The organism is Geodermatophilus sp. URMC 61, from assembly GCF_052931555.1.
In genome coordinates this window covers 5,026,309-5,080,643 of sequence record NZ_JBRFHZ010000002.1, presented here as the reverse complement: position 1 = coordinate 5,080,643, position 54,335 = coordinate 5,026,309, and the positions used below count along the sequence as shown (strand labels likewise).

62 protein-coding genes, 1 tRNA gene and 1 pseudogene (2 of these 64 only partly in view) are annotated in these 54,335 nt (G+C 74.7%); 31 read left to right on the top strand and 33 right to left on the bottom strand.

Annotated elements, in window-relative coordinates:
* Both glp and galU read right to left on the bottom strand, forming a co-directional pair.
* On the bottom strand, window positions 1–8 hold the start of the coding sequence (glp, locus tag ACU610_RS23830) for a molybdotransferase-like divisome protein Glp (RefSeq protein ID WP_446770165.1). It extends 1,396 nt beyond the left edge of the window; 8 of the gene's 1,404 nt are visible here — the first part of the coding sequence; its start codon is at window positions 6–8; the stop codon falls past the left edge of the window.
* 41 nt (window positions 9–49) lie between these two features.
* Window positions 50–964 carry a UTP--glucose-1-phosphate uridylyltransferase GalU gene (galU, locus tag ACU610_RS23825; RefSeq protein WP_446770164.1) on the bottom strand — a complete coding sequence of 305 codons (915 nt, stop codon included), beginning with the start codon at window positions 962–964 and terminating at the stop codon, window positions 50–52.
* 173 nt (window positions 965–1,137) lie between these two features.
* On the opposite strand from galU, the gene ACU610_RS23820 reads away from it, so the two are divergent.
* The 4 genes from ACU610_RS23820 (at window position 1,138) to ACU610_RS23805 (ending at window position 6,035) form a co-directional block, all read left to right on the top strand.
* Window positions 1,138–1,728, top strand: a complete 591-nt coding sequence (locus ACU610_RS23820; protein WP_446770163.1) for a 5-formyltetrahydrofolate cyclo-ligase — start codon at window positions 1,138–1,140, stop codon at window positions 1,726–1,728.
* Between the two features lie 135 nt (window positions 1,729–1,863).
* On the top strand, window positions 1,864–3,279 hold the full coding sequence (locus ACU610_RS23815) for an SLC13 family permease (protein ID WP_446770162.1): 1,416 nt from the start codon (window positions 1,864–1,866) through the stop codon (window positions 3,277–3,279).
* Window positions 3,280–3,315: 36 nt separating this feature from the next.
* The gene (locus ACU610_RS23810; protein WP_446770161.1) at window positions 3,316–4,506 is read left to right on the top strand and encodes a CaiB/BaiF CoA transferase family protein; all 1,191 of its coding nucleotides are present in this window, start codon (window positions 3,316–3,318) and stop codon (window positions 4,504–4,506) included.
* On the top strand, window positions 4,503–6,035 hold the full coding sequence (locus tag ACU610_RS23805; RefSeq protein ID WP_446770160.1) for a carboxyl transferase domain-containing protein: 1,533 nt from the start codon (window positions 4,503–4,505) through the stop codon (window positions 6,033–6,035). The genes ACU610_RS23810 and ACU610_RS23805 overlap by 4 nt, the downstream gene beginning before the upstream one ends.
* A gap of 124 nt (window positions 6,036–6,159) precedes the next feature.
* Here ACU610_RS23805 and ACU610_RS23800 read toward each other — a convergent pair whose 3' ends face one another.
* The 3 genes from ACU610_RS23800 to ACU610_RS23790 form a co-directional block, all read right to left on the bottom strand.
* Entirely contained in the window at window positions 6,160–7,167 is a 1,008-nt protein-coding gene (locus ACU610_RS23800) for an LLM class flavin-dependent oxidoreductase (RefSeq protein WP_446770159.1), read from the bottom strand.
* 73 nt (window positions 7,168–7,240) lie between these two features.
* Window positions 7,241–7,732, bottom strand: coding sequence for a MarR family winged helix-turn-helix transcriptional regulator (locus tag ACU610_RS23795; RefSeq protein WP_446770158.1), 492 nt, complete (start codon window positions 7,730–7,732; stop codon window positions 7,241–7,243).
* Between the two features lie 42 nt (window positions 7,733–7,774).
* A complete protein-coding gene (locus tag ACU610_RS23790) occupies window positions 7,775–9,088 on the bottom strand; it encodes a PP2C family protein-serine/threonine phosphatase (protein WP_446770157.1) in 1,314 nt (437 codons plus the stop codon).
* 559 nt (window positions 9,089–9,647) lie between these two features.
* Between ACU610_RS23790 and ACU610_RS23785 the strand changes: the two genes are divergently transcribed.
* A complete protein-coding gene (locus ACU610_RS23785; RefSeq protein ID WP_446770156.1) occupies window positions 9,648–10,145 on the top strand; it encodes an Hsp20/alpha crystallin family protein in 498 nt (165 codons plus the stop codon).
* Window positions 10,146–10,286: 141 nt separating this feature from the next.
* On the opposite strand, the gene ACU610_RS23780 is transcribed toward ACU610_RS23785, so the two are convergent.
* The 5 genes from ACU610_RS23780 to ACU610_RS23760 form a co-directional block, all read right to left on the bottom strand.
* The gene (locus ACU610_RS23780; RefSeq protein ID WP_446770155.1) at window positions 10,287–10,742 is read right to left on the bottom strand and encodes a MerR family transcriptional regulator; all 456 of its coding nucleotides are present in this window, start codon (window positions 10,740–10,742) and stop codon (window positions 10,287–10,289) included.
* A complete protein-coding gene (locus ACU610_RS23775) occupies window positions 10,739–11,131 on the bottom strand; it encodes a hypothetical protein (protein ID WP_446770154.1) in 393 nt (130 codons plus the stop codon). Before ACU610_RS23775 ends, ACU610_RS23780 begins: the two co-directional genes overlap by 4 nt.
* A 139-nt stretch (window positions 11,132–11,270) precedes the next feature.
* Window positions 11,271–12,215 carry a cation diffusion facilitator family transporter gene (locus ACU610_RS23770; RefSeq protein WP_446770153.1) on the bottom strand — a complete coding sequence of 315 codons (945 nt, stop codon included), beginning with the start codon at window positions 12,213–12,215 and terminating at the stop codon, window positions 11,271–11,273.
* On the bottom strand, window positions 12,212–12,976 hold the full coding sequence (locus ACU610_RS23765) for a cation diffusion facilitator family transporter (protein WP_446770152.1): 765 nt from the start codon (window positions 12,974–12,976) through the stop codon (window positions 12,212–12,214). The genes ACU610_RS23770 and ACU610_RS23765 overlap by 4 nt, the downstream gene beginning before the upstream one ends.
* Window positions 12,973–13,350 carry an ArsR/SmtB family transcription factor gene (locus ACU610_RS23760; RefSeq protein ID WP_446770749.1) on the bottom strand — a complete coding sequence of 126 codons (378 nt, stop codon included), beginning with the start codon at window positions 13,348–13,350 and terminating at the stop codon, window positions 12,973–12,975. The genes ACU610_RS23765 and ACU610_RS23760 overlap by 4 nt, the downstream gene beginning before the upstream one ends.
* 338 nt (window positions 13,351–13,688) lie before the next feature.
* Between ACU610_RS23760 and ACU610_RS23755 the strand changes: the two genes are divergently transcribed.
* Together ACU610_RS23755 and cpaB are read left to right on the top strand one after the other, a co-directional pair.
* Complete coding sequence (locus tag ACU610_RS23755) at window positions 13,689–14,009, top strand: FmdB family zinc ribbon protein (RefSeq protein ID WP_446770151.1); 321 nt, start codon at window positions 13,689–13,691, stop codon at window positions 14,007–14,009.
* An 82-nt stretch (window positions 14,010–14,091) separates the two neighbouring features.
* Window positions 14,092–14,739 carry a Flp pilus assembly protein CpaB gene (cpaB, locus tag ACU610_RS23750; protein ID WP_446770150.1) on the top strand — a complete coding sequence of 216 codons (648 nt, stop codon included), beginning with the start codon at window positions 14,092–14,094 and terminating at the stop codon, window positions 14,737–14,739.
* Between the two features lie 68 nt (window positions 14,740–14,807).
* Here cpaB and ACU610_RS23745 read toward each other — a convergent pair whose 3' ends face one another.
* Complete coding sequence (locus ACU610_RS23745) at window positions 14,808–15,503, bottom strand: YbaK/EbsC family protein (RefSeq protein WP_446770149.1); 696 nt, start codon at window positions 15,501–15,503, stop codon at window positions 14,808–14,810.
* Between the two features lie 90 nt (window positions 15,504–15,593).
* Between ACU610_RS23745 and ACU610_RS23740 the strand changes: the two genes are divergently transcribed.
* From ACU610_RS23740 to ACU610_RS23730, 3 genes are all read left to right on the top strand, one after another.
* A complete protein-coding gene (locus ACU610_RS23740; RefSeq protein ID WP_446770148.1) occupies window positions 15,594–15,956 on the top strand; it encodes a VOC family protein in 363 nt (120 codons plus the stop codon).
* Window positions 15,953–16,372 carry a PaaI family thioesterase gene (locus ACU610_RS23735; RefSeq protein WP_446770147.1) on the top strand — a complete coding sequence of 140 codons (420 nt, stop codon included), beginning with the start codon at window positions 15,953–15,955 and terminating at the stop codon, window positions 16,370–16,372. Before ACU610_RS23740 ends, ACU610_RS23735 begins: the two co-directional genes overlap by 4 nt.
* A gap of 173 nt (window positions 16,373–16,545) precedes the next feature.
* The gene (locus tag ACU610_RS23730; protein ID WP_446770146.1) at window positions 16,546–17,382 is read left to right on the top strand and encodes a phosphotransferase family protein; all 837 of its coding nucleotides are present in this window, start codon (window positions 16,546–16,548) and stop codon (window positions 17,380–17,382) included.
* Here the strand turns inward: ACU610_RS23730 and ACU610_RS23725 are convergent.
* The 3 genes from ACU610_RS23725 to ACU610_RS23715 form a co-directional block, all read right to left on the bottom strand.
* Window positions 17,352–18,314, bottom strand: coding sequence for an MSMEG_6728 family protein (locus ACU610_RS23725; protein ID WP_446770145.1), 963 nt, complete (start codon window positions 18,312–18,314; stop codon window positions 17,352–17,354). The two genes, ACU610_RS23730 and ACU610_RS23725, sit on opposite strands and share 31 nt — an antisense overlap.
* A 329-nt stretch (window positions 18,315–18,643) precedes the next feature.
* Window positions 18,644–19,510 (bottom strand): NAD-dependent protein deacetylase, encoded by an 867-nt coding sequence (locus ACU610_RS23720; RefSeq protein WP_446770144.1) that lies wholly within the window; start codon window positions 19,508–19,510, stop codon window positions 18,644–18,646.
* Window positions 19,511–19,550: 40 nt separating this feature from the next.
* A complete protein-coding gene (locus ACU610_RS23715; RefSeq protein ID WP_446770143.1) occupies window positions 19,551–19,997 on the bottom strand; it encodes an SRPBCC family protein in 447 nt (148 codons plus the stop codon).
* A 161-nt stretch (window positions 19,998–20,158) separates the two neighbouring features.
* On the opposite strand from ACU610_RS23715, the gene ACU610_RS23710 reads away from it, so the two are divergent.
* Genes ACU610_RS23710 through ACU610_RS23695 form a run of 4 tightly spaced genes read left to right on the top strand, consistent with a single transcriptional unit; the run spans window position 20,159 to window position 22,890 of the window.
* Window positions 20,159–20,656: a nucleoside deaminase gene (locus ACU610_RS23710; RefSeq protein WP_446770142.1), complete on the top strand. Its 498-nt coding sequence runs from the start codon at window positions 20,159–20,161 to the stop codon at window positions 20,654–20,656.
* Window positions 20,653–21,525, top strand: coding sequence for a cytosine permease (locus ACU610_RS23705; RefSeq protein ID WP_446770141.1), 873 nt, complete (start codon window positions 20,653–20,655; stop codon window positions 21,523–21,525). The genes ACU610_RS23710 and ACU610_RS23705 overlap by 4 nt, the downstream gene beginning before the upstream one ends.
* A 32-nt stretch (window positions 21,526–21,557) precedes the next feature.
* Complete coding sequence (locus ACU610_RS23700) at window positions 21,558–21,947, top strand: hypothetical protein (RefSeq protein ID WP_446770140.1); 390 nt, start codon at window positions 21,558–21,560, stop codon at window positions 21,945–21,947.
* Between the two features lie 46 nt (window positions 21,948–21,993).
* On the top strand, window positions 21,994–22,890 hold the full coding sequence (locus tag ACU610_RS23695; RefSeq protein WP_446770139.1) for an alpha/beta fold hydrolase: 897 nt from the start codon (window positions 21,994–21,996) through the stop codon (window positions 22,888–22,890).
* Here ACU610_RS23695 and ACU610_RS23690 read toward each other — a convergent pair.
* Window positions 22,779–23,159 carry a hypothetical protein gene (locus tag ACU610_RS23690; protein WP_446770138.1) on the bottom strand — a complete coding sequence of 127 codons (381 nt, stop codon included), beginning with the start codon at window positions 23,157–23,159 and terminating at the stop codon, window positions 22,779–22,781. The two genes, ACU610_RS23695 and ACU610_RS23690, sit on opposite strands and share 112 nt — an antisense overlap.
* A gap of 96 nt (window positions 23,160–23,255) precedes the next feature.
* Between ACU610_RS23690 and ACU610_RS23685 the strand changes: the two genes are divergently transcribed.
* Window positions 23,256–23,328, top strand: a tRNA-Arg gene (locus ACU610_RS23685).
* Between the two features lie 22 nt (window positions 23,329–23,350).
* Here ACU610_RS23685 and ACU610_RS23680 read toward each other — a convergent pair.
* The 4 genes from ACU610_RS23680 to ACU610_RS23665 all read right to left on the bottom strand — a co-directional run bounded on the left by ACU610_RS23680 (window position 23,351) and on the right by ACU610_RS23665 (window position 27,012).
* Window positions 23,351–23,887, bottom strand: a complete 537-nt coding sequence (locus ACU610_RS23680; RefSeq protein WP_446770137.1) for a tyrosine-type recombinase/integrase — start codon at window positions 23,885–23,887, stop codon at window positions 23,351–23,353.
* Between the two features lie 605 nt (window positions 23,888–24,492).
* Window positions 24,493–25,467 carry a transposase family protein gene (locus ACU610_RS23675; protein ID WP_446770136.1) on the bottom strand — a complete coding sequence of 325 codons (975 nt, stop codon included), beginning with the start codon at window positions 25,465–25,467 and terminating at the stop codon, window positions 24,493–24,495.
* A gap of 319 nt (window positions 25,468–25,786) precedes the next feature.
* Window positions 25,787–26,077 carry a hypothetical protein gene (locus ACU610_RS23670; protein ID WP_446770135.1) on the bottom strand — a complete coding sequence of 97 codons (291 nt, stop codon included), beginning with the start codon at window positions 26,075–26,077 and terminating at the stop codon, window positions 25,787–25,789.
* A 782-nt stretch (window positions 26,078–26,859) separates the two neighbouring features.
* A complete protein-coding gene (locus ACU610_RS23665; RefSeq protein ID WP_446770134.1) occupies window positions 26,860–27,012 on the bottom strand; it encodes a hypothetical protein in 153 nt (50 codons plus the stop codon).
* Window positions 27,013–27,506: 494 nt separating this feature from the next.
* Here ACU610_RS23665 and ACU610_RS23660 point away from each other — a divergent pair, with 494 nt between their 5' ends.
* Window positions 27,507–28,034 carry a nitroreductase/quinone reductase family protein gene (locus ACU610_RS23660; protein WP_446770133.1) on the top strand — a complete coding sequence of 176 codons (528 nt, stop codon included), beginning with the start codon at window positions 27,507–27,509 and terminating at the stop codon, window positions 28,032–28,034.
* A gap of 86 nt (window positions 28,035–28,120) precedes the next feature.
* Here ACU610_RS23660 and ACU610_RS23655 read toward each other — a convergent pair whose 3' ends face one another.
* Window positions 28,121–28,441, bottom strand: a complete 321-nt coding sequence (locus tag ACU610_RS23655; protein ID WP_446770132.1) for a hypothetical protein — start codon at window positions 28,439–28,441, stop codon at window positions 28,121–28,123.
* Between the two features lie 152 nt (window positions 28,442–28,593).
* Here ACU610_RS23655 and ACU610_RS23650 point away from each other — a divergent pair, with 152 nt between their 5' ends.
* Window positions 28,594–28,725 (top strand): hypothetical protein, encoded by a 132-nt coding sequence (locus ACU610_RS23650; protein ID WP_446770131.1) that lies wholly within the window; start codon window positions 28,594–28,596, stop codon window positions 28,723–28,725.
* A complete protein-coding gene (locus ACU610_RS23645) occupies window positions 28,722–29,006 on the top strand; it encodes a hypothetical protein (RefSeq protein ID WP_446770130.1) in 285 nt (94 codons plus the stop codon). Before ACU610_RS23650 ends, ACU610_RS23645 begins: the two co-directional genes overlap by 4 nt.
* A gap of 96 nt (window positions 29,007–29,102) precedes the next feature.
* Here ACU610_RS23645 and ACU610_RS23640 read toward each other — a convergent pair whose 3' ends face one another.
* Window positions 29,103–29,783 (bottom strand): hypothetical protein, encoded by a 681-nt coding sequence (locus tag ACU610_RS23640; RefSeq protein ID WP_446770129.1) that lies wholly within the window; start codon window positions 29,781–29,783, stop codon window positions 29,103–29,105.
* Window positions 29,784–30,445: 662 nt separating this feature from the next.
* Here ACU610_RS23640 and ACU610_RS23635 point away from each other — a divergent pair.
* The gene (locus tag ACU610_RS23635; RefSeq protein WP_446770128.1) at window positions 30,446–31,735 is read left to right on the top strand and encodes a PEP/pyruvate-binding domain-containing protein; all 1,290 of its coding nucleotides are present in this window, start codon (window positions 30,446–30,448) and stop codon (window positions 31,733–31,735) included.
* A 125-nt stretch (window positions 31,736–31,860) separates the two neighbouring features.
* A complete protein-coding gene (locus tag ACU610_RS23630) occupies window positions 31,861–32,964 on the top strand; it encodes a PEP-utilizing enzyme (RefSeq protein ID WP_446770748.1) in 1,104 nt (367 codons plus the stop codon).
* A 189-nt stretch (window positions 32,965–33,153) separates the two neighbouring features.
* Here the strand turns inward: ACU610_RS23630 and ACU610_RS23625 are convergent, their stop codons facing one another.
* Window positions 33,154–34,053 carry an alpha/beta fold hydrolase gene (locus ACU610_RS23625; RefSeq protein ID WP_446770127.1) on the bottom strand — a complete coding sequence of 300 codons (900 nt, stop codon included), beginning with the start codon at window positions 34,051–34,053 and terminating at the stop codon, window positions 33,154–33,156.
* 178 nt (window positions 34,054–34,231) lie between these two features.
* On the opposite strand from ACU610_RS23625, the pseudogene ACU610_RS23620 reads away from it, so the two are divergent.
* Window positions 34,232–34,348: pseudogene (locus tag ACU610_RS23620) on the top strand (transposase); the annotation flags it as partial.
* Between the two features lie 324 nt (window positions 34,349–34,672).
* Here the strand turns inward: ACU610_RS23620 and ACU610_RS23615 are convergent.
* The 4 genes from ACU610_RS23615 to ACU610_RS23600 form a co-directional block, all read right to left on the bottom strand.
* Window positions 34,673–35,635: an RNA polymerase sigma-70 factor gene (locus ACU610_RS23615; protein WP_446770126.1), complete on the bottom strand. Its 963-nt coding sequence runs from the start codon at window positions 35,633–35,635 to the stop codon at window positions 34,673–34,675.
* Window positions 35,587–36,522, bottom strand: coding sequence for an NAD-dependent epimerase/dehydratase family protein (locus ACU610_RS23610; protein ID WP_446770125.1), 936 nt, complete (start codon window positions 36,520–36,522; stop codon window positions 35,587–35,589). The genes ACU610_RS23615 and ACU610_RS23610 overlap by 49 nt, the downstream gene beginning before the upstream one ends.
* A gap of 269 nt (window positions 36,523–36,791) precedes the next feature.
* Window positions 36,792–37,958 carry an MFS transporter gene (locus ACU610_RS23605; RefSeq protein WP_446770124.1) on the bottom strand — a complete coding sequence of 389 codons (1,167 nt, stop codon included), beginning with the start codon at window positions 37,956–37,958 and terminating at the stop codon, window positions 36,792–36,794.
* On the bottom strand, window positions 37,955–38,470 hold the full coding sequence (locus tag ACU610_RS23600) for a MarR family winged helix-turn-helix transcriptional regulator (protein ID WP_446770123.1): 516 nt from the start codon (window positions 38,468–38,470) through the stop codon (window positions 37,955–37,957). Before ACU610_RS23600 ends, ACU610_RS23605 begins: the two co-directional genes overlap by 4 nt.
* 194 nt (window positions 38,471–38,664) lie before the next feature.
* On the opposite strand from ACU610_RS23600, the gene ACU610_RS23595 reads away from it, so the two are divergent.
* A complete protein-coding gene (locus ACU610_RS23595) occupies window positions 38,665–39,246 on the top strand; it encodes a putative glycolipid-binding domain-containing protein (RefSeq protein WP_446770122.1) in 582 nt (193 codons plus the stop codon).
* Between the two features lie 390 nt (window positions 39,247–39,636).
* Entirely contained in the window at window positions 39,637–39,933 is a 297-nt protein-coding gene (locus tag ACU610_RS23590; protein WP_446770121.1) for a hypothetical protein, read from the top strand.
* A gap of 1 nt (window position 39,934) precedes the next feature.
* On the opposite strand, the gene ACU610_RS23585 is transcribed toward ACU610_RS23590, so the two are convergent.
* Window positions 39,935–40,108 carry a DUF4236 domain-containing protein gene (locus ACU610_RS23585; protein WP_446770120.1) on the bottom strand — a complete coding sequence of 58 codons (174 nt, stop codon included), beginning with the start codon at window positions 40,106–40,108 and terminating at the stop codon, window positions 39,935–39,937.
* A 152-nt stretch (window positions 40,109–40,260) separates the two neighbouring features.
* Between ACU610_RS23585 and ACU610_RS23580 the strand changes: the two genes are divergently transcribed.
* The 4 genes from ACU610_RS23580 to ACU610_RS23565 all read left to right on the top strand — a co-directional run bounded on the left by ACU610_RS23580 (window position 40,261) and on the right by ACU610_RS23565 (window position 43,742).
* Entirely contained in the window at window positions 40,261–40,581 is a 321-nt protein-coding gene (locus ACU610_RS23580) for a GNAT family N-acetyltransferase (protein ID WP_446770119.1), read from the top strand.
* Between the two features lie 37 nt (window positions 40,582–40,618).
* Window positions 40,619–41,983, top strand: a complete 1,365-nt coding sequence (locus tag ACU610_RS23575) for a cryptochrome/photolyase family protein (RefSeq protein ID WP_446770118.1) — start codon at window positions 40,619–40,621, stop codon at window positions 41,981–41,983.
* An 85-nt stretch (window positions 41,984–42,068) separates the two neighbouring features.
* Complete coding sequence (locus ACU610_RS23570; RefSeq protein ID WP_446770117.1) at window positions 42,069–42,887, top strand: Fpg/Nei family DNA glycosylase; 819 nt, start codon at window positions 42,069–42,071, stop codon at window positions 42,885–42,887.
* 30 nt (window positions 42,888–42,917) lie between these two features.
* Complete coding sequence (locus tag ACU610_RS23565; RefSeq protein ID WP_446770116.1) at window positions 42,918–43,742, top strand: hypothetical protein; 825 nt, start codon at window positions 42,918–42,920, stop codon at window positions 43,740–43,742.
* A 20-nt stretch (window positions 43,743–43,762) separates the two neighbouring features.
* Here the strand turns inward: ACU610_RS23565 and ACU610_RS23560 are convergent, their stop codons facing one another.
* Entirely contained in the window at window positions 43,763–44,188 is a 426-nt protein-coding gene (locus tag ACU610_RS23560; protein ID WP_446770747.1) for a putative quinol monooxygenase, read from the bottom strand.
* On the opposite strand from ACU610_RS23560, the gene ACU610_RS23555 reads away from it, so the two are divergent.
* Window positions 44,078–45,487, top strand: coding sequence for an FAD-dependent oxidoreductase (locus ACU610_RS23555; protein WP_446770115.1), 1,410 nt, complete (start codon window positions 44,078–44,080; stop codon window positions 45,485–45,487). The two genes, ACU610_RS23560 and ACU610_RS23555, sit on opposite strands and share 111 nt — an antisense overlap.
* A gap of 147 nt (window positions 45,488–45,634) precedes the next feature.
* On the opposite strand, the gene ACU610_RS23550 is transcribed toward ACU610_RS23555, so the two are convergent.
* Together ACU610_RS23550 and ppc are read right to left on the bottom strand one after the other, a co-directional pair.
* Window positions 45,635–46,756 (bottom strand): inositol monophosphatase family protein, encoded by a 1,122-nt coding sequence (locus tag ACU610_RS23550; protein ID WP_446770114.1) that lies wholly within the window; start codon window positions 46,754–46,756, stop codon window positions 45,635–45,637.
* Window positions 46,749–49,571, bottom strand: coding sequence for a phosphoenolpyruvate carboxylase (ppc, locus tag ACU610_RS23545; RefSeq protein WP_446770113.1), 2,823 nt, complete (start codon window positions 49,569–49,571; stop codon window positions 46,749–46,751). The genes ACU610_RS23550 and ppc overlap by 8 nt, the downstream gene beginning before the upstream one ends.
* A gap of 250 nt (window positions 49,572–49,821) precedes the next feature.
* Between ppc and ACU610_RS23540 the strand changes: the two genes are divergently transcribed.
* From ACU610_RS23540 to ACU610_RS23530, 3 genes are all read left to right on the top strand, one after another.
* Window positions 49,822–50,757, top strand: coding sequence for an SMP-30/gluconolactonase/LRE family protein (locus ACU610_RS23540; RefSeq protein WP_446770112.1), 936 nt, complete (start codon window positions 49,822–49,824; stop codon window positions 50,755–50,757).
* A gap of 91 nt (window positions 50,758–50,848) precedes the next feature.
* Window positions 50,849–51,556 (top strand): class E sortase, encoded by a 708-nt coding sequence (locus ACU610_RS23535; protein WP_446770111.1) that lies wholly within the window; start codon window positions 50,849–50,851, stop codon window positions 51,554–51,556.
* 9 nt (window positions 51,557–51,565) lie between these two features.
* Complete coding sequence (locus tag ACU610_RS23530) at window positions 51,566–51,724, top strand: hypothetical protein (RefSeq protein ID WP_446770110.1); 159 nt, start codon at window positions 51,566–51,568, stop codon at window positions 51,722–51,724.
* A gap of 1 nt (window position 51,725) precedes the next feature.
* Here ACU610_RS23530 and ACU610_RS23525 read toward each other — a convergent pair whose 3' ends face one another.
* The 3 genes from ACU610_RS23525 to ACU610_RS23515 all read right to left on the bottom strand — a co-directional run.
* The gene (locus ACU610_RS23525) at window positions 51,726–52,583 is read right to left on the bottom strand and encodes a tetratricopeptide repeat protein (RefSeq protein WP_446770109.1); all 858 of its coding nucleotides are present in this window, start codon (window positions 52,581–52,583) and stop codon (window positions 51,726–51,728) included.
* 140 nt (window positions 52,584–52,723) lie between these two features.
* The gene (locus ACU610_RS23520) at window positions 52,724–53,917 is read right to left on the bottom strand and encodes an ABC transporter permease (protein ID WP_446770108.1); all 1,194 of its coding nucleotides are present in this window, start codon (window positions 53,915–53,917) and stop codon (window positions 52,724–52,726) included.
* Window positions 53,914–54,335 carry the 3' end of an ABC transporter ATP-binding protein gene (locus ACU610_RS23515; protein WP_446770107.1) on the bottom strand. Its footprint extends 490 nt past the window's final position, so the window shows 422 of its 912 coding nt (coding positions 491–912); its start codon lies beyond the right edge, outside the window; it ends in the stop codon at window positions 53,914–53,916. Before ACU610_RS23515 ends, ACU610_RS23520 begins: the two co-directional genes overlap by 4 nt.

Genomic DNA, 54,335 nt, shown 5'->3' with positions numbered 1-54,335 from the left:
TCGGTCATGCCCACCACAGGGGTCGATGCTGCCCCCTGAGGGCCTCCGCTCAGGCCTCCGACGCGCCCGCAGCGGGCAGCTGGGCCACGAACTCGGCCAGCCAGGCGCGGAAGTCCGGGCCGAGGTCGTCACGCTCGCTGGCCAGCTGGACGACGGCCTTGAGGTAGTCGAGCCGGTCGCCGGTGTCGTAGCGGCGACCGGAGAAGACCACGCCGTGCACCGGCTCACCGCGCTCGACCAGGGTGGCCAGCGCGTCGGTCAGCTGGATCTCCCCGCCGCGGCCGGGCGTGGTCGCGCGCAGCACGTCGAAGACCTCGGGGGCCAGCACGTAGCGGCCGATGATCGCCAGGCTGCTCGGCGCCTCGTCGACCGGCGGCTTCTCGACCAGGCCGGTGATCGCCACCACGTCGGTGCCGCCGGGCTCGACGGCGACGGCGCCGTACTTGTCGATGTTCTCCCGGCCGACGTCGAGCAGCGCCACGACCGAGCCGCCGTGCTCGGCCTGCACCTGGAGCATCTGCTCGAGCAGGTGGTCGCGGGCGTCGATGATGTCGTCACCGAGCAGGACGGCGAACGGCTCGTCGCCGACGAACGCGGCGGCCTGCAGCACCGCGTGGCCGAGACCGCGCGCCTCGCCCTGCCGGACGAAGTGCACCTGGGCGACCTCGGTGGACTCGTGCACCGCGGCCAGGCGGGCGGCGTCCCCCTTCTTTTCCAGCGCCGTCTCGAGCTCCGGGTTGCGGTCGAAGAAGTCCTCGATCGCGGCCTTGTTGCGGCCGGTGACCATGAGCACCTCGCCGAGCCCGGCGCGCGCGGCCTCCTCGACGATGTACTGGAGCGCGGGCCGGTCGACCACCGGCAGCAGCTCCTTGGGCACCGCCTTGGTGGCCGGCAGGAATCGGGTCCCCATGCCGGCGACGGGGATGACGGCCTTCCGCGTCGGGCGGCTGCTCGGAGTCGGCATGCGCGCGAGCCTAGTGACCCGGCACCGGCGCCCCCCGCGCGGTGCCGTCGGCGCGGCCCTCCCCGGCCGGGGCACCGGTCGCGCCCGGCGACACGCGCCGACACGCCGTCCCGGCGGCCGCGGGCCGGGCCGGTCGGACCGGGACTCCCAGGTGAGCTGGCTAGCCTGCGGCGGTGACCCCCGCGGACGACGTGACCGAGGCCAAGGTCGCGCTCCGCGCCCGGATCCGGGCCCGCCGGGAGGCCCGCTCCGCCGAGGAGCGCGCCGCCGCCAGCGCGGCCGTCGCCACCGCCCTGCTGCGCGGCCTGGCCGGCGTCCGGACGCTGGCCGCCTTCGTGCCCGACCCGACCGAGCCCGGGGCGGGCCGGCTGCCGGCGGCCTTCACCCAGCTCCGCTCGCGGGTGCTCCTCCCGGTGGTCCCGCCCGACGGTCGCGAGCTGACCTGGGCGGTCGACACCGGCCGGCTGGCCCCGGGCCGGTTCGGGCTGCTCGAGCCGGTGGGACCGCGGCTGGGACCGACGGCGATCGGCGCCGCCGAGGTCGTCGTCGTCCCCGCGCTCGCGGTCGACCGGACCGGGGTGCGCCTGGGCCGCGGCGGCGGCTACTACGACCGCGCGCTGCGGCACGTCCGCCCCGGCGCGCGGCTGGTGGCCCTGGTCTTCGACGACGAGCTGGTCGACGAGCTGCCCGTCGAGCCGCACGACCAGCGCGTCACCGCGGTGGTCACGCCGTCCGGCGGCTGGGAGGAGCTTTCGGCCCCCTGACCTGCACCTACCGGCTGGTTACCTGCCACAGTGGGATCGATCACACCTACCCCGACGTCGCGGGAGGGACGTTGCCCCCTGAGATCGTCACCATCATCGCCCCCGTCGTGATCTTCGCAATCCGAGGAGAGGGCAATGTCGCCTGAGCTGATCTCCATCCTGGCGCTCGTCGCAATGTTCGCTGTCGCGACCGTGCTGCCAGTCAACATGGGGGTGCTGGCGTTCGTCGGCGCCGGCATCATCGGTACCACGGTCGCCGGTCTAGGGACCGACGACATAATCGCCACTTTCCCGGGTGACCTCTTTCTGACCCTCGTCGGGATCACGTTCCTGTTTGCTGTCGCGCAGAACAACGGCACGATCGACTGGCTGGTGCAGGTGGCCGTCCGCGTGGTGCGCGGGCGGGTCGCCGCGATCCCCTGGATCATGTTCTTGATCGCCGCCATCCTGACCGCGGTGGGCGCGGTCAGCCCCGGCGCGGTCGCCATCGTCGCCCCCATCGCGCTCGGCTTCGCCGCCCAGTACGGCATCAGCCCCCTCCTGATGGGCCTCATGGTCATCCACGGAGCGCAGGCGGGTGGCTTCTCGCCGAGCAGCATCTACGGCGGAATCACCAACGGCGTGGTGGAGTCGGCCGGGCTGCCGCTCAACCAGTACGTGACGATGGGCGCCAGTTTTGCCGTCAACTTCGTGGTGTCCGCGCTGTTGTTCGCCGTGCTGGGCGGCCGCAAGCTGCTCCGGCAGCGCGTCGGCACTGCCGGCGGATCTGCCGGGGAGCCTCCGCTCCTGCCGGCGGAGGGAGCCCATGTCGTGGTCACGTCACCCCAGAAGGGCGCGCAGGCGTACGGCGACGCCGAGGGGCAGGCCATGACCGAGTGGCGTGCCGAGGCCGAGCACGCGCCGGACTCCCTCCTCGATGAGCATCTGCCCGACCCGGTCCCGTCCGGCTCCCGGCCCCATCAGGCGCTGACTGTCGTCGGCTTGCTGGCGCTCGCGGTCGCCACCCCCGTTTTCGATCTCTCCAGCGCAGAGGTCGGGTTCGTGGCCATCTCGATCGGTGCGGTGCTGGCGCTGCTCCAGCCGCACCTGCAGAGGAGCGCGGCCGGGCAGGTCACCTGGCCGGAGATCCTGCTGATCTGCGGTGTCGCCACCTACGTCGGAGTCCTGGACTCGATGGGGACGATCGACTATGTCGGCAACAGCGTCGCGGGCATCGGTTCCCCGTTGTTCGCGGCGCTGCTGCTGTGCTTCATCGGCGCGGTGGTGTCGGCGTTCGCGTCGTCGACGGCGGTGCTCGGGTCGCTGATCCCGCTCGCGGTGCCCTTTCTCCAGAGCGGAACCGGTGTGGCAGCGATCGGATTCGTCGCCGCGCTCGCCGTCTCCTCGACCATCGTGGACGTGAGCCCGTTCTCCACCAACGGTGCGCTGGTTCTGGCCAACGCTCGCGGCGTCGACAAGACCGTGTTCTTCCGCCAGCTCCTGGCCTACGCCGCGGTTGTCACCATCGTGGCCCCGGTCGTCGTCTGGTTCCTGTTCGTCGTGCTCGGTTGACCGACCGGGTCGCTTCCGTCCTCTCAAGGAGATCCGATGTCCGCCCCGCTCGACGGTCCCCTGGACGGCGTCCTCGTCGTCGACCTGACCCGCGCCCTCGCCGGGCCGCACGCCGGGATGATGCTCGGCGACCTCGGCGCCCGCGTCATCAAGGTGGAGAGCCCCGGCGACGGGGACGACAGCCGCGGCTGGGGACCGCCCTTCCTCCACCCGGAGGGCGGCGACCGGGAGTCCACGTACTTCCTCTCGGCCAACCGGAACAAGGAGTCGGTCACCCTCGACCTCAAGGACGACGGCGACAAGGAGCTGCTGCGGGAGCTGGTGCGCCGCGCCGACGTGCTGCTGGAGAACTTCCGCCCCGGCACGCTGGGCCGCCTCGGCTTCGGCACCGACGTGCTGGAGCAGCTCAACCCGCGGCTGGTGCTGCTCTCGATCAGCGGCTTCGGGCACGACGGGCCCGAGGGCGGCCGGGCCGGCTACGACCAGATCGCCCAAGGCGAGGGCGGGCTGATGTCGCTGACCGGCTCCGGCCCGGACGACCCGCAGAAGGTCGGGGTGCCGATCAGCGACCTGCTGGCCGGCATGTACGGCGCCTACGGCGTGCTCGCGGCGCTCATCGAGCGGCAGCGCACCGGCCGCGGCCAGGTGGTGCGGACCTCGCTGCTGGCCGCCGTCGTCGGCGTGCACGCCTACCAGGGCACGGCGTGGACCGTGGGCGGCCAGGTCAACCGCGCGCAGGGCAACCACCACCCCTCCATCGCGCCCTACGGCCTGTTCCACTGCAAGGGCGGCAGCGTGCAGCTCTCCTGCGGGTCGGAGGGACTGTGGCGGCGGCTGTGCACCGAGTTCGGTCTCGACGCCGAGGCGCCCGGTCTGGCCACCAACGGCGAGCGCGTCTCCCACCGCGACCAGGTGATCGAGCTGCTGGAGCGGACCTTCACCGACATCTCCCCCGAGGAGCTGCTCGCCCGGCTCGCCGGCGCCGGCGTCCCGGCGGGCAAGGTGCGCACCCTCGACGAGGTCTACGGCTGGGACCAGACGCTGTCGCAGGGCCTGCTGATCGACGTCGAGCACCCGACGCTCGGCCGGCTGCAGCTGCCCGGCCCGCCGCTGCGCTTCTTCGCCCCCGGTGCGGACGGCGAGACCGAGACCACCCGGCGCGACCACGCCGCGCCGCCGGTGCTGGGCTCCTCCAACGAGGCGATCCGCGCCTGGCTTGCCCAGTGACCCGATCCCTGGACGCCCGCGCGCTGCGGGACCTCGTCCTCGACCCCGGGTCCTGGAAGAGCTGGGACTCCCCCATCACGGTCGGCGACGTCCCGGAGCCCTACGCCGCCGAGCTGGCCCGCGCGGCGGAGCGGACGCTCCAGGACGAGTCGGTCATCACCGGCGAGGGGCAGCTGCGCGGACGGCGGGTCGCGGTGATCGCCGGCGAGTTCGGCTTCCTCGCCGGCTCCATCGGCGTGGCCGCCGCCGAACGGCTCATCGCCGCGGTCGAGCGGGCCACCGAGGAGGGGCTGCCGCTGCTGGCCGCGCCGGTCTCCGGCGGCACTCGCATGCAGGAGGGCACCGTCGCGTTCCTGCAGATGATCGGCATCACCGCGGCCATCGCCCGGCACAAGGAGGCCGGGCTGCCGTACCTGGTCTACCTGCGGCACCCCACGTTCGGCGGCGTCCTGGCCTCGTGGGGGTCGCTGGGCCACGTGACCATCGCCGAGCCGGGCGCCTCCATCGGGTTCCTCGGCGCGAGGGTCTACCAGGCCCTCTACGGCGAACCGTTCCCCGAGGGCGTGCAGACCGCCGAGAACCTGGCCGCGCACGGGCTGATCGACGCCGTCGTCCCGCACGAGGAGATCGCCGAGGTCGCCGACCGGGCGCTGCGGGTGCTGGCGGCCCGGCAGACCTGGCACCGGGACGTCGCCGACGCGGAGCGGCCCACGCCCGAGGACGGCACCGACGCGGGGTCGGGTGGGGCGGACAGCACAGACGGTCGCAGCGCCTGGGCGGTCGTCACCGCCTCCCGCCGCGCGGACCGGCCCGGTGTGCGGCGGCTGCTGCGGACGGCGGCCACCGACGTGGTCGGCCTGTCGGGTACCGGCGCCGGGGAGAAGGACCCCGGACTGCTGCTGGCCCTGGCGCGCTTCGGCGGGGCGCCGTGCGTCGTCCTCGGTCAGGACCGGCGCGGGCAGTCGCTGTCGGCGCCGCTCGGGCCGGCCGCGCTGCGCGAGGCCCGCCGCGGCATGCGGCTGGCCGCCGAGCTGCGCCTGCCGCTGGTCACCCTGATCGACACCCCCGGCGCGGCGCTGTCGAAGGAGGCCGAGGAGGGCGGGCTGGCCGCCGAGATCGCCCGCTGTCTGCAGGACCTGGTGATGCTGCGGGCGCCGACGCTCGCGGTGCTGCTCGGCCAGGGCACCGGCGGCGGGGCGCTCGCGCTCGCCCCGGCCGACCGGGTGCTGGCCGCGGCCAACGGCTGGCTGGGCCCGCTGCCGCCGGAGGGCGCCTCGGCGATCGTGCACCGCACCGTCGACCGGGCCGACGAGATGGCCGCCGCCCAGGGAGTGCGGGCCACCGACCTGTGGCGGGCCGGGATCGTCGACCGCGTCGTCCCCGAGCGGCCGGACGCCGCCGACGAACCGGTCGAGTTCTGCCGGCGACTGGGGCGGGTGCTCGGCGAGGAGCTGGCCAACCTGCTCGGGCGGGACGACGGCGAGCGCTTCCGCACCCGGCTGCACCGGTACCGTCACCTGGGCCGCTGACGTCCACCGACGATGATCAGCTGAGCTGATCGTCGCGGGTCCTGGCTCACCCTCGGTGCTGAGCCAGGACCCGCGACGGTGAGCCGGACGTCGGCGGACGGCGACCGCAGGACGGGGTCCTCGCTCAGGCCGCGGGGAGGCCCCACGCGGCGGCGACCAGCTCCAGGCTGCGCAGCCGCTCGGCGACGCCGTGGGTGGACGCCGAGAGCATCAGCTCGTCGGCGCCGGTGTCGGCGGCCAGCTGCCGCAGCTCGGTCACGGCGGCTGCGGGGTCGCCGACGATCGCGTTGCTCGGCATCGCCTCGGCGGCGGCGCGCTCCGGGTCGCGCTCGGCCTCCTCGAGGCTGGGCACCGGGCGCAGCCGGCCCAGCCGCAGCGACAGCCGCATGAGCTGCCCGGGCAGCGCCAGCCGGCGGGCGTCCTCCGCGGTGTCGGCGGCGAGCACGTTCGCCGTCACGATCGTGTACGGCCGCGTCAGCACGGGCGAGGGCCGGAAGGTGTCGCGGTAGAGCGCGACGGCGGTCTGCACGTGCGGGCCGCCGAAGTGGTGGGCGAAGGCGAACGGCAGGCCGAGCTCGCCGGCCAGCTGCGCGGAGAAGCCGCTGGAGCCGAGCAGCACGACCTGTGGGGCCGACGCGGCCGCCGGCGTGGCCCGGAAGTGCTCGGCCAGGCCGCCCTCGACGCGGGGGTCGCCGAGCAGGCCGAGCAGGTCGACGAGGTGCTGCGGGAAGTCCTCGGCCGACAGGGCGGCGGGGTCGCGGCGCAGGGCGACGGCGGTCTGCGGGTCGGTGCCCGGCGCGCGGCCGATGCCGAGGTCGACCCGGCCCGGGTGCAGCGCCTCGAGCAGCGCGAACTGCTCGGCGACGACGAGGGGCGCGTGGTTGGGCAGCATCACCCCGCCGGAGCCGACTCGGATCCGGTCGGTGACCGCGGCGAGGTGGGCGATGAGCACCGGCGGGTTCGTGCTCGCCACCGCGGGGGTGTTGTGGTGCTCGGCGACCCAGAGCCGGGTGTAGCCGAGGCGGTCCGCGGCCTGTGCGACGCGGGTGGTCGCGGCGAGGGCGTCGACGGTGGACTGCCCCGAGCCGACGGTGCCCAGCTCGAGGACGGACAGCGGCAGCGGCTCGGACACCCCCGGCGCAACGTGGGCCACCGTCCGCGGCTTCCCGTCGGCCGGCGATCACACGGGCCGGCTCCCACGGCTGTCAGCCGGCGTCCGCGCCCTCCCGGAAGCGCAACCGGTGGTCGGGGTCGAGGCCGTCGAGCACCGTCTGCAGCGCGTCGCCGAGGGCGCGGGTCTGCTCCTCGGTGAGCGGGTCGAACAGCGCCGCGCGGACGGCATCCACGTGACCGGGCGCGACCGAACGGACGACGTCCCACCCCGCGTCGGTGAGGACGGCGACGTTCCCCCGGCCGTCCTCGGTGGAGCGCTCACGGCGTACCCAGCCACGCTCCTCCAACCGCGCGACGGTGTGCGAGAGCCGGCTCTGCGACTGGTTGGCGCGGCGGGCCAGGTCGCTCATCCGCCGGCTGCGTCCGGGCGCCTCCGACAGCATGGCGAGGACCACGTAGGCGGCGTGGCTGAGGCCGGCGTCGCGCTGGAGCTGGGCGTCGAGCACCCGAGGGAGCAACTCGGCGACGCTCAACCACGTCCGCCAGGTCCGCTGCTGCTCCTCGTCGAGCCACCGCTGCGCCACGTCTCGAACCGTACTGGTGAGCGACACGCCACGACCCGGAGGTCAGCCCTCGACGCGGATGGCGAGAGCGGCGATGTCGTCCTCGCGGTCGTAGCGGACCGGGGCCAGCACGCGGTCGAGGATCGCGTCGGCCGGCAGGTCCTGCAGCCCGCCGAGCGTGGCGGCGAGGGCGGCGGTACCGGCGTCGATGTCCTGGCCGGTGCTGCGGCGCTCGATCAGGCCGTCGGTGTAGAGCAGCAGCGTGCTGCCCGCCGGGAGGTCCGTCGCGTGGTCCCGGCGTGGCCGGGTCGGATCGATGCCGACGAGCATGTCCGGCGGGGTGCGCAGCACGTCGACCGCGCCGTCGGGGCGCAGCAGCAGGGGCGGCGGGTGGCCGGCGTTGGTCCAGCGCAGCCGCCGGGACCCGTCGGGCTCCGTGGGCTCGATGCGGGCCAGGACGATCGAGGCGATGGCGTCCACCGGCAGTCGGACCATCGCCCGGTCCAGGCGCTGCATCGTCTCGGAGGGCACCTCGCCGCGGTCGACGGCGTAGCCGCGCAGCAACGTGCGCAGCTGGCTCATGTCCGCGGCGGCGGCGATGTCGTGGCCCACGGTGTCGCCGATCGCCAGCACCGTGGCGTCGTCGGCGGCGCAGAAGCCGTCGAACCAGTCCCCGCCCACCCGGTGGTTGCTGTGCGCGGGCAGGTAGCGACCGGCCAGCTCCAGCCCGTCGGGCTCCGGGAGCTGGGGGAGCATCGCGCGCTGCAGCGTCTCCGCGACGCTGCTGCGCTCCTCCAGGAGCTGCTGGGTGCGCCGCCACTCGCGGGCGGCGACGTCGGCGGCCTGGGCGGCACGCGCGGTCATGATCCGCAGCTGCAGCTCCGAGGAGCAGGCGCCGGCCAGGTCGGTGAGCACCGCGAGGTCGGTGTCGGTCCAGCGCCGCGGCTGCGAGTCGATGGCGCACAGCGAGCCGATCACCCGGCCATCGGCGTCCAGCAGCGGTAGGCCCGCGTAGGCGACGACGTGCAGGTCCGGGACGGCGAGGTTGTGCCGGACCAGGGGGTGACGCCGCGCGTCCTCGACGACCAGCGGCTCGGACGAGGCGACCACGTGCTGGCAGAAGGAGTGGCTCAGCGGGGTACGCCGCTCGCTCTGGTACGGCTCCGGTAGCCCTGCGGCGCCGGGGAAGACCTGCTCCTCGGTGCTCACCAACGTCACCAGCGCCACGGGCACCGACAGCTGGTGGCGGACCAGCCGGACGAACCGCTCGAACGCCTCGTCTGACGCAGCCGGCAGCAGCGTCTCGATGGGGAGCGGGGCGCCCGGCGGCTCGTCCGGGGACGACGCGGCGCGGGGGCGGAACGACGGGAGGGCCACAGCGCCTCCCGACTGCGACTGCGCTCGGCCACGGCCGGCAGGTCGCGGCTCCGTTGCGCAGCTCAACCATAGCCGGGAGGAGCCCTCCCGCGCCGTGGGGCAGCTCCCTGAGCAGGGGGGATGCCCCCAGCACCGGCCCGGCGGAGCCGGCTGTCGCGCTCCGGACCCCGCTCGTCGAACTCCGGGAGCTCGTGGCCGTCGCTGCGGGCACACCGCCCCGAGGGATCCGGAACCGTCTCGTGCATGACGGCGAGGCCACGGGGAACGAGGGGGAGGTGGACGCGGCCCGCCGCCCGTCGCGGTTCTCCCCCGGTGTCGTCGCGCTGCCGGTCGACGGAACCGCGCCGTCGCGGACCGGGCGCGGCCGGCTGCGACCGGGCCGGTGGCTGCGCGGGACCGACCCTGTCGTCCCGCTCCCCTGGTGCAGTCGCCCGGGGCACCGGCCACTCTCGCGCACGCAGCGGGGAGGAGGTGCGAAGGACCCGGCCGGTCGCGGCCGGCAGCTGCTCACACAGGTGGACGACCGATCGAAGGACCGATGACCGCGCAGGAGGTCGCGATGAGCGTCATGCGTTTCGACCCGTTCGGAGACCCGTTCCGGAGCCTGGACCGGCTGACCAGCCAGATGATGTCCGGCACGCGGACGCCGATGGGCATGCCGATGGACGTGTGGCAGGCCGAGGACGGCTACCACGTGGCACTGGACCTGCCGGGGGTCCACCCCGACAGCGTGGAGATCACCACCGAGCGCAACATGCTGACCATCCGCGCCGAGCGCCGCGCCGAGTACGAGCAGGGCGCCAACGTGCTCCTGGCCGAGCGGCCGCAGGGACGGTTCACCCGGCAGCTGCAGGTCGGGGACGCCCTCGACACGGCCCGGGTCTCCGCCACGTACGGCGACGGCGTGCTCCTGCTGACGATCCCGCTGTCGGAGCAGGCCCAGCCGCGGCGGATCGAGGTCCAGCACGGCGGCCGGCAGCAGCAGCTCTCCGTCAGCGGCGAGGACGGGCCGCAGTCCGAGCAGACCACGAACAGGGGTGAGGAGCAGAACAGCTGAGCGTGGGGCCGGGGCGGTGAGGGGACCAGGACGGCCGGACCGCCCCGGCTCCGGGCCGCCGGGGAACGGCGCCGGCCAGTCCACCGTGCACCCGGCCTCGACGCGGCGTCGGCCGGCCGGTGCCGCGCACGGGCGTACCGCTCACGACCCCGCCACCGCCTCGGCGCCCGGGCGGCCGGTGATGGTGGAGAAGGGGATCGGGCAGCACTCGGCGCCGGCGCACTCGAGCAGGTCCACGCAGCCGGCGTCGAGCGCGGCGCGCAGGTCGTCCCGGATGGTGACCAGGTCGGCGATGCGCTCCTCGACCTCGGCGAGCTTGGCCTGCGCGCGGGCCTGCAGCCCGGCGTCGGCACGGCGGCGCCGGTGGCGGTGCCGGCCGACCTCCAGCAGGTCGGCGACCTCGTCGAGGGTGAACCCGAGCCGCTGGGCGGCCTTGATCACGCGCAGCACGGTGACCGTCTCCTCGGGGTAGAGCCGGTGGCCGCCGGGGCTGCGGTCGGGGTCGGCCAGCAGCCCGCGCCGCTCGTAGTAGCGCAGCGTCTCCACGTTCACCCCGGCGGCCGCGGCGACCTGGCCGCTGCGCAGCCCGGGGCTCACGCGGCGGCTCCGCGGGCCTGCTCGGCGCGGGCCACCAGGGCGGTCAGGACGTCGGCGTGCGCGGCCGGCACCTCGAGGTCCAACGCCACGGAGGCCGCAGCGTCGCCGTGCAGCGGCGTGACGGTGGAGGTGAAGAACGAGCAGCACGCGGTCTCGGCGTCGGCCAGCCGCTGCACCCGCTCGGGCAGGCCCTCGTCGCCGGCCAGCAGCAGCCGGGCTCGGGTCGCCGTTCCGGGCGGCCGCTCCACGGCGCGCAGTGCGGCGGCGAACAGGTCGTCGAACTCGGCCACCCGCAGCGGCTGCTGGCTGGTGGGCAGGGTGCAGGCGTCGACCGGCACCCAGTCGGCGGGTGCCGGCCCGGTGCGGGGAGCGGTCCTCGACAGGTCCATGCGCACATGGTGAACCCGTACTCGAGTACGGGGTGCAAGCTCCGCCGGGACGACACGACGGGGATGGCTCCGGAGAGCTGATGGCCGTGGCCGCGTCGTCCGGCACCGGCCCCTGCAGCGTGGGTCCCGACAGGGGCCGTCAGGAGTGCGCAGCCAGCTCGTGATCGGCGTGAGCAGCAATCTCCAACTGGAAGGTGGAGTGCTCGATGCTGACCGGGAAGTGCTCGGCGAGGCAGGCCTGCAGCTGGTCGAGGACCTGCGGGGCGTGCCCGTCGAAGAAGCAGGAGTCCTCGACCACCACGTGCGCGCTGAGCACCGGCAGACCGCTGGTGATCTGCGAGGCGTGCAGGTCGTGCACCTCCAGCACGTGCGGCAGCGCGAGCAGGTGCGCGCGGACGGCGGCGAGGTCCAGGCCCGGCGGGGTGCTCTCCAGCAGCACCGACACCGTCTCGCGCAGCAGCCTGAGCGTGCGCGGCACGATCAGCGCGGCGATGACCAGCGAGGCGATCGCGTCGGCGCGCTGCCAGCCGGTGAGGGCGATGACGGCGGCGGCGAGCAGCACCGCCAGCGAGCCGAGGGCGTCGTTGACCACCTCCAGCAGCGCCGCGCGCATGTTGACGTTGCCGCTGCGGCCGCCGCGGGCGAGCACCACGATGCCCGCGACGTTGGCGGCCAGGCCGACGGCGCCGAAGACCAGCACCGCGGTGGAGGCGACCTCCGGCGGCTCGGCCAGCCGCCGGACGGCTTCGATGACGACGTAGACGCCCACGGCCAGCAGCACCGCGGCCTGCGCCGTGGCACCGAGGACCTCGGCCCGCCGGTAGCCCCAGGTGCGCGTGGCGGTGGCCGGCCGGAGCGCCAGGGTCGCGGCGAGCAGGGCGATGGCCAGGCCGGCGGAGTCGACGAAGGCGTGCGCGGTGTCGGCGAGCAGCGCCAGGCTGCCCGAGACCAGGGCGCCGACCAGCTGGACGAGCAGCGCCGCGACCGTCAGCGCCAGGACGACGGCCAGGTGGCGACGGCTACCGGCCACACCGGCCCCGTGGCCGTGCCCGTGGGCGCCGCCGTGGCTGTGCCCGGAGCTCATCGGTCCGCCTCCCGGCGGGTCAGCTGCAGGCGCTGCGGCGCCTCGGATCCGGACGAGCAGCAGGCATCGGCGCAGTCGGCACCGCGACCGCACCCGTCCGCGGCGTCGTCGGCGTGCCCGCCGGGGCGGGCGGGGGCGCAGCAGCCGTCGCCGCGCCAGGCCTCGACGCCCTCGCGGACCGCGACCGCGGCGATGACCAGCCCGGCGACCGGATCGGCCCAGCCCCAGCCCAGCGTGGCGTTGAGCACGAGCCCCAGCAGCAGCACCGCCGACAGGTAGGTGCACAGCAGCGTCTGGGTGGAGTCGGCGACGACTGTCACCGAGCCGAGCGCCCGGCCGGTGCGGCGCTGCGCCCAGGACAGGAACGGCATGATGCCCAGCGAGGCGATCGCCAGGCCGATGCCGACCGGCGAGGCGTCGGGCTCCTCGCCGGAGACCAGCGCCCGCACCGACTCGGCGGCGATGTAGCCGGCCAGCGCGAAGAACGCCAGCGCCATCAGCCGCAGTGCCCGCTGCTCCCGGGCCTCGGGCATCCGGTGGCGGAACTGCCACAGGATGATCAGGCCGCTGGAGACCTCGACGACGGAGTCCAGCCCGAACCCGACGAGCGCCACGGAGCCGGCGACCAGGCCCGCGGCGACGGCGATGACCGCCTCGAGCACGTTGTAGGCGACGCTCGCACCGGCCAGCCACTGAGCGCGCCGGCCGAGCCGGACACGATCGGCCGGGGCCAGCTGCCGAACGGCGGCAGTGGTGCTCACCGATCCGCCGCCTCGCCGTAGGTCGGGCACAGCGCGACCGCGTCACCCGTGGCCCCCAACAGCCGCTCGGCGGCGGCCAGCACCTCGAGCAGCTCGGCGGCATGGGTCAGCGACCACATCGACGCCCTGCCCTGCGGCCGCGAGGCCACCAGGCCGCAGTCGCGCAGGCACGCCAGGTGGGCCGAGACGGTGGACTGGGCCAGGCCCAGGTGCGCGGTCAGGTCGACGACCCTGTGCTCACCGAGCGACAGGTGCCGCAGGATGGCCAGCCGCGCCGGGTCACCGAGGCTGCGGAACATGCACGCCGCCGCTGACAGCGCCGCGGCCTCGCCGACCGACGGCCCCACCACGGTCTCGAGCAGCCCCGATTTCATCGTCACCTCTCGATGATAGCGAGGTGCTCCGGAACGGTCTGCCTGGAGGCGACGCGCCCCTGGGCACCGCGGGCTGGTGGCCCTCCTCCCGCTCCGGTGCGGCGGCTTCGACGGGACGGGCACGGGCCGGCCCCCGGCTGGCGCTGCAGGGGCACCTCCACGACCGCGGAGCCACCACGCGCGACCGCGGAGTCAGCCTCGGACGCCGCGAACCGGACCCCCGCGACGCGCACCGCGCACCCGGGTCGCACGTGGACGGACGCCGTCGGGACGCGCATCATTGGCAGTCGCCGGGTGAGAGTGCCAACCCGGTCCGTCCGACGAGGAGTGCCACCGCCGTGCCCACGTACCAGTACGCCTGCAGCAACCCCAACGGGAAGCACCAGTTCGAGGTGGTGCAGAGCTTCACCGACGCGCCGGTGAGCGAGTGCCCCGAGTGCGGCAGCCCGGTGCGCAAGGTCTACGGCTCGATCGGCGTGGTCTTCAAGGGCTCGGGCTTCTACCGCACCGACAGCCGGTCCAGCTCCTCGTCCAGCGAGTCGAGCTCGTCGTCCAACGAGAAGAAGGACGCCGCCCCGGCCGCCTCCAGCTCGTCGTCCTCGGGGTCCTCCTCGTCGAGCAGCTCCAGCAGCTCCTCCAGCAAGGCCGCCGCGAGCTGACCCGCGGTCCACAGGCGGTCGCCGGCTCCACAACCCGGCGTCCGCCGTCCCGCCGTCGCCCGCGGGCGGCGAGCGTGGACCCATGGTCCGCCTCCGCCGCCCGCGCCGGCCGCTGCACACCGCCCGCCAGGTCCTCGCCGCGCTGCTCGCCGCCACCGCTCTCGTCCTGGCCCTGCGCCCGGCGCCGGCACCGGCCCACGCTCCGGCGACCATCCCGGTCGTCGTGGCCGCGGCCGACCTCGCACCCGGCGCCGTCCTGGCCACCGAGGACGTCGCCGTCGCCCACTACCCACCCGAGCTGCGCCCCGTCGGCACGGTCGAGGACCCTGCCGCGGTCGTGGGCCAGGAGCTCGCCCGCGGGGTCCGGTCCGGCGAGCCGCTGACCGACGCGGCACTGGCCGGAGCCGGCCTGACCGACCGGCTCGCTCCCGGGCAGGTCGCCGCGCCGGTGCGGCCCGCCGACCTCGCGGTCAGCGCGCTGGTGCAGCCCGGTGACCGGGTCGACGTCCTGGCCACGCTGCCGGACGCCACCCGCGCCGAGGTGGTGGCCGCCGGGGCACCGGTCCTGGCCACCCCCGGTCCGGAGGACGACGGCCTGCTGCTGCTCGCCGTCGACGCCGACACCGCGGCCCGCCTCGCCGCCGCGGCCACCACCGCGACGCTGTCCCTCAGCCTCCCGCCACGCTCGACGTCGGGTGCCGGACCGGCCACACCGCGCCTGGGCGGATGACCCCCGTGCGCGAGCAGCAGGGCACCGGGACCCCGGCCCAGGGGACGACCTCGCTGCCGGGCAGACGCCTAGTCGCTGCCCCAGTGCGGCGGGCGGTCCTCGAGGTAGCGCCGGTCGGTGGCCGACAGCTCCTCGGCGCGCTCACCCCAGCCGACGTCCCGGTCGTCGGGAGCCCGCTCGGCCGGTCCGGCCGGCGCGGGCCGCGGCGGCTCCACCTGGGGCTGCCCGAGCCCGTCGAGGACCTCCGCGGCCGGCAGCGCGGCCAACGCGGGACCCGGCACGGCGAGCTTGCTGCCGCGGATGCCCGACCCGACGACCACGAGGTCGGCGGCCGCGACGGCGGGGTCCACCAGCACCGGCCAGGACGGCGGCAGCCCGATCGGCGTGATGCCCCCGTACGCCATGCCGCTCTCGGCCACGGCGACGTCCTGGGGCGCGAAGGAGGCCTTGCGGGCGCCGAGGTGGCGGCGCACCAGGCCGTTGACGTCGGCGCGGGTGGTCGCCGGGACCAGGCACGCGGCCATCTGCGTCTGCCCGGCGCGGCGGGCGGCGACGACCACGCAGTTCGCCGAGACCTCGAGCGGCACCCCGTAGGCCTCGGTGAAGGCGGCGGTGTCGGCCAGGTCGGGGTCGATCTCGGCGACCCAGGCGGGGGCGGTCAGCGCGCCCAGCGCCGCGGCCACCGGGGCGGCGAGCAGCTTGGGCCGCTCGGCGGCGGGGGTCCAGGTCAGCGAGCCGAGCCGGGGGGCGGTCGAGGAGTCCACGGGGACGATCCTGCCCCGGTGGCCGGATCGTCGCGGCGAGCGGCTGGATCCCCGCTGGTCCGCCGCTCCCCCGGCCCGCAGGATGGGCCCATGATCGGCCAGTTGCACTCCGTCGTCATCGACGCGCCGGACGCGTACGCCCTCGCGACGTTCTACGCCGACCTGCTGGGGATGGAGGTCAGCAAGGGCTCCCCGTGCGACGAGTGGGTCGTCGTCACCGGCCAGGGGTACCGGCTGGCCTTCCAGCAGGCGCCGGACCTGAGACCACCGGACTGGCCCGACCCGGACCGCCCGCAGCAGTTCCACCTCGACGTCCGGGTGGCCGACATCGAGGAGGCCGAGCCCGAGGCGCTCGCGCTCGGCGCACGCAAGCTGCCCGGCGGCGGGGGCGACTTCCGCGTCTACGCCGACCCGGTGGGCCACCCCTTCTGCCTCGTGTGGGACGCCGCATGAGTGCCGACCTGCCCGCGGTGGACCTCGCGTCGGCCAGCCCGTTCGTCGCCGCCACCGCCTTCGAGGTCGGCGAGGTCGGCGCCACCCGCGTGACGGGAACGGTCCAGGTGGGGCCCGAGCAGCACACCCCCTGGGGCGTCGTCCACGGCGGGCTCTACTGCGCCGTCATCGAGTCCGCGGCCAGCATCGGCGCGAGCGTGGCGGTGGCCGAGTCCGGCCAGTTCGCCGTCGGGGTCAACAACAACACCGACTTCATCCGCTCGATGACCGAGGGGCGGTTGCACGTCGTCGCCGAGCCGGTGCAGCAGGGCCGCACCCAGCAGCTCTGGCAGGTCCTGCTCACCCGCGCCGACGACGGCAAGCTGGTCGCGCGCGGCCAGGTGCGGCTGCAGAACGTGCGCCGGCCCGGCGCGTGATGACGGACCCGGCTGTCCCCCGCCACGGCCCCGTCCAGGACACCGCCCTGAGCCCGATCGGCCCCGTCCTGAGCTCGCGAAGGCTGGGGAGGACGGGGCCCCTCTCGGGGAGGACGGGGTCCGTCCGTCTGCAGGGGGGCCGGGCGGCGCGAGCACTGTTCGCCGCCCGGGCGGTGGCCGCCGAGCACGGGGTCCGTCCGACCGAGCCGCGGGTGCTGCAGGAGGGCGTCAACGTCGTCGTCCACCTGGCGCCGGCGCCGGTCGTCGCGCGGGTGGCGACCCTGACGCCGCTGCTACGGCCCGCGCCGCTGCGCTCGTTCGCCCGTGAGGTGGCCGTCGCGGGTGCCCTCGCGGCGGCGGGGGCGCCGGTCGTCCCGCCCAGCGACCTGCTGCCGCCGGGGCCGCACCGGTACGCAGGCCTCGAGCTCTCCTTCTGGCGGCACGTCGAGGTGCTGCCCTGCTCGCCGTCCCCGGCCGAGGCGGCCGGCGCGCTGGTCGAGCTGCACGGCCACCTGGCCGCGCTGCCGGTGGACGGCGCGCCCCTGGACACCCCACTCGACGACCTCGCCCGCTTCGGCTCGCTGGGTCGGGCGTGGGGAGCCGCTCCGGCGCAGTTGGAGAGTCTGCGGGACCGGCTGGCGGAGCTGCGTCGGAGGCTGGGCAGCGAGGTGGTGCCGCTGCACGGCGACGCCCACCCGGGCAACCTGCTGGCCACCGCCGCCGGCTGGCGATGGACCGACCTCGAGGACACCTGCGCCGGTCCGCGGGCCTGGGACCTCGCCTGCCTGCGCAGCACCTCCCGGCTCGACGGCCGGGCCGCGCTGGACGCGGTCGGCGGCCCCTCCGACGCCGAGCTGGCGCCGTGGCTGGAGCTGCGCCGGCTGCACGCCGCCGCATGGACGCTGGTCGCCGCGACCGGCCGGCACCGTCCGGAGGCTCGCCGCGAGCCTGCGAGCGGGGAGGAGGACGGGGTCCTCTCTCAGGCCAGCGGCAGCGCCGGCTCGCGGTAGGTGGTGCCGGCCAGCGCCGGCGACAGGACGTCGGGGTCGATGAGGACGGAGAACAGCGCGCGCGGGTCCTGCAGCGTCGCGGGCGGGCGGGCGGCGGCGCGCGGCACGACGCGGTCCCACCGGGCGGGACGGCGGTGCGGCAGCAGCTCGCGGCCCTCGAACAGGTAGTCCCCGAGCACCTCCCCCACGAGCAGCCCGGCGCCGTGCTCGATGGGCAGCGCGATCGGGTCGCCGGGACGGACCTCGTCCAGGAAGGCCGACAGCTGGCGCAGGTCCTTGGCCGGGCGGCGTCCGGAGATCTCCTTGGACAGCGCGCGCAGCTCGTCCGGGGACAGCCCGGTGGCGTCGACGTCGATGCCCGACTGGGTGCCCAGCCCCACCACGCCCGCGGCCAGGCAGGCGCCGAGCTCGTTGTGCGCGCGGGGGCGCACCACCCACACCCGCGTGCCCTCGGGCTCCGGTGCCGGGGGGAGGTCGTCGGGCTCGGGCCACACGTAGGGCAGGTCCTCGGGCTCGGCGCCGAAGAGCGGGCCGAACAGGGGCCGGTAGAAGTCCGGCTCCTTGGCCAGCAGGTTCGACCGGTGCGACAGGTGCAGGGCCTCGTCGCCCACCCAGGAGGGCAGCATCCCGGCGCGGGCCAGCTCCTCCTGCGGGACGCCGACCACCTCGGGAGCGAACTCGGCGATCAGCGTGTGGGTGGTGTCGGCGAACCCGCGTTCCCGCCACACCCGGACCATGGCCAACCCGTACGCCACCAGGGCCGGCGTCCTCCCGCGCCACATCCGGACCACCGGGTGCGACGTCCAGCCGTAGTCGGGCAGCTCGAGGGCCCGCAGCACCTGGAGCGTCTCCACCCGCTGCTTGCCCAGGCGGGGCGAGTCCAGGAGCCGGGCGCTCTCCTCGAAGTCGGCGACGGGCAGGAAGGTCTGCATCGACGGCCTTCCTGCCCGTCCCGGCGGGGCGTCAACCGCCGTGCGGCCTCCCTGCAGGTGGGAGTGCCCCGTCCTCCCCGGCCTTCGCGAGCTCAGGCCGGGGCCGATCGGGCTCAGGGCGGTGTCCTCGACGGGGCCGTGGCGGGGGCAGGGAGGTCCTTCTTCCAGGGCCGGGAGGGCGGATCCCCAGCGGTCCCGGCGCGCGTCCGTAGGGAGCCCCTGCCCCGCCACTCGCGAGCTCGCGGCGGGCCCCCACGAGGGGGACGCACGCCAGCGCCGGTCGTCGACGACCAGCCAGCGGCCGTGCTCGGTGCGGCCGACCTCCCGCGTCAGGCGGCCACGCGGCGGACCAGGTCGGGCAGCACCGCGCCGAGCGGGGCGTCCACCCGGACGTCGACCTTCGCGTCACCCCGGGTGGGGCCGAGGTTGACCAGCCCGACGGGGATGCCGAGCTTCTCGGCGCGCAGCACGAACCGGTAACCGCTCATGACCGTCAGCGAGGAACCCAGCACCAGCAGGGAGCCGGCCCGCTCGACCATCGCGAAGCAGGTGTCCACCCGGTCGCGCGGCACCGTCTCGCCGAAGAAGACGACGTCGGGCTTGAGCGGACCACGTCCGCAGGCCAGGCAGTCGACCATGACGAAGCCGTCGAGCAGCTCGTCGGGCAGCTCGGCGTCGCCGTCGGGGTTGACCTCGTCGACGTGCGGCCCGAAGTGCGGGTTGGCCGTGTGCAGTCGCTCGTGCAGCTCCGCCCGGTCGGCGACGTCCCCGCAGGCCAGGCAGACGGTGCGGTCCAGGCCGCCGTGCAGCTCGACGACGTCCTGCGCGCCGGCGGCCTGGTGCAGTCCGTCGACGTTCTGCGTGATCACCCCGGCCACGAGCCCGGCCCGCTGGAGGTCGGCGACCGCGGCGTGCCCGGCGTTGGGGCGGGCCTCGCGGATCTGCGGCCAGCCGACGAAGCTGCGCGCCCAGTAGCGGTGCCGGCCGCGCGGGTCGCGCAGGAACGTCTGGTAGGTCATCGGCGTGTGCCGGCGCAGCGACCCGGTCGCCCCGCGGTAGTCGGGGATGCCGGAGTCGGTGGACAGGCCGGCTCCGGAGAGCACGACGACCTCGCCGTCCGCCACGAGTCCGGCGAGGTCCTCGAGGGTGCCGGGGTCTGCGGCGGCCGGGTCGACGGCGGTGGGGACTGCGGTCACGCCGCCATGGTCCCCCTCGCCGGCCACCCGTGCCGGGACCTCAGGAGGGAGCGACCTCGCGGTCGAGCCGGCCCAGCAGTTCCTCGTACACCCGGCGCAGCCCCTTGGGCGCGAAGGTGCGCTCGAAGAAGCCGCCGATGCCGCCGGCACCGTTCCAGGTGGTGCGCACCCGGACCGTGGTCAGCCCGGCGTCGGCCGGGTGCACCGTCCAGGTGGTCACCATCGAGGAGCGGGTGTCGGTCTCGACCAGGGTGTCGGGGTCGGGCTGGCTCACCTCGACCAACTGGTCGCGCACCCGCTTGGAGGTGGCGGCGAAGCGCCAGGCGACGCGCGTGCCCGCGCCCTGGCCGCCGGACTCGACCCGGTAGCCGCTGAACTGCTCGGGGAGCACGCGGGGACGCGTCCCCTCGTAGTCGGCGAGAGCGGACCGCACCCGGTCCACCGGCGCTCGGACGACCCGTTCCGCGGTGGCGACGACCTGACCCATGGCCCCATCCTGCCGTCGTTCCCACCGGGGACGTCGCCAGGGCACCCGCATACCGCGCGCCTGCGAGGACCGCGGCCCCACCCCGGCGCGCGGTGGGCGCGAGCGCCCGCCCCCGAGCCGCCCCGCAGAATCAACCGCCGTCGTCCCCTCGAGGAGGAGCCGTGACCACACCGCCGCTGCCCACCGTCCCGACCGACCTGACCCCGGAGGAGCGCGACCGGTTCTTCCTCGGGCTGGCCGTCGAACAGGCGCGCATCGGCTGGGAGGAGGGCGGCGTCCCGATCGGTGCGGCGCTGGTCGACGGCGACCGGGTCCTGGCCGTGGGCCGCAACCGTCGTGTCCAGATGGCCAGCGCCATCCGGCACGGGGAGACCGACTGCATCGAGCGGGCCGGCCGGCTGCCGGCGTCGGTCTACCGCCGCAGCGTCCTCTACACGACCCTCTCCCCCTGCTTGATGTGCGCGGGGACGGCGCTGCTCTACGACATCCCGCGCGTCGTCATCGGGGAGAACCGCAGCTTCCAGGTCTCCGAGGAGCTGCTGCGGTCCCGCGGCGTGCAGGTCGACGTGCTGGACGACCCGGACTGCCTCGCGCTCATGGAGCGGATGCTCGCCGAACGGCCGGAGCTGTGGCTGGAGGACATCGGGGAGGAGTCGTGACCGCGTCCGGGCCTCCGACCACGGCGGAGGTCGTCGACCCGGACTACCCGGTCACGCCGGTCCCGGCGCACGCCCGCAAGTCGTTCCTCTCGATCGCCGTCGTGCTGCTCGGCTTCACCGTGTTCACCCCCACGATGCTGGCCGGCGCCACGCTGGGACCGGCGTTCGCCTTCGACGACCTCGTGCTGGTCATCCTCGCCGGCTCGCTGATCCTCGGCGCCTACGTGGCCGTGATGGGGTGGGTCGGCGCGCGGACCGGCCTCACCACCGTGGTCATGGCCCGCTACACGTTGGGGACCCGGGGCGCCAAGCTCGCCTCGATCCTGCTGGGCGGCACGCAGATCGGCTGGTACGGCGTCGTCGTCGGCACCATCGGCGACCTGACCGCCGAGGCGCTGGACTGGCGCTCGTACGGTGCCCGGGCCGCGGTCATGGTGGTCACCAGCGCGCTGATGTGCGCCACGGCCTACTGGGGCTACCGCGGCATGTACTGGGTGTCGCTGGTCTCCACCCCGCTGATCCTCGTCCTGGCGTTCTGGGTGGTCGGCCGGTCGCTGCAGGAGGTCGGCGGTCTCGACGGGCTGACGAGCATCCGGCCGACGGCGTCGATGGCCGTCGCCGTCGCGGTCACCACCGTCGTGGGCACGTTCGTGTCCGCCGGCACCCAGGCGCCCAACTGGACCCGGTTCGCCCAGCGCGGCTCGCACGCGGTGTGGGCCTGCGTCATCGGCTTCCTCGTCGGCAACGGGCTCATGGTCTTCTTCGGCGCGATCGGGGCGCTGACCTTCGGCGAGGGCGACTTCGTCCTCGTCCTGTACCAGCTCGGGCTGGTCGGCTGGGGTCTGGTGCTGCTGTTCGGCAACCTCTGAAGAGCAACGCCGACACCGCCTACGCCTTCGGGGTGGCCGGCGCCGAGCTGTTCGACCGTCCCAGCAAGGGCCCGTTCGTGATCGGCGGCGCGGTGATCGGCACCGTGCTCGCGCTCACCGGCGTGCAGAACCACCTGGTCGAGTACCTCGGGCTGCTCGGCACGTTCATCCCGCCGCTGGGCGGCGTCATCATCGGCGACTTCCTTACCCGCCGGCGGCGCGGCATCCCCACCGGGACCACCCCGCCCGCGGTGCGGTGGCCGAACCTGCTCGCCTACGCGGTGGCCGCCTCCCTCGCCTGGCTCAGCGGCGAGCTCGGCATCGGCATCCCGCCGGTCATCGGCATCGTGGTGGCCATCGCCCTGTCCACGGGTCTGTCCCGGGTCGGCCTCCGCGACACCGCCCCGGTCAGCGGGGCGTGAGGAGTCTCACCCTCGGCCCGGAGTCCACCCCGGGTACCACGGAAGGGTGACCGCACCGCTCTCCCTCACCCGCACCGGCGCCGGCGAGCCCCTCCTGCTGCTGCACGGCATGGGCAGCTCCCGCCGCGACTTCGCCGCCGTCGTCGGGTCGCTGGCCGAGCACTTCGACGTCCTGGACGTCGACCTCCCCGGGGTCGGCCGCTCACCATTCCTCGTGGAGCGACCCACGGTCGCGGCGATCACCGACGCGGTCGAGCGGACCCTCGACGACCGGGGCGTCGGCCAGGTGCACGTCCTCGGCAACTCGCTGGGCGCCCGGGTCGCGCTGGAGCTCGCCGTCCGCGGCCGGGCCCGGTCCGTCGTGGCGATCGCGCCGTCCGGGCTCAACGTGCTGCCGGAGCGGGTCTTCCAGGGCAACGGGATGGCGCTGGCGCGGGTGGGTCTGCGCACGCTGGCACCGCTGGTCGAGCCGGTGTCCCGCTCCGCGCTCGGCCGGGCGGCGCTGCTGGCCCCGCTCAAGGCGCGCCCGTGGAGCACCTCCCCCGACGAGGCCGTCGGAGCGCGCGAGGGCTTCGCCGACTCCCGCGACTACTGGCGCACCCTGCTGTGGGGGCTGCTGCTCGACGTCCCCCGGGGTCTGGACCGCATCGACTGCCCGGTCACCCTCGTCCAGGGCGTGGCCGACTGGGTCGCCTCGGGGCAGACGGTGCGTTACCTGCCGCTGGTCCCCGGGTCCCGCTTCGTTCCGCTGCTGTGGGCCGGGCACGCGCCCCAGTCGGACCGGCCGCGGACCATCGTGCGACTGGTCGAGGAGGCCGCCGCGCGCGCCGGTCAGCCCGCCGACTCCTCCGCGTTGAGGTACGAGCAGCGGAACCGGGCGGCGGACATCGCCTCGGTGAAGCGCGCCTCCCACGCCGGGTCGGCCGCCGAGAAGGTCGTGTAGACGCGGTCCTCGAGCACGACCGGCAGCCCGTCGGGGCCGGGGTACGAGCGCCGCAGCAGCACCCGCGTCTCGCCGTCCACCTCGTCGTGCGCCGGCGCCCAGCGGGCACGGGCGACCGTGTCGGCGACCCGGGCCCGCTCCCGTCCGGACAGCCGCGGCCGGCCGGCGGCCGGTGGGACGGCCGGGCGGGTCGACCAGATGCCCAGGGCGTAGACCAGCAGGCCGACGAGCGCCAGCAGCACCAGGAGTTCGGCCAGGGCGACCACCACAGGACGACGGTAGTCAGCCCAGGGCGCCGCTGGAGGTCTTCGCGCACCGGCCAGCTAACCTCGTCCGGTACGCCCCGGTCGGCCCCGCGCCGATGAGCCCCCGTAGCTCAGGGGATAGAGCATCGGTTTCCTAAACCGTGTGTCGCAGGTTCGAATCCTGCCGGGGGCACCGCGAAGGTGCTGGTCAGCGGCTAGTCCGCGCGCCGGAGGCGGGCCACAGGGGCGTCAGATCGGGGTTTGGTCAGCACCTGGTCAGCACGAGCGGCGTCCAAGCGGTCGGCGACCGCGTCCAGCTCGCCGGGGAACAGGTGGCCGTACCGGTCCAGCGTCATCTGCGCCGAGGCGTGGCCCAGCATCGACTGCACGCCCTTCACCGACGCGCCGGAGGCGATGGCGAGGGATGCGGCGGTGTGCCGGAGCTCGTGCGGAGTGAGGCCCGAGAGGCCGGCGTCATCGGCCGCCCGGTCAAACCAGTCGCGGCGGAGTTCTGGACCCGCAGCGGGGTGCCGGCCCGGGAGGCGAAGACCAGGTCGGTCGGCGCCTTTCCGGTGAGTTGGCGGCCGAGGTCCTCCCGAAGGAAGCGGGGCACCACCACCGACCGGCGCTGATGTGTCTTCGGCGTACCGAAGACCATCGCTCCGTCGATCTCGGTGACCGCCTCGACCACGTCGATGCGGCCTCTGAGCGGCTGCACGCGGCGCACGCGCAGGCCGGTCAGCTCTCCCCAACGCAGACCGGTGTAACCGGCCACCAGGACCAACAGGCGATGCGGGCCGCAGCCGTCGGCGAGGTCGGCGAGCTGCTGGTGGGTGAGGTAGCGGCGATCGGACCTCGGCAGGCGGGGCAGGCCGACACCGGTGGCCGGGTTCCGCGCCAGCCGGTTGTCCTTCACCGCGTCGTCCAGCATCGAGGACAGCAGGTGGTAGGCCTGCCGGGTCCTGGACGCCGACAGTTCCGCGCGCATCGCGGCCACCCAGGCGACGACGTCGGAATGCTTGATCTTGGTCAGTGGGACCGTGTTCCAGGTCGGGAGCACACGGGTGGCCAGCAGTGACCGGTAGGACGACAACGTCTTGGGCTTGAGGTGAACTCGGCCGGCCATCCAGGTCTCAGACCACTGCCCCACCGTCATCTTCGACCGACCCGGGTCGACCCAGGCGTCGTTCCTGATCGCCGACTTCTGCTCCTGCTCCCAGAGGTCGGCATCCCGCTGGCGGTGGAAGTTCCCGTTCGTGTGCTGCTCGCCGGCGGCGTCGCGATAGAAGCCAACCCACTTACGACCTCGTGCATGGTTAGCAGTGGGCTGTCGTTGACCTGTCCGGGGCGGGTTCGATCACCCGGCGGTGCCGGCCGGTAGAGCTTTCGGTGGACGGCGGGGCTGGTCAGGTCGTGGGGCTCGTTCCTGGCTGGAGACCAGTCCGGCGACGGCCCGCGGCATGTTGTCGAGGTGGTCGCGTCGGCCGAGGTGCCGGGACAGGGCTCGCCAGTTCTTCAGGTGGCTGATGCCGTGCTCGACGCGGATCCGCTGCGCCGAATGGGCCCGGCGTTCGGCCTCGTGCGCGGCGGCGAGGGCGGGCGGGACCGGCAGCTGGTTCTTCCGCCGAGCCGGCCGCGGCGTGCGGACCGCGCCGGCGGTCTGCGCGCTCAACCCCTGATAGCCGGCGTCGGCGAGCAGAGTGGCGCCCGGGATAGGGGCCAGCAGTTCGACCAGGCCGGCCTGGCGGACCTGGGTCAGATCGTGGATGGAACCTGGGAGGGTATGCCCGCAGGACAGCAGCCGCCCGCCGGCATCGGTGATCACCAACGCCTTGACGGTGTTGGCGCGGGCCTTGCCCGAGACGAACCGAGCCCGGCCGGCCTTGTGGGCCGCCGGGCGGCGCACCCGCACCTCGGTGGCATCCAACAGGCCGACCTGCTCGCGGGCGCCCAGGTAGGCGACCACATCGGCCAGGGTGTGCAGCCGGATCCCGTCCTCGACGGTGCAGCCACGCTCGGCCAGCAGCGGGCGGACCTCCCCGATCGCCCGGGTGATCGTCGAGCGGGACACCCCGAACCAGCAGGCCAGCACGTCATAGGTGACCCCGTGGCGCAGGTGCACCAGGGTGGCCAGCAGCCGGTCCACGAACACCAGCCGGTGCCGGGCACCGGCTCCGACCGCCCGCCGGCGCGGCCGACCGGCCAGGCGTGCGTCCCGGCATGTCTGCCAGCGCGGCCCCAGCTCCGCGACCAACTCCGCCAAGACCTGCGGGGACAGTCCGGTCACCCGGCGATCGACGACAGCGGCGGCACGGGCCAGGCTCCTCGACACACCACGACCCTGCTCCGTCCCTCACGAGCAAGCCGTCCCGGCTAACCATGCACCAGGTCGTTAGCGCCGTGGGATGTCTGAAGGCGGCCCATGAGACACCGTCGGGCCGGACGTGTCAGGCTGAGGTCCTCCGCAGGCTCCGGATCGCTGAGGAGGCGCGCTCCCAGGTACATCAAGAGCCGCTCCGCGATGAGTGGCCGCAAGAAGCCTACGCCCGACGACCCCGGTGGAGATCCAGGCAGAGTCCCCGAGCCGGCCTGAGTGCCGTCGGCGCCGCAAGGCCATGCAGGGCGTGAAGCTCAGCGCGCCACCATGACGACTACGCCGTCGTCCGCGGCTGCTCCAGGTTGTGGACCTCGAAGACTTCCGGTTCGCCGGCGACTTGGACTCCGACCTCGTTGAGCACCGGTAGAAGTTTCTCGCCGAATGCTGTGAGCTGCTCAGGGGAGTCCCAGATTTCGCTTACCTTTAGGTCCCCGTCAGTCCCGAACAGCACGTGCAACTGCATGCCGTCCGGAGGCCACATTCCGGCCTTCTCCAAGCGGAGGCTCACCTCGTCGTACTGCTGACGCGTCAAGCCGACTACCGGAAAACGCACGACGATGCTCACGCGGACCTCCCCGGTGACGCACTCGCGCCAGGCGAACCCGCCCGGAACTCAGACGAGCGGGACGGTACGGCCGATCGGCTGAGCGGACGGGAAACCTCTGCGTCCCGGGAGGACTCGCGCGCGTGGCGACTACCCAACGGCCATCCCCATCCCACGGTTCGGCCACGAGCGGCTCTAGGAGCGGTGTGCCTGCACACGCAAGCGCACCCGGACCGGTCCCTCAGTGGGCCTCTCTGGGACAGCCGGCCGGCATGCCGTGAGGGCGGCCTATGGGACACCTGCGGAGCCGCGGCCGTCTACTCTCAGCCCGGAATCGGGAAGCCCCTCGGTTTTATGAACCTGGGAGGCTGGCACGGACACTCCGAGGCCGGTCGTGCATGGCCCACGGCACTGTCGGTTGGGCCAGCCCCGACATAGCGTTGCGGTATGGCTGGAAAGGCATTCAAGTGCCGGGTAGGGCTGCACGACTATGTCAAGGAGCATCCTGTCGACGAACGGCTTCAAGGCCCCCGATGCATCGGAGGTTTGTCGTCGTTGCGGCAAGCGCCGTGAGGGAAGCATCAGTGGACTGCCGCCTGGTGTGGTGAGCGGACCCAGCTGAGGGTCGGCGACACTCATCCGGTCCGATCCTCTGCCGACCGAGCGACCCGGATGCCTACCCGGGCCGTAGCGCGAAGCCGAGCCACCGTGCGACGTGGACCGACGTGTCCCTGACACGAGAATCCCTGTTCGTAGGCAGGCGTCAGTTTCACGTCTGAGCAGCGGTGAGTGAGGGTGTCTGGTCAGGCGGCGGCATGTGGCTGGATGGTGACGTCGAAGCCGAGGTTCTCGATCTCGCGGGCGAGGCGTCGGGCGTGGGCCTCGAAATCGGCGCGGCGGGTGAAGTAGTCGACTCCGAGCTCGACGTAGGGCTTGTGCTCGGCGATTACCAGCAATGTGTGCGCGACGGCGAAGATGGCCTTGGTCTCGCCCCGGCTGCCGAAGCGCCGGGAAGCGCTGGTACTGCGCGCCCAGGTAGGTGCTGCGGGTGCGCGTCGCGGCGCAGGCGGCCTCCCATCGCGGTGCTGAGTCTGCCGACGCCGACGACGAGTATCAGATCAGGGAGCTCGGCGCTCCTCGTGTTAGGCGGGGTGCTGGGGGCAGCGGAGAGCACAGGCGTCAATCCCGCCCACGGTCGTGAGACGCACGCCCCCTCGAAAGGCGCGGTCTCTCATATGAACACGACGGGTCAGCAGGTCATGGACCCGGATCCGCGAGGCCCTCGGGTTCCGGCCGGGATGCGTGCAGAGTTCGTCGCCCTGCCGCCCGACCGATGCCGCATCGCGGGCGAGCAGTTCGAGATCCGCGTCGTCGACACGGTGCCGGTGGGCGCCCGGCGCTGCTGCAGCTGCCTGGTCAGCCAGGGCTCTCCCATCCGGGCGGAGCGCGAGTGGCGGAGAAGACCAGGGCCCAGATCGACCGGATCGCTGAGGAGGACAGCATGGCCAGCACATCGAGGACCCCCCGGGCGCAGGCGGCGATTGCCACTGTCGACCGCGTACGCCGGCGGTGGCGGCGCCGCGCGGGGAGACGGCTCAAGCTGCCGCAGGGCAACGCCATCGTGCTGGCCGTGTTGCGATCGCGAGCGCACCGGCTGTTGAGCGCCACGGCGATCGAACTGCGCTACATCGGGCGCCGGAGCGGGCGGGAGATCGTGTTGCCGGTGCAGTACGCGCAGGTCGGGGAGCAACTCGTGGTGAGGCCCCAGCACTGGCAGCGCGCCACGTGGTGGCGCAACTTCCGCACACCGCAGCCGGTGACCGTGCGCCTGGCTGGTCGACTGCGCGACGGCACGGCGCAGGTGGTCGAATCCAGCGATCCGCGATGGGGATCGGCCCGGCAGGCCTACACGACACGCTGGCCGCGGTCGACGCCGCGAGTGACCGGCCCCCTGGTGGTGATCGACCTGCAGCCGTGACCCTGGTCGGCGGCCACCGTAGGCTGCGGACCGTCCTCGAGTGGGGCCGCTCAGAGACAGGTGGCTGAAGGCGTGACAGCGTCCTGTCAGCGGCGTCGAGATCGGCTCCCCACGAGGAACACGGCGACGTGCAGGAGCACGTTGAGCCATGCCGGCCCGAAGGTGACGAGCGACCACAGGAACGGTGAGAGGCCGTCAAACTGGTACGGGTCGCTCATCGCCGGCCACGCCCATGGGAGTCCGAGCGGCAGGAGCGGCAGTGCAATAAGCCCCGCACCGATGTTGGCGCCATCCTCGGGCGGGGTCGCGAGCACCGCCACGAAGAAAAGGGTCGTCAGAGCCACGACCAGCACCGCATGCGCAATGAGCAATCGGCGCCAAACGCGGTTCACGCCCTGTGCAGACACAGCATCACCATGGGCCTCGGCCCGATCTCCGCACAGGACGGTCACCCCTCACCAGTGACCGGGTGAGATACCCGCCCAGCGGGACAGCCGGCCGGGCGAAGGAGAGCAGTCGCCCACGTGTCCCACAGTGGGCCGCGTCGAAGGGCCAGCCCGTGGACATCGCCACCCGCTTCGCCGAGGCGCTGGACGCCGACGCCGGCGTCACCGGCGATGATCCCGACCTGCTGCCGGTGCGCCTGGCGCACGTCGCCGCCGTCGTGCTCGGCGTCGACGGGTCGGGGTGAGCATCCACGGGGAGCCGGGCCTGCGCACACCCCTGGCGGCCAGCAGCCAGGTCGCCGCCCCCGCGGAGCGGCTGCAGTTCACCGCCAGCAGCGGGCCGTGTCGGTTCGCCGCCGAGTCCGGGTTCCCCGTGTTCGCCACCGAGGACGTCCTGGCCCGCCGGTGGCCGGTCTTCCACGACCTGCTGCTCACCCACACCCCGCTGCGCAGCGTGCTGGCACTGTCCCTGCCCGGACGGCCCACTACGGGACACCGATGCGGCGGGTCCGAGACAGGGGCGTGAGCGGTCAGGAGCCGCGGCCCGCCTCGCCTCAGCCCCGGCGGCGGGCGCGGACGACCTCGCGGACCCTCGGCTAGTCGGCGCGGATCGAGCCGCGCCTCACGTCGACCGCTCAACCTCCTCTGCCCCTTCCGCCGACTCGCGCGGCCCCGGCAGTCCGGCGCCAGCTGCCGGCGGCGAGTACAGAAGGGGCTGCCGCAGATCGATGAAGTCGAACGGTTCCGGGCTGAGGGCCACCAGCTGCTCCATGACCGCCTGCAGCTCCGGCGGCACCTCCTTGCGCTCGCCCTCGCGGGCCTCCGCCTCGGAGGTGAAGTAGATGACCTGGGCCCACCGATCCGGCCCGTGGTTGATCATCACGCTGCCGAGGACCTCGGGACGGAAGCGCGCCATGGCCTCGGTGGGCAGCTGGGCGAAGAGCTCCCTGGCCCGTGCCCGGTCCGTCACCCGACCCTGCATCACCTGCACGAACCCGGCCCGGTCCGGGTCTCCGGTCAGCTCGACCTCGACGTCCTCGCTGTCGGCGAAGGTCACCTCGCCGTCGAAGAGCCGCCGCGTCTCCTCCCACCACCGGGACTGCTCGGGCCGCGCCGAGTTGCGGGCCGCGGCCTCGGCCGACTCGAAGCGGGCCACGGCGACGAACCGGCCGTCGTCGGCGACTCCGATCGTGCTGCCCAGCCAGCCGATCGAGCCGGGCTGCAACTCCCGCATCCACGTGTCCAGCGCCGTCCGCACCGCCTCGGCGTCCGACGTCCTGCCCTGGATCAGCTGAGCGAACATGGCGAGCCTCCCGCCGCCGTCGTCGGCCCCCGTGGGAAGGCCGACGCTAGGCCCGCGCAGCGGTCGGGGGAACCAATCCGGCGCGGTCCGTGCGGAATCCTCCGTCGGAGGACGCCAGGCCCTGGAAGCGACCCTGAAGCCGCCCTTGCGACGACCGCTTGAAACCGCCGTCCCACTGAGGGACACCACAGGTCACTCGATGCCGAGGTGACCCCCAGTCACATCCGAGGGGTTGGCGCTGGTTCAGGACGAAGGTTGCCGGTCCGGCCCGCTGTCAACTCTCCTTCCCATGTCACAGAACGACCGGGCTGTCTCGTCCTGGGGGGACGGACTCTCTGTGACAGGAGCTCGGTCATGAACGAGCACACCAGACACCAGCAGGCGGCCTTGATCAACGGGGTGAACACGGGGATCGGCCGCGCGGCCGCCGAGCAGCTCACTGCGCTGGGCATGACGGTGCTGGTCGGAGCCAGGAATCCGCGGCGCGGGGAAACGGGCCGGGGCCCTGGTAGCGGTCAGGCAAGTGGGCCGACCACCTGGCCGGCTCGACCTCTCCCCCGACGCCAGAGTGAAGCGGGGCCCGGCGGCTCCGGTGGCACCGGATCCCCGACAAGGTGGCGCTGAGCACTGCGGTGCGCAGCCTCGACTGTCAGGAGCGCGTCATGGCCGGCACGCTGTACCACCGCGATCAGTCGCTCGTCGTACCGATCGCGGCGCTGAGCCGCGAGGATCTGGCTCTGGCCGGTGGGAAGGGCGCCAACCTCGGCGAGTTGGTGCGCGCCGGCTTCCCCGTGCCTGCCGCGGTGGTCATCTCCACCACCGCCTACACCCGTCTCGCGGAGAGCGCCGGGCTGGCCGCGGCGATCCAGGCGGGCCTGCGCGCGGGCGACGCCGCAGGCATCCGTGCAGCATTCGAGGCCGCCACCATCCCGGACCGGCTGCGGGCGGAGATCGTCGAGGCGTACGTGGCGCTCGGGGGCGGCCCGGTGGCCGTGCGCTCCAGCGCTACCGCCGAGGACCTGCCGGGCGCCACGTTCGCCGGGCAGCAGGACACCTTCCTCAACGTCGTCGGCGAGGCCGCGCTCCTCGAGGCGGTGCGCCGCTGCTGGGGGTCGCTGTGGACCGAGCGGGCCATCGCCTATCGCGACCGGCGCGACGTCGACCAGGCCGCGGTGCGGATCGCCGTCGTCGTGCAGCGGATGGTGCCCGCCGAGCACGCCGGCGTGCTGTTCACCGCGAACCCGGTGACCGGCGCGCGCGACGAGGTGGTGATCGACGCCAGCAGCGGACTGGGTGAAGCGGTCGTCTCCGGGCTGGTCACGCCCGACCACTACGTGGTGGATGCCCGCGGGTCCTTCCGGCAGCGCACCCTGGGCCGGCGTGAGGTCGTCATCCGCGGCGTGGACGGTGGCGGGGTCGCGCACACCGTCGACGAGCAGGTCGACTCGCTGCCCGACGAGGCGGTGGTCGAGCTCGCGAGGCTGGGCCGGGCCGTCGCGACGCACTTCGGGCGCCCCCAGGACATCGAGTGGGCCCGCGCCGCCGGACAGGTCTGGCTCGTGCAGGCCCGCCCGATGACCGCGCTGCCGCCGTCCCCGCTCCGGCTGGGGAGGGTGCGCCGCCGGCTCGGGCTGCAGCTGCTTGACTACTTCACCGACCGGCCCTATCCGCTGGACGTCAGCGCCTGGATCCTCCCGGGCATCGGCCGGCTCGTGGAGCGGATGCTGGCCGAGATCCCCGGGCTGCGCGTGCAGATGTCCGAGGTGCTGCCGAGGTCGGCGGGGTCGTGGACCGGTTCGTGCCTCCGCTCCCCCGGCCGACCCGGGCGATGCTCACCGCGCCCGCACGCCTGGCCCGCCGGATCCGCCGCTTCGCGCCCGCGGCGTGGGAGCGCGATCCGCGCTTCGCCCGGTTCCGCCGCGAGGTGCACGAGCTCAGCACGACCGCCCTGACCGAGCTGGACTGGCCGGCTCTGACCGCCACCGCTCGCCGGGCGCTCGCGGCGACGGACCTGGTCAGCGACCTGCGGGTCGACTATCTGCCGCGCGCCGGTTACGACCTGCTGCGCCTGCACGTCATGCAGGCGGTCCTGGGGCCGCGCGCGCTGTCCGGCCAGCTGACCCTGGGCACACGGACCCGCACCGAGGACGCCAACCGCGGGCTGGAGGCGCTGGCCGCCCGGGTCCGGGACGACCCGGTGCTGCGGGACGCCTTCACCCGACTCGACGGGCCGGCCTTGCTCGAGCGGGTCACCGGCGATGCCGCGTTCGTCTCGTTCCACGCGGCCCTGCGCGAGTTCCTGGCCGAGTACGGACATCGGGAGACCACCAGTCCGCTGCTGATGACCGCCCCGACCTGGATCGACGCGCCGGCAACGGTCCTCTCCCTGGTGTCGGTGCTGGCCGCCGCCGGCCCCCCGCGACCGTCCGGACGGGCGGCCGCCGCCGCGGCAGAGGACCGGCTGGCCCGCCACCCCCTCGTCCGCGCCACGGGCACGGCCCAGGCCGCGCGCCGGGTCGTCGAGGCAGCCCGCGCCGGCATCGCGTTCCGCGAGGACTCACACTTCCAGGCCACGGCGCTGCTGCCGGTGCTGCGCCGGGTGGCACTGGAGGCCGGCCGGCGGCTGGCCTCGGTGGGGGCGCTGGCCGCTCCCGAGGACGTCTTCCACCTGCGGCTGGAGGAACTGGAGCACTGCGCCGCCCCGGCCCGGCTCACGCCCGAGGAGGCCCGGCGGCTGCGCGCGCTGGTGCGTGCACGCGCGGCCCGGCGCGCCGAGCTGGCAGGCGTGCCGATGATCAGCCCGACCACGCTGTTCCCAGCGTCCGCCCCTGGGGCCGACGCGCTGGTTCGTGGCGTCCCGGCCAGCGGCGGCCGGGCGACGGGGCCGGTGCGGGTTGTCGGCGGCCCGGCGGAGTTCGGTGCGCTGCGCGACGGCGAGGTCCTGGTCTGCCTCTACACCAACCCCGCGTGGACACCGCTGTTCCGGCGGGCGGTCGGCGTCGTCGTCGACTCCGGCGGCGCCGGATCGCACGCGGCGATCGTCGCTCGGGAGTACGGGATCCCGGCTGTCATGGGCACCGGGACGGGGACCACGGTCCTCGCGGACGGCCAGCTGGTCACCGTCGACGGCAACGCTGGGCTCGTCGTTGCGTCGGACGACGCCGGTCAGGCCCCGCGATAGCACCACCAGGGACACGCCTGGAGCACGGGACCTCCGCGACGGCCCGGCCGCGGCGCCGGGGCGGTCAGGCCCGTGGTCCGGGGCGTCGGGAGGCACTGCACCTCCGAGCAGCCCTCGCAGGTCCACGCGTCAGCCCATGCGGTGACCTCTCGCTCGTCAGCACCACGCCGACGAGCTCGGAGCCTCCGGTCAGGGTCCCGGCGCGCGCTCCGGATCCGGCTGCGCGCTGCCGGTCTGCGCCGCGCCGAGGACGGCCCTGGCCACCCGCTGCGGCTCGTCGACCTGGACGTAGTGCCGTGCCCCCTCGACGAGTTCGAGTCGAGCCCGGGGGAACAGTCGGGCGAACCGGCGGGCGACCCGGGGGTTGAGGTAGGGATCGTCGGCTCCGAACACGATGGCCACCGGCCGCTGGAACGCGCGCAGCGCGGGGGCGCGCCGGGCCCGGTTGAGGAGCGTGCGGGGCAGGTCGGCGTTGAGCCGCCAGAAGGCCGGCCGGGCGGCGCGAAAGCGCTCGTAGAACTGCGGCAGCAGTTCCTGGCGGACGTCCGCGTCCCGGATGAACCGGCCGACCTGCCAGTGGTAGAGCCGCCGATCGAGCCCCGCCAGGCGACGCATCAGCGGCCGCGCGACGGCCCGCAGGAGCGGCGTCGAGTACAGGAGGATGGCCTCGGGCGCCCGCAGCGACGGCATCCAGCCGTAGTAGGTGTTGAGCAGGACCAGGCCGGTGACCCGCTCCGGATGGGCGAGAGCCCAGTCGATGGCCGGCGGTCCGGACGCATCGTGGGCGACCAGGACGACCTGCTCGAGCCCCGACGCGTCGATGACGCTGTCGAGGTCGCCGGTCTGGTTGTCGGCCGTGTACGGGTAGTCCGCCGGCTTGTCCGACTCCCCCCAGCCGAGGAAGTCGAAGGTGATCACCCGGCGGTGACCGGCCAGGAAGGGCAGTGTCCGGTCGTACAGATGGCTGTCGTCGGGGAACCCGTGCATCAGGACGATCGCCGGCGGCGGGCCGGGGCGATCGTGCACCCGGATGCGGTACGGACCACGCGGCGCCCACGTGTCGGTCGGCAGCACGGGCCGGTCAGTCACCGCACCTCCTCGTCGGGTGAGAGCCGTCGCGTGGTCGCCGGTCGCGGGGTGCGCCGGTGCCGGAGGACCTCGGGCGCCTCCCCGCCGACCTCGCTCGACGACGTATGGATCATCGCCCCTGACAGCTGCCGCAGGTGTCGACGGAGCGCGGCTCAGGGAAGAAGACCCGGTCGACCAACCCATGGAGCGGCTGAACAAGGATCTCGAGCGGCGCACCGACATCGTCGGCGGCTTTTCCGACCCAGCCGCCCTGCTGCGGTTGGCCGGTGCGGTCCTCGTCGAGGCCCACGACGAATAGCAGGTAAGCGACCGCGGCTGCCTCTCCGAAGGATCCATGCACGTGCTCAACCGACCCGACGAGGAGGTGACGCAGACGGCACTGATCGCGTCACAGTCCAACCCGCAGAACCTCCGCACGGCCGCGAGCTACACCACCAGCCGGGACATCCCCGTGGAGTTCGGTCAGGGGCCGTCTCGGGGCGCACGAACCCGCTCGCCGTTCGCAACCCGTCACTGATGCAGGGGGCTGCTGGGACGCGCAGACGTCGACGCAGCGGGCCGCCTCCTGGCGGCGCGGCCCAGGGACCTGCGGCGTCGACGTCCGCGCCGCGATCGGAGCTCATCGCGCCGACCTCAGGAGCGATGCGAAGTCGCCGACCGGCCCGAGGTGCGTCAGCTTGTCGGGGTTGACGATCCCGCTGATGCTCCTGACCTGGCCGTCGGTGACGTCGATCGTGCACACGCCGATGAGCCGTTGCTGTGCGTCGAGGAAGAGCGCTCCCGGGCCACCGTTGAGCTCGACAGGGCGCAACGACACGTCCGGGAGGCGCAGGACCCTGCGAACCCAGTTGACGACCGTGCGTGCGACACGGTCGCGTCCGCGCAGCGTCCGCGCGAGCGCCGGGACCTTGCCGCCGCCGTCGCCGGTCAGTTCCACGTCGTGCGCCAGCAGCGCCTCGAGCCCAGCGAGATCGCCGTGCTCCGCGGCCGCGAAGAACCGGGCCGCCAGCTCGTTCCGCTGCTCGCGCGTCGTCCGGAAGCGCGGCCGGCGCTGCTGGACGTGGCGTCTGGCGCGGCCGGCGAGCTGACGCACGTTGTCCTCGCTCTTGCCGATGATCCCCGCGATCTCGGGGTACCCGTAGTCGAACACGTCGTGGAGCAGCAGCACGGCGCGCTGCTCGGGGGAGAGGCTCTCCAGCAGCACCAGCATCGCCAGCGACAGCGAGTCGGCGGTCTCGGCGTGCCGGGCCGGATCATCGTGGCCGTCGGTGACGATCGGCTCCGGCAGCCACTCGCCGACGTAGCGCTCGCGGCGGGCACGCGCGGAGCGCAGCTCGTTGATCGCCAGCCGGGTGGTCACGGTGGCCACGAACGCGCGCGGCGATGCGATCTGCTCGCCCGCATCGAGCGCCTGGTGCACCCGCAGCAGCGCTTCCTGCACCACGTCCTCGGCCTCGGACACGCTGCCGAGCATCCGGTAGGCGAGCGCGAACGCTCCCGGCCGCAGCTCGTCGAGCAGCCGCTCGCGGGCGGTCATGCCGCGGCGAGCCCGTGCCGCCAGCTCGGGTGCGCCGGGCGCCACCCCAGCTCACGCTTGGCCTTGGCGTTGGAGGCGCCGCGGAGCTCGGTCATCATCACCACGCCGGCCTCACCGGCGAACAGCCGCCCGACGAACCGCGGCACGCGCATCGGCTTCCTGGCACCCAGCTCCTGCGCCAGAGCCGGCAGCCACTCGGCGACCGGGGCGGGGTCGTCGTCGACGATGTTGTAGACACCGCGGCTGCCGCGCTCGACCGCTGCCACCGTCGCCTCCGCCGCGTCGGCGACGTGGATGAACGACCACACGCCGCCGCCGTCGCCGACCAGCGGGAACCTGCGCTTGCGGATCAGCTCGGGCTGCTGCCCGCCCGATGCCATCGACGTGCCCGGCCCGTAGAAGGCGCCGTAGCGCAGCACGATCCCCTCCGTCCACCGCGCGCCGAGGACCGCCTGCTCGAGATGACGGATCGCGGCCAGGGTCTCGCGCATCTCCCGTGCGGGCGTGGCGTCCAGCGGGTCCTCCTCGGTCTTGATCGGCGCACCGGTGCGCGCGTACGCGCCATAGCCCGCGATCCCCTGCGCCACGAACCGCCGCACGCCCACCGCCTGACCGGCGGAGAGCAGATGGTCCGTGCCCTCGATCCGCAGTCGGTTGGTCAGCGCGAAATCGCGATCGAAGTGACGCATGTCCAACGCTCCAATCGCGGTCAGCTGATGGACGATCACGTCCGGCCGCGCCCTGCCGACGGCTTCCGCGACCTGATCGGGATCGAGCGCGTCCGCGACCACCGGCACGGCACCCCACTCGCGGAGCATCGCCTGCTTGGACTCGCGGCGCGTCATGCCGTGGACCTCATGCCCGGCCTCGACCAGGCGTGGCACCAACTGCTTACCGATCGCTCCCGTCGCCCCTGCGACGAACACCCTCATGATCAGCTCCTTGGTCGAGGATCACCGACACCTGATGAGACAAGACGGCAGCCCCGGCTGTGACACCTCCGAGCAGCCGGGCACCCGCCGACCTCGGCGCCCCGGTGCACCGTGGTGTCCGCACCGGCGAAGACGTCCGCTCCTGCAGCCGCGAGCCCTCTACTCCGACCGGCGCCCGTCCGGGATCCCGTGCGGGACGTCACCGGCTACCTCCTCCGGCGACCTCGTCAGGGCGGGAGCCGTTCGCTCGCAGGACCGGCTCCCGGATCTCAGGCCGATGTCGAGCGGGGATCGCGCCCGAGGACGGCGACGGCGGCGCACAGCGGGATGCAGGCGAGGAAGACGGCGTCGATCCCCCAGGTGTCCGCGGCCGCGCCGGCGAGGGGCGGGCCGAGGACGAGGCCGGCGCCCATGGCTAACATGGAGGTGGCCACGCCGGTGGCCGCGGCCCCGGGCACCACGTGGGTGTTCCAGATGACCAGCAGGCCGATCGAGGCGATGAAGGCCGCGCCGTAGAGCACCGCGGACAGCAGGACCAGCCAAGCGGGTCCGGCGGTGAGCAGCAGGCAGGCGGCGCCGAGCGTCAGCGCCATGAGCGCCAGGAGGCGAGGCAGTGTCGTACGGGTGAGCAGGGCGCCGACGGCGCCGCCGGCGACGCCGCTGAGGCCGACCACCAGTTGGAACACCGCGCCGCTGGAGCCGCCGACGGGGGCGGCTGCTGTGGCCACCTCCACGCCGAAGGTCCAGTAGCAGCCGCTGACGAGTCCGAGCAGCGCTGCGGTGGCCAGCAAGCCGGGACCCTGTCGGCGCGCGACGGCCCGGAGTGGGGCGCCGCGCTCGCCGGTGTCTGCCGATGAGCGGTGCGGGCCGAGCACGAGAGCGCACCAGGCGGTCACCGCCACCGCCAGGACGGCGAACACGATCCACGCGGTCCGCCAGGAGCTGCCGGCCACCAGGCTCAACGGGCCGGCCACGGCCACGCCGTACGCCGTGCCGGAGTTGATCAGGCCGTGGGCGCGCGGCCGTCGTCCGGCGGCGAGGTGGGTCTCGACGGCGGCGATGTAGGGCGGCCAGACCAGCGCCGCGCTCGCCCCGGCCAGGGTGATCCCCGCCCCCAGCGACACCGCACCGGTCGCCGCCGCGCACAGGAGCATGCCGCCGGTTGCCGCCAGGCCACCGAGGACGACGGTCCACCGCAACCCCCAGCGCGACAGCAGCCGCGGTGCGGCCAGCGAGGCGACCAGGTAGCTCGCGTAGGAGCCGGCCCCGATGACGCCCAGCGTCCCGAGGCCGAGGCCCAGTGACCTGCGCATCTCCGGCAGCAGCAGCCCGTAGCCGTACCGGGACAGCCCGAAGGCGACGGCGACGACGGCCAGCCCGGAGGCGACCACGGCCCAGGGAGCAGGCCGGCGCAGTGAGCTGTCGACGGTGCTCATGCCGACGCCTCAGGCTCGTCGAGCGGGCAGCCCGGCGGCTGCCGGCAGGCCGCGCGGTCGCACAGCCGGCAAGCCCGGTAGGCCTTCGCGCCCTTTCCCGACACGGAGGTCGTGAGGGTCGCCAGCAGGTCCTCGAGGTCCTGTTGGCCGACCTCGTCCAGACCGGCGAGCACCGAGCGGATCGCCTCCTGCCGAGCGGCCAGGACCCGGTCGGCGGTGCGCGAACCCTCCTCGGTGAGCCGGACGGTCACCGTGCGGCCGCCGGGACCGGCGACCCGCCGGACCAGCCCCTGCTCGACCAACCGATCGACGAGCCGGACGCCGCCGGAGCCCCCGACGCCGACGGTGGCGGCGAGACCGCCGACCGTGTCGTCCGGGTGCGCCTGCAGGTGCACCAGGACCGCCGCCGCGGCGCCGCCGGCCGCGCAGGCCTCCTCGGTCGCCTCACGCACGCGATCCGCGACCGCGAGGGCCACCACGCCGATCAGGTTCACCAGTCGGTCCGCAGGCATGGACCGACCCTAAACCAACTGACTGACTCAGTCAGCAGAGGACTCGGCAGCCGACGGGACGGTGCGGGAGGAGGGCGGCCCGACCACCCGCGCCCGTGGGGCAGGCCGGTCGAGTCACCTCGCAGGAGCGATCAGTGCCGCGGAGGCCCGAGCGCTGCTTGATGAGTCCCAGCTCCGGTGGCCAGGGTGAGGACGTGCCGTTCCTCCCGCTGCCTGCCAGCGCGGCATGGGTCCACCAGGATGCCCGCGCCGGCTTCGAGGTCGCCTACTTCCGGGCCCTCGACGACGGTCACCTGCTCACCGGCGCCACGACCGCGGTCGAGGACGGGCAGCCCTGGATCGTCGACTACGAGATCCGGGTCGACGTCGGCTGGCGCACTCGCAGGGCTCGCGTGACCGGACGCTCCGGCACCGGCCTGCGCACGCGGCTGCTCGAGGGTGACGGCGGAGGTCGCTGGCGCACCGACGGGGAGCCGGCCCGGCACCTGGACGGCTGCCTCGATGTGGACCTGGAGTCCTCGGCGATGACCAATGCCCTGCCGGTGCACCGTCTCGCCCTGACCCCCGGTGCGACGGCGCAGGCGCCGGCCGTGTACGTGCGAGCCATCGACCTGAGCGTCGAACGCCTCGAGCAGCAGTACACACGGGCCGGCGATCAGGATGGGCAGCAGCGCTTCGACTACACCGCGCCGGTGTTCGACTTCTCCTGCCGGCTGACCTACGACGAGGCCGGCTTGGTGCTGGTGTATCCCGGCATCGCCGTCCGCGCCTTCTGACGGAGGGCACCTGGGCCCTGGTTGTCACGCGGCATCGTGGGTACCGTCCGCCGTGTCCGGGGGATCGTCGGTCGAAACCCAGGCCACCGGTTCCCATCCCGGTCGCGGAGGTCCGCGACGCGGAGGTGACCGGCATGAGCACCGGCGAGCGCCTCACCTGGGAGACCTGCCCGACCTGTGGCCGGTGCGCGGCCGTGGGTTGGCGCGACGGGGTACCCGTCGCGGTCGACTGTCCCGGCGGCTGCCGGCCACGCCCTGCCGAGTTCGCCAGGCAGGCACCGAGTGCCGCCGCCTCCTCGGCCGCGTCCCGCTGGACCGCCGCAGCGCACGCCTGGAGCTGAGCCGCCGGGCGGCCGCTGCGCCCGCGCTCTCGCGGGTACCGGCACCTCCATGGCACTCCGCAACGCGGCGGTCGCGGCCGCCGGCCAGTGGGTCGACCCCGACGACGGCATCCGCTACCCCTCCGGCGAGGTCCACGCGTGGGAGCGCGGCCGCAACGAGACGGTCTGCGGCCTGTCGCTGAGCAGGTCGCGTCTGGCCCGCTTCCCGCACGTCAGCTGGGCCGACGTCCAGCCGGAGTCCGGCCGCCACGCCGAAGAGGTGCAGGAGGTCTGCCGGCGCTGCCGGGCAGGGCTGGGCGGACGGCGGGACGAGCGCGGCTGGACGCGGACGAACCCGCGGCCGTGAGTCAGCGCCGCCGCGAGAACACGTACCGGAACGGCCCCGGCAGGCGCACCGACCAGCGGCGTCCGCGGGGGCTGTAGCCCACCGGGCCGACGTGCAGGCTGGGCGAGATCCCGCGGCGGCTGATGTCGAGGCGGAGCGGTCCGAGGCGCTTGGTCAGGCGGAAGTGCAGGGGCATGCACGGGTGCTACCCAGCCGTCGGCGTGTCCCCCACGAGGGCGACACGTCCCCGGCGGGGCGGCACGTTGCGGCACGGTGAGGCGTTACGGTTCCTGAACGCATCTCACGTCCCGGCAACGGCGCCGGGGACGAGCGGAGGGGGAGCCCAGCATGGAGACGAGCGTGGTCGACGTCCCGGATCGGGGGCGCTTCGAGGTCCGGCTCGGTGACCGTGTCGTCGGCCTGGCCAGCTACCACGTAGAGAACGGCACGATGACCCTGCCGCACACCGAGGTCGACCCCTCCGTCGGCGGCCGCGGCATCGGCTCGGCGCTCGTCGCCGGAGTGCTCGCCGCCGCCCGGGAGCGCGGGCTGACCGTGCTGCCCTACTGCTCGTTCGTCCGCCACTACATCCAGCAGCACCCCGAGGAGATCGACCTCGTCGCCGAGGACGACCGGCCGCACTTCGGCCTGGCCACCGCCGACCGCTGACCTGCGGGTCCGCCCGGAGCTGCCTACGCTCGCCGGGGTGCCCACCGCGCTGCTCTGGTTCCGCCGTGACCTGAGGCTGGCCGACCACCCGGCCCTGCTCGACGCCCGCGACGCGGCAGGGCCGGACGGCGCCGTCCTGCCGCTGTTCGTCTTCGACCCACGGCTGTGGGGTCCCTCCGGGCTGCCGCGGCGGCAGTTCCTCCTCGGCTGCCTCGCCGACCTCGGCGGGCAGCTGGACGGTGCCCTGGTGCTGCGCTCCGGCGATCCGGCGCGGGTCGTGCCCGACCTCGTCCGCGAGGTGGGGGCGGTCAGCGTGCACGCCTCGGCCGACACCGGCGTCCACGGCCGGCAGCGCGACGCGGCGGTCGAGCGGGCCCTCGGCGACGTCCCCTTCGTGCGCACCGGCTCCCCGTACGCGGTGACGCCGGGCCGGGTCACCAAGTCCGACGGGACGCCCTTCCGCGTCTTCTCCCCCTTCGCCCGTGCCTGGCGCGAGCACGGCTGGCGGGCCCCCGCGCCACGGCCGGAGTCGGTGTCCTGGAGCACCGGCGTCCGCTCCGAGGACCCGCCCGAGGTCCGCGGGCCGGACGGCGTCCGGCTGCCCCCGGCCGGTGAGGCCGCCGCCTCCGACGCCTGGCGCCGCTTCCGCGCCGAGCGGCTCGAGGGCTACACGAGCACCCGCAACACCCCGGGCACCGACGGCACCAGCCGGCTGTCGGCCTACCTGAAGTACGGCTGCGTGCACCCGCGCACGCTGCTGGCCGACCTCGAGGGCCTCGACTCCGACTCGGCCGACAGCTTCCGCAACGAGCTCTGCTGGCGGGACTTCTACGCCGACGTCCTGTGGCACCACCCGGAGTCCGCCCGGGAGCCGCTCGACGAGCGGATGCGCGCGATGACGTACGACACCGGTAAGGACGCCGACGCGCGGTTCGAGGCGTGGGCGCAGGGCCGCACCGGCTACCCGATCGTCGACGCCGGGATGCGCCAGCTGCACGGCGAGGCGTACGTGCACAACCGCGTCCGGATGATCGTGGCGTCGTTCCTGGTCAAGGACCTGCACGTCGACTGGCGGCGCGGTGCCCGGTACTTCATGCAACACCTCGTCGACGGCGACCTGGCCAGCAACAACCACGGCTGGCAGTGGGTCGCCGGGACCGGCACCGACGCCTCGCCGTACTACCGGGTCTTCAACCCCACCCGGCAGGGGAAGGAGTTCGACCCGGACGGCGACTACGTGCGCCGCTGGGTGCCCGAGCTGCGCGACGTCCCGGCGCGGTACGTGCACGAGCCCTGGCTCGCGCCGGACGGCGTCCCCGACGGCTACCCGCTTCCGGTCGTCGACCACGCCGAGGAGCGCCGGGTGGCGCTGGAGCGCTACGAGCAGGTCCGCGCCCGCTGACCGGGGTGTCGCCGGAGTTCCCCCGGCGTCGTGGCGGAGTTGCTGGTCAGGGGCGAAGCTGGGGTCATGACCTGCCGAGCCGCCCGTGCCTGAGGGACACACGCTGCACCGGCTGGCCCGGGACCAGACGCTGGCGTTCGCCGGCCGTCCGGTGCGCGTGACCAGCCCGCAGGGCCGCTTCGCCGCCGGCGCGGCGCTGCTCGACGGCCGGGTGCTCGACGAGGTGACCTCCTACGGCAAGCACCTGTTCGCCTGCTTCGGCGCCGACACCCTGCACGTGCACCTGGGCCTGTACGGCACGTACACCTCGGGCGAGGGCACCCCGCCGCCCCCGCGCGGTGCGCTGCGGATGCGCTGGGAGGGTGAGGGTCCCGACGGCCTCGGCGTGTGGACCGACCTGCGCGGCGCCACCGCCTGCGAGGTGCTCACGGTGCCGGACGTCGACCGCATCCTCGACCGCCTCGGGCCCGACCCGCTGCGGCCGCGCAGCGACGGCACGGTGGCGCACCGGCGGATCGCCGGCAGCCGCACCGCGATCGGCGCGCTGCTCATGGACCAGTCGGTGCTCGCGGGGGTGGGCAACGTCTACCGCGCCGAGATCCTCTTCCGGCACGGCGTCTCCCCCTTCCGCCCGGGCCGGGACGTCGACGCCGACACGTGGGCGGCGATGTGGGCCGACCTGGTCGTGCTCATGCGCTCCGGCGTCCGGATGGGCCGGATCGTCACCACCCGGCCGGAGCACCGCGACCGCCGTGGCGGCGCGGTCCGGCGGGAGGACGCGCACTACGTGTACCGGCGCACCGGGCTGCCCTGCCGGATCTGCGGGACGCCGGTGCAGACCCAGGTGATGGCCGGCCGCAACCTCTACTGGTGCCCGGTCTGCCAGGCCGTCTGGCCCCGGTGACCGGAGGCTCCTCTCGCCCTATCGTGGAGCATGGCCGGCGGGGGACGCGCTCTCGGGGCGGCCGCGCTCGCCGCGGCGGCCCTGGCCCTGGGCCTGCCGACCGCGACGGCCCACCCGGGAGACGACGCCGAGGTCGGCTACGACGTGTCCTTCCCGCAGTGCGACGACGCGCTGCCCGATGACCCGGCGTTCGCCGTCGTCGGCGTGAACGGCGGGCTGGCGACCCGGCCCAACCCCTGCCTGGCCGAGCAGCTGGCGTGGGCGGCGGAGGAGACCACCGGCGCGGTGGCGGCCCAGCCGCGGCTGCAGCTCTACGTCAACACGGCCAACCCGGGCCAGGTCCGCGACCAGGTGACCACCTGGCCCTCACGCGGCCGCACCCCGTACGGCCGCTGCGAGGGCGACAACAGCCGGGCCTGCTCGTGGCGGTACGGGTGGGAGCGAGCCGACGTCACGGTGGAGCAGTTCTTCGTCCCCGCCGCCGAGGCCGCCGGCATCGACCCCGACCCGGGCGACCACACCTGGTGGCTCGACGTCGAGACGACGAACACCTGGCAGACCGGCTCGGCACCCGCCCGTGCCCGCAACCGCGCGACACTCGAGGGCATGGTCGCCCGCCTCTCGGCGACCGGCGCGGAGGTCGGCCTGTACTCCATCGGGTACCAGTGGCGGCGGATCACCGGCATGGTGCCCGAGGACAGCCCGCTGCACGACCTCGACAGCTGGCTGGCCGGCGCGACCTCCCGCGCCGGCGCCCGCGCCGCCTGCCTGCGCGACCCGCTGGTCGACGGCGGGGACGTGGTCCTCACCCAGTACGTGGCCGACGGGCTGGACCACGACCACAGCTGCGGCTAGAGGAAGGACTCCCATCCCCCTCACGCTCGCCAGCTCGCAGCGAGCCTCCGGACGGAGCCGGGGCGGGCTCCCCCCTGCCGTGCGCGGCCAGCGCCTCGGGACCGGCCCACCCCTCGATCCTCACGAGGGGACCGGCACGCGCCCCCGTGCAGCGCGTAGCGCTCACACCCCTCCTCCGCGTGCACCTGCGGGACGGCGGCCGGCACGGCCTCCCGGACCGCCTGGGCGTGCTCGGGCTGCGGGGTGGTCGCGGCGACGACGGACGCGGGCCGCCTCCGGCTCTCGGGTTCCCGGAGCCTGGTGCTCGCCCACCCGGGCGGGTCAGGATGCGTGACGTGTCGGTCGACGAAGACCCCGGTCCCCCGTCCCCTCCCCCGCGGCTGCGGGTGGCCGTCGTCGGCGCCGGCCCGGCGGGCATCTACACCGCGGAGGCGCTCACCCGGCAGCAGGAGGTCCCGGTCGCGGTCGACCTGATCGACCGGCTGCCCACCCCGTTCGGCCTGGTGCGCCACGGCATCGCCCCGGACCACCCGAAGATGCGGGCCATCCGCGACACGCTGCACCGGGCCCTGGACCACCCCGCGGTGCGCTTCGTCGGCAACGTCGAGATCGGCCGCGACCTCTCCTGTCGCGACCTGCACGCCGCGGTGGACGCCGTCGTCTACACCTACGGCGCCGCGCTGGACCGGCAGCTGGCCATCCCCGGCGAGGAGCTGCCCGGCAGCCTGGCCGCCACCGCTCTGGTCGCCTGGTACACCGGCCATCCCGACGCCGACCGGGCGATGGTCGAGGCGGCACTGGCGCGAGCGCGGTCGGTCGTCGTCGTGGGCGTCGGCAACGTCGCGCTCGACGTGGCCCGCGTGCTGGCCCGCACCCCCGCCGAGCTCGAGCCCACGGACATGCCGCAGCACGTCCTCGACACCCTCGCCGCCGCCCCGGTCGAGCGGGTCACCGTGCTGGGCCGCCGCGGCCCGGCGCAGGCCACCTTCACCACGCAGGAGCTGCGCGAGCTCGGCGAGCTGGCCGAGGCCGACGTGCTGGTCGACCCGGCCGACCTGGAGCTCGACCCCGCCGCCGAGGAGCGGCTGGCGGCCGACCGGGTGGCCTCGCGGAACATGGCGGTGCTGCACGAGTGGGCGCAGCACACGGCCCAGCCGGGCCGGACGACCGTGACCCTGCGCTTCTTCTCCCGCCCGGTGCGCCTGCTCGGCGAGGACCGGGTGACCGGCGTCGAGGTCGAGCGCACCGTCGTCGACGCCGACGGCCGCGCCTCGGGCACCGGCGAGACGACCGTGCTGCCGGCCGACCTGGTGGTCCGCTCGGTCGGCTACCGCGGCGGCGAGCTGCCCGAGCTGCCCCTCGACCCACGCCGCGGCGTCGTCCCCAACGACCAGGGCCGGGTGCTGCGCGGCGGGGAGCCCTCCCCCGGCGAGTACGTCGCCGGCTGGATCAAGCGCGGGCCGACCGGCGTCGTGGGCACCAACAAGCACGACGCCCGGGAGACGGTGGCCACGCTGCTGGCCGACGTCGCTGCCGGCGTCGTCCGCCCCGGCAGCAGCGGGGACGACGACCTGCTGGCGACCCTGCGGACCAACGGCGCCGACCCGGTGCTGCTCGAGGACTGGCGGGCCATCGACGCCGCCGAGGTCGCCCTCGGCGCCACCCGCGGCCGGGCCCGGACGACGCTGCACGAGTGGGAGTCGCTGATGGCGGCCGTGAAGGAGGCGGCCGCCCGGGCCCGCTGAGGGAGGACCCCCTTGCCCCTTGGAGGACCCCTTGCCCCCGCCACCCGCAGGCTCGAGGCGGGATCCTGCAAGGGGGCCGTCAGAGCTCGCAGCGGGCCCTGCGAGGGGGCCGTGGACGTGTGCACAGCCTCCTGTGCCTGGGTGCTCCTATGCCTGGGTGCCGCCCAGCTCGCGCAGCAGCGCCCGCGCCCGCTGCTCGGTGCCCGCGGCGACGAACCGGAAGAGCGTCTCGGTGTCCGGCCGCAGCCGCAGCGGCGCGCCGTCCGGGCCCAGCGCCACCCCTCCGGCGGCGGCGAGCAGCGCCAGCCCGCCGGCGACGTCGTGCACGTGGGTGCCGCTGCGGTCGAGGTTCTGCCACGCACCGGCGGCGCCGTCGGCGACCAGGCACACGTCGACCGCGGTGCAGCCGGTGACCCGCACCCGGCGGGCGCTGGCCGGCACGACGACGGCCGACCCCGGCGGCGCGGTGGGCGCGACCACCGTCCCGGTGTCCCGGGGCCGGACCGGCACGCCGTCGCGCCGCGCGCCGTCCCCGACCGCACCGGACCAGCGACGGCCCGACGACAGGTCGGCGACCAGGCCCGCCACCGGGTGGCCGTCCTGCACCAGCGCGGCGGAGAAGGCCCACGGCGCCAGCCCGGCGCGGAAGTTGCCCGTGCCGTCGAGGGGGTCGAGCACCACCCACGGCTGGTCGTCGGGGACCGGCCGGTCGGAGCGCTCCTCGCTGAGCACGGTCACGCCGAGCGGGCGCAGCGCGTGCGCGGCGGCCAGGTGCGCGGCCTCGTCGGCACCCAGCGACGGGCTGCCGTCGGCCTTGGTCGACTCCTGACCGGCGTCCCGGGCGAGCGCGACGGCGACCTCCACCCGGGTCGCCGCCAGTGCGGCCAGGTGCAGGAAGCGGTCGGCGAGCGGGGCGTCGTCCGGCGGGACCGGAACGGGCAACACGTCGTCGCGGAGCCCGTCGCGGACCCGCTCGCACCCCCAGGCGGCGGCCGCGGCGAGCACTGCGGGCTGGTGGATCCACACCCCGGCCCGGCGGACCAGGACCGCCTCGGCGACGCCGTCGTCGGCCCACTCCCGCCGCAGCAACCCGCACCGGCCGTGCTCGTCGACGAGCAGTCGCTGCCCCGGGTCGAGCAGCGCCGGGGCCAGTGCCGCGACCGCCGTCCCCAGCCTGCCGGCCGCGGCACGGACCTCGCCGCCGGTCGTGGCGACCCGCAGATCGAGGTCCCCCGGGTCGGCGCGCCACTGCAGCTGCGGCTCAGCCACTGTTGCGCAGGGCCGTGGCGATGCCGTTGATGGTCAGCTGGATGTTGCGGCGGACCAGCTCGTCGTCGGGGCCCTCCCCGTGGTCGGAGTCGCGCCGCCGGCGCAGCATCTCCACCTGCAGGTGGTGCAGCGGCTCGAGGTAGGGGAACCGGTTGCGGATCGACCGCGCCAGCGAGGGGTTGTCGGCCAGCAGCCGGTCGTCGCCGGTGACCGCCAGCAGCATCCGGCAGCTGCGCCCGTGCTCGGCGGTGAGCTGGTCGAACACCCGGTGCCGCAGCCGTTCGTCGGGCACCAGCTCGGCATAGCGGGCGGCCAGGTCGAGGTCGGTCTTGGCCAGCACCATGCCCATGTTGGACAGCATCGTGCGGAACCACGGCCAGCGCCTGTGCAGCTCCTGCAGCCGGGCGAGCCGGGCCGGGTCCCCGTCGACCCAGCTCTCCAGGGCCGATCCGGTGCCGTACCAGCCGGGCAGCATGATCCGCGCCTGCGACCAGCTGAACACCCACGGGATGGCCCGCAGGTCGGCGATCGAGTCGCCCGCCTTGCGCGACGGCGGCCGGCTGCCGATGTTCAGCTCGGCCAGCTCCCTGATCGGCGTGGCCGCCCGGAACCAGTCGACGAAGCCCGGGGTCTCGTGCACCAGCGCGCGGTAGGCCTGCTGGGCACGAGCGGCGAGGTCGTCGAGCAGCGCGTAGGCGGGCTCGGGGTCGTCCCCGAGCCCCTCGGTGTCGAGCAGGGTGGCCTCCAGCGTGGCCGCGACCATCGCCTCGAGGTTGCGCCGGGCGCGGTCGGGCTCGCCGTACTTGGCGGCGATGACCTCGCCCTGCTCGGTGATCCGCAGCGCGCCGGCCACCGCGCCGGGCGGCTGGGCCCGGATCGCGTCGTAGCTGGGGCCGCCGCCGCGGCCGACCGTGCCACCGCGGCCGTGGAACAGCCGCAGCCGCACACCCTCGCGCCGGGCGACCTCCACCAGCGCCAGCTCGGCCCGGTACAGCGCCCAGTTGGCCGCGAGGTAGCCGCCGTCCTTGTTGCTGTCGGAGTAGCCGAGCATGACCTCCTGCACGTCCCCGCGGTTGCGCACCAGGGCGCGGTAGAGCGGCTGGCCGAGGACGGCGGTCACGGTCCGCGCGGCGCGCTGCAGGTCGCCGATCGTCTCGAACAGCGGTGAGATGCCGACCGGGCAGCGGGGGCCTGGGTGGGCGGAGGACGGATCGTCGGGGTCGAGCAGGCCGACCTCCTTGAGCAGGACGGCGACCTCGAGGACGTCGCTGACCGACTCGCACATGCTGATGACGTAGTTGGGGACCGCCTGCGGGCCGAGCGCGCGGACCTGGTCGGCCGCGGCGCACAGCACGTCCAGCTCCCCGCGGGCCAGGTCGGACAGCGCGGCGTCCGGGCGGACCAGGGGGCGGCGCACCCGCAGCTCACCGACCAGCAGCTCGACCCGCCGCTCCTCGTCGAGGGCGGCGTAGTCCGGGCAGACCCCTGCCCAGGCCAGCAGCTCGGCCAGCACCTGCTCGTGGACGGCGGAGTTCTGCCGCATGTCCAGGCCCGCCAGGTGGAAGCCGAACGCCTCCACGGCCTCGCGCAACCGGGCCAGCCGGTCGTCGGCCAGCGCACCGGCGCCGTGCGTGCGCAGCGAGGCGTCGATCGTGGCGAGGTCGGCCAGCAGCTCGTCGGGGGTGCCGTACGGCTCGAGGACGGCGTGCGGCGGCGGGCCGGGCACCGACCCGAGCACCCGCTGAGCCGTCGCGGCCAGCCGGGCGTGCACGCCGTACAGGGCGCGGCGGTAGGGCTCGTCGGCGCGGAACGGGGAGTCGTCGGCGGAGGCGTCGGCCAGCCGCGCCAGCTCCGGCGTCGGCGTGATCAGCCGGTCGGACATCGACAGCTCGTCGTGCAGCGTGAGCAGCTCGGCGAGGTGGTGGCCCAGCGCCGTCTCGGCCTGCCGGGTGCTGGCCCGGCGGACGGCGTCGGCGGTGACGAAGGGGTTGCCGTCGCGGTCGCCGCCGATCCACGAGCCGGGCAGCAGCACCGGCCGGTCCAGCCCCGCCGACGGCCAGCGCTCGCACAGCGCGCGGCGCAGCTCGGCGTTGATCGCGGGGACCACCTCGAACAGCGACGCCTCGTAGTAGCGCAGCGCCTCGTCGATCTCGTCGACCAGCCGCAGCCGCGACAGCCGGAGCAGCGCCGTCTGCCAGAGCGTGAGCACCGCGCGCTGCAGCTCCGCCGACCACGCCGGGTCGTCGGCCTCGCCCGGCGCGGACCGGTCGCGCCGGCGGATCAGCTCGGTGATCTGCCGCTGGACGCGGGAGATCGTGCGGCGGCGGACCTCGGTCGGGTGCGCGGTGACGACCGGGGAGACCAGGGCCCCCGCCAGCTCGCGGGCGACGACGTCGGCGTCGAGGTGCGCGGCGTCCAGGAGCTCGAACGTGGCCGCCAGGCTGCCCTTCTGCGGCGGCGAGCCCTCGATGCGGTGGATCCGGCGGCGCCGTTCGTGGTGCAGGTCCTCGGCGAGGTTGGCCAGCAGCGAGAAGTGGCTGAACGCGCGGATGACGTGGTTGGCCGAGCGGACGTCGAGGGCGCCGAGCCGGGCGGCGACGGAGGCGCGGTCGACCTCCGAGCGGCGCAGCCGGAAGGCCTCGACGCGGGTGGACTCGACGAGCGCGAGGACGTCGTCCCCCGACTGCTCGCCGATCACCTCCCCCAGGACCCGCCCCAGCAGCCGGATGTCCTCGCGCAGCGGGGCGTCGGTGGCGTCCGCCTCGACCCCCCCGTGGTGGCGCAGGTCGGCGACGTCGACGGTGGCTTCGGACACCCGGTGAGTATCGACCGTCCGTGTGACGTCGGGGTGTCGGCCGACGACGCCGCCACCCGTGCCGTCCCCTGCCGTCTCGCGACCACCCCCCTCCCCCGTTGATCATGGGGTCGTGGCAGCAGGACGCGCCGCTGACGCCGTGTCGGCCGGCGACGACCCCATGCTCAACGCGCGAGGACGGCCGACGAGGGGTCGGCGGCGAGCGGCCGTCCGGCGCGCAGCCGGCGGGCCGCACCGGGACGATGCAGGGGTGCAGCGACTGACCGCCACCCCCGTCCCCGGCCTGTCCCCCGCCCAGCACGGCGAGGGCCCGACCTGGGACGCCGGCCGCGGCGAGCTGCTGTGGGTCGACATCGCCGGCGGGCTGGTGCGCCGGGCCGCGGTCGACGCCGACGGCACCCTCACCGAGACCGGGGTGCACCGCGGTGGGAGCACCGTCGGCGCCGTCGTCCCGGCGGCGGACGGCGGGTGGCTGCTCGCCGCGGACGGCGGCTTCACCCACCTCGCGGCCGACGGCACCGCCCGGGTGCTGCTCGCACTGGCCGGCGAGGGCGGCACCGAGGCCGACGGCGGCACCCGCATGAACGACGCGGCGTGCGACCCGGCCGGCCGGTTCTACGCCGGCACCATGGCCTTCGACCAGCGGCCCGGCGCCGGGACCCTGTACCGGTTGGACCTCGACGGCGCCGTCACCCCCGTGCTCGACGAACTGACGGTCTCCAACGGCATCGACTGGTCACCGGACGGCCGCACCGTCTACCTCGCCGACTCCGGCCCCGGCCTGGTGCACGCCTTCGCGTACGACGTCGGCACGGGCGCGTTCACCGACGGCCGGGTGCTCCTGGAGTTCGATCCCGACGGCGGCGTCGCCGACGGGCTCACCGTCGACGACGAGGGCTGCCTCTGGACGGCGCTGTGGGGCGGCGGGCAGGTGCGCCGCTGGTCGCCCGAGGGCGAACTGCTCGCCGTCGTCGAGGTGCCCGGGGTGGCCCAGACGTCGAGCTGCGCGTTCGCCGGGCCGGACCGGGACCTGCTGGTCATCAGCACCTCGGCGGAGGGGCTGGACGACGCCGCGCGGGCCGCCCAGCCCGACGCCGGCCGGCTGTTCACCGCCCGCCCCGGGGTGACCGGTCCGCCGGCGGGGGTCTACCGCGGCCCGCTGGAGGGGCTGCGCCAGCGGGGCTGAGGCCACCGTCCACTGGGGCGGGAGGGACCCCTGGGGTCCGGCCGCGCGGCGCTCCCGGCGGAGAGCGGAGGCCGACCTAGCATCGGTCGCCGTGTCGAGGACCCGGGCGGACGCCCTGCGCACCGCGGCCCGCGGCACCGGGCAGCTGCTGCTCACGGTCGGCTACGTGCTGCTGCTGTTCGTCGTCTACGAGCTGTGGGTGACCGACCTGCAGAGCAACGCCCGCCAGGACGAGCTGAGCGCCGAGCTGCGCGAGGAGTGGTCGGCGCCGACGGCCGCCGTCCCGGCCGAGCTGCAGGGGGGCGAGGCGTTCGCGATGCTGCACATCCCGCGGTTGGGCGCCGACTACGCCCGGGCGATCGTCGAGGGCACCGGCACCGAGGAGCTCGAGCAGGGGCCGGGCCACTACACCGGCACCGCGATGCCCGGGGAGCTCGGCAACTTCGCCGTCGCCGGGCACCGGGTGGGCCGCGGGTCGCCGTTCCTGGAGATCGACGAGCTGCGCGAGGGCGACCCGGTCGTCGTCGAGACCGCCGACAGCTGGTTCGTCTACCGGGTCCTCGGCCCGGCCGAGCAGGTGCCCGGTCAGCAGGTCGTCTCCCCCTCGGACGTGTCCGTCATCGCGCCGACCCCCAACGGCCCGGCGGACGGCCCGCCGACGGGCGCCTACCTGACCCTGACCACCTGCCACCCCGAGTACTCCGCGCGCCAGCGCCTGGTCGTGCACGCCGTGCTCGACGGGCCGCCGCTGAGCCGCGCCGAGGCGCCGAACGGGCCCCCGGCCCTGCTGGGGGCGTGAGGAGCGACCGTGTACTCCTGGATCTGGCGGCACCTGCCCGGCAGGACGGCGGTGCGGGCGCTGCTCGCCCTCGTGCTCCTGGTGGCGGTCAGCGCGCTGCTGCTGTTCGTCGTCTTCCCGTACGTGGAGCCGTTCGTGCCCTTCGCCGACGTCACCGTCGACGGCTGAGCTAGCCGCCGAGCTCGCGCAGCGCCCGCGCCGCGAGGTCGTCGCCGTCCGCGGCGCCGAGCCGGAAGTGCTCGACCGCACCGTCGAGGTCGCCGCGGTCGGCCAGCAGCACGGCCAGGTTGTGGTGGCAGTAGCCGTCGCCGGCGGCGATGCCCGCGCGGTAGGCCTCCTCGGCCGCCTCCACGTCGGCCAGGTCCTCGACGTAGAAGTTGCCCAGCGGCAGCCACGCCTGGACCTCACCGAGCTTGGCGCCGCGCTCGAGGGTGAAGCGGGCCTCCACCGCACGGCCGGTGACGCGCAGCAGCGCGGCCAGTGCCACTCGCGCCCCCGGGAAGCGGTCGGCCCCGCTGCGCAGGTCGACCTCCAGCGCGGGATCGTGCGAGGCGGCCCACCGCCAGCAGGCCACCACCGCGGCGGCGACGTCGTCCCCCGTGGCGGCGAGCTCGGCCGCCACCGCGATGGCCTGCTCGTGCTCACCCTGCTCGTGCAGCAGGAACGCCAGCTGCAGCCCGCCCTGGGTGTCCCCGGCGGCGCCGGCGCCCCGGTAGGCGCGCATCGCGCCGGCCAGGTCGCCGACCTGCTCGAGCACCAGCCCGAGGTTGAGCCAGGCGTCACGCTCGCCGCCGGCCAGCGCCCGCTCGTAGGCGTCGACGGCCTCCTCGACCCGGCCCCGCGCGGCCAGCGAGTTGCCCAGGTTGAACCAGCCGAGCGCGTCCCCCAGCTCGGCAGCCCGGCGGAAGCAGCGCTCGGCGTCCCTGTCCCGCCCGGCATCGGCCAGGTCGCAGCCCAGCTCGATGGCAGCGTCGGCGTCCCGGCAGGCGCGCAGCCTCCGGAGGCGCCCGTCGAGGTCCTCCCGCATGCGGCGATCATCGCGGGGCCCGCTCAGCCCGTCGTCCCCCGCCCGGGCGGTCTCACCCGTCGGAGGAGGTGCAGGTCACCCGGGTGGAGTCAGCCGCTCCCCGTGGACCTGGAGCGGCGGGATCGGCGATCGCGCCGCTCTCACGCGCGCTCGGCCCGCAGCGCCTCGCGGACCTTCGTCCTGCCGCCGGTGTGCAGCAGTGCCCCGGCGTAGACCCGCCCGCCCAGGCGGACGGCCAGGCCGATGGCCCCCAGCATGAGGACGACGGCCAGCGCCACCTCCCAGCCCGCCGCCTCCCCGGCCGCCTGGCGCACCGGCATGACCAGCGGCGAGAGGCCGGGCACGACGGAGGTGACCGTCGCCAGCGTCCCGGCGGGGTCTCCGGCGGCCCGGAACGCCACCAGGAAACCGACGATCAGCAGCATCGACGCCGGGGTGAGCACGCTGCCGAGGTCCTCCTGCCGGCTGACCAGCGACGCCGCCACGGCGAAGACGCAGGCGTAGAACGCGTAGCCGAGCACGAACCAGGCGACGACCGTGGCCACGGTGCCGATCAGCTCCCCCGGGACGTCGACCAGGTCGAACGTCAGCGCACCGATCACGCCGACGGCACCGATGACGACGATCTGCCCCAGCCCGAGCAGGCCGAGCCCGAGGATCTTGCCGGCCAGCAGCTGCCACGGCCGCATGGTCGCGAGCAGCAGCTCCACCACCCGGCTGGCCTTCTCCTCCACCACGCCCTGCGCGACGAACTGCCCGAACAGGATGAGCAGGCCGTAGAGGACGACGACGCCCATGATCGCCACGACCACCCGCTGGCCGTCGTCCTCTCCCTCGTCGCCGACCGGGGTGACCGCCACCTCGGGCAGGGACTGCAGGTCGACGCCCGCCTCGAGCAGCCGGTCGGAGACGGCCAGCCCGCTGACCGCCCCGCCGACGACCGCCTCCAGCGTGGGGTCCCGGTCGGCGAGCAGGAGCTCGGGGGCCGGCCCGGTGCCGCCGACCAGGGCCGCGTCGACCTCCTCGGCCTCGACGGCGTCGCGCGCCGCGGTCTCGTCGGGGACGTCGACGACCTCCACGTCGACGCCGACCGCCTCGCCCTGCGCCTCGATCGCGGGCCCGATCCGGCCGTCGTCCGCGGCGACGGCGATGCGGCCGGTCTCCGCACCGCTGTTGACGGCCACCTGGAAGGCGATCGAGCCCAGCAGCAGCAGGAGGATGACCACCGAGCTGATGACGAAGTTCTTGTCGCGGATGCGGCTGGAGACCTCCCGCGCCGCGACCAGCCGGACCAGTGCGGCGCTGCCCGGCGTGCGGGGTCCGGACGACGTCACGCGGCGACCTCCTCGGCCGGCTCGGCGACCGCCTCACGGAACAGCTCGACCAGGCTCGGCTCGTGCCGGGCGAAGTGCGCGACCCGCCCGGTGTGCAGCGCCGTGGCCAGCACCGCCTGGTCGTCGGCGCCGGGCGCGAGCTCCAGCAGGATGTCGCCGGCCCGCTCGGACACCACCCGAACGCCGGGCAGCGCGGTGGCCCACCCCGGCGGCGCGTCCGGGACGACGACCCGCAGCAGCCGGCCGGACTCCCGACGGCGCAACTCGGGGACCGGCCCGGCGGCCACCATCGACCCGCGGGCGAGGATGCCCACGGCGTCGCAGAGCCGCTCGACCAGGTCGAGCTGGTGACTGGAGAAGACGACCGGGACGCCGGCGCGCACCTGCTCCAGCAACGCCTCGGCGAGCGCGTCGACGC

What these genes read in the sequence shown, in the direction of transcription:
- galU (WP_446770164.1), bottom strand. Translation starts at nt 964, where the DNA reads ATGCCGACTCCGAGCAGCCGCCCGACGCGGAAGGCCGTCATCCCCGTC.
- ACU610_RS23815 (WP_446770162.1), top strand. Translation starts at nt 1,864, where the DNA reads ATGTCGCCTGAGCTGATCTCCATCCTGGCGCTCGTCGCAATGTTCGCT.
- ACU610_RS23810 (WP_446770161.1), top strand. Translation starts at nt 3,316, where the DNA reads ATGTCCGCCCCGCTCGACGGTCCCCTGGACGGCGTCCTCGTCGTCGAC.
- ACU610_RS23785 (WP_446770156.1), top strand. Translation starts at nt 9,648, where the DNA reads ATGAGCGTCATGCGTTTCGACCCGTTCGGAGACCCGTTCCGGAGCCTG.
- ACU610_RS23775 (WP_446770154.1), bottom strand. Translation starts at nt 11,131, where the DNA reads ATGGACCTGTCGAGGACCGCTCCCCGCACCGGGCCGGCACCCGCCGAC.
- ACU610_RS23770 (WP_446770153.1), bottom strand. Translation starts at nt 12,215, where the DNA reads ATGAGCTCCGGGCACAGCCACGGCGGCGCCCACGGGCACGGCCACGGG.
- ACU610_RS23760 (WP_446770749.1), bottom strand. Translation starts at nt 13,350, where the DNA reads ATGAAATCGGGGCTGCTCGAGACCGTGGTGGGGCCGTCGGTCGGCGAG.
- cpaB (WP_446770150.1), top strand. Translation starts at nt 14,092, where the DNA reads ATGGTCCGCCTCCGCCGCCCGCGCCGGCCGCTGCACACCGCCCGCCAG.
- ACU610_RS23740 (WP_446770148.1), top strand. Translation starts at nt 15,594, where the DNA reads ATGATCGGCCAGTTGCACTCCGTCGTCATCGACGCGCCGGACGCGTAC.
- ACU610_RS23735 (WP_446770147.1), top strand. Translation starts at nt 15,953, where the DNA reads ATGAGTGCCGACCTGCCCGCGGTGGACCTCGCGTCGGCCAGCCCGTTC.
- ACU610_RS23725 (WP_446770145.1), bottom strand. Translation starts at nt 18,314, where the DNA reads ATGCAGACCTTCCTGCCCGTCGCCGACTTCGAGGAGAGCGCCCGGCTC.
- ACU610_RS23715 (WP_446770143.1), bottom strand. Translation starts at nt 19,997, where the DNA reads ATGGGTCAGGTCGTCGCCACCGCGGAACGGGTCGTCCGAGCGCCGGTG.
- ACU610_RS23640 (WP_446770129.1), bottom strand. Translation starts at nt 29,783, where the DNA reads ATGTTCGCTCAGCTGATCCAGGGCAGGACGTCGGACGCCGAGGCGGTG.
- ACU610_RS23635 (WP_446770128.1), top strand. Translation starts at nt 30,446, where the DNA reads ATGGCCGGCACGCTGTACCACCGCGATCAGTCGCTCGTCGTACCGATC.
- ACU610_RS23630 (WP_446770748.1), top strand. Translation starts at nt 31,861, where the DNA reads ATGCAGGCGGTCCTGGGGCCGCGCGCGCTGTCCGGCCAGCTGACCCTG.
- ACU610_RS23610 (WP_446770125.1), bottom strand. Translation starts at nt 36,522, where the DNA reads ATGAGGGTGTTCGTCGCAGGGGCGACGGGAGCGATCGGTAAGCAGTTG.
- ACU610_RS23605 (WP_446770124.1), bottom strand. Translation starts at nt 37,958, where the DNA reads ATGAGCACCGTCGACAGCTCACTGCGCCGGCCTGCTCCCTGGGCCGTG.
- ACU610_RS23600 (WP_446770123.1), bottom strand. Translation starts at nt 38,470, where the DNA reads ATGCCTGCGGACCGACTGGTGAACCTGATCGGCGTGGTGGCCCTCGCG.
- ACU610_RS23590 (WP_446770121.1), top strand. Translation starts at nt 39,637, where the DNA reads ATGGCACTCCGCAACGCGGCGGTCGCGGCCGCCGGCCAGTGGGTCGAC.
- ACU610_RS23585 (WP_446770120.1), bottom strand. Translation starts at nt 40,108, where the DNA reads ATGCCCCTGCACTTCCGCCTGACCAAGCGCCTCGGACCGCTCCGCCTC.
- ACU610_RS23580 (WP_446770119.1), top strand. Translation starts at nt 40,261, where the DNA reads ATGGAGACGAGCGTGGTCGACGTCCCGGATCGGGGGCGCTTCGAGGTC.
- ACU610_RS23565 (WP_446770116.1), top strand. Translation starts at nt 42,918, where the DNA reads ATGGCCGGCGGGGGACGCGCTCTCGGGGCGGCCGCGCTCGCCGCGGCG.
- ACU610_RS23525 (WP_446770109.1), bottom strand. Translation starts at nt 52,583, where the DNA reads ATGCGGGAGGACCTCGACGGGCGCCTCCGGAGGCTGCGCGCCTGCCGG.